Raw genomic sequence first — 55,557 nt, forward strand, 5'->3', positions numbered from 1 at the left:
ATGGAAGCCTGGCCCCGCTGCCTCGAACGCCTCGAAGCCGAATTTCCGGTCGAGGATGTACATACCTGGTTGAAACCGCTGCAGGCGACGCGACGCGACGACGTCACCGTGCTGTATGCGCCGAACGCGTTCGTGGTCGAACACGTGCGCGAACGTTACCTGGGCCGTATTCGCGAGTTGCTGTCGTATTTCGCCGGCAGCGGCGAGGTCAGCCTCGAGATCGGTTCGCTGCCGCGGGCGGTGCCGGCGGTGGCGCGCGAATCGGAGATCGCGGTCAGCGCGCCGCGTCCGGTCGCGCCGCCCGAGCCGTTCCAGGGCAACCTCGACAATCACTACACCTTCGACAACTTCGTCGAAGGCCGCAGCAACCAGCTCGGCCGCGCCGCGGCCTGGCAGGCGGCGCAGAAACCCGGCGAACGCGCCCATAACCCGTTGCTGTTGTACGGCGGCACCGGCCTGGGCAAGACCCATCTGATGTTCGCCGCCGGCAACGCCATGCGCGACGCCAATCCGGCGATGCGGGTGATGTACCTGCGTTCGGAGCAGTTTTTCAGCGCGATGATGAAGGCGTTGCAGGACAAGACCATGGATGCGTTCAAGCGTCAGTTCCAGCGCGTCGACGCGCTGCTGATCGACGACATCCAGTTCTTCGCCGGCAAGGACCGCACCCAGGAAGAGTTCTTCCATACCTTCAATGCGCTGTTCGACGGCAAGCAGCAGATCATCCTGACCTGCGATCGCTATCCGCGCGAAGTCGAAGGCCTGGAGCCGCGGCTGAAGTCGCGCCTGGCCTGGGGCCTGTCGGTCGCGATCGAGCCGCCGGACTTCGAGACCCGCGCCCAGATCGTGATCTCCAAGGCCAAGGAACGCGGCGCCGCGGTGCCCGAGGAAGTCGCATTCCTGCTGGCCAAGAAGATGCGCTCGAACGTGCGCGACCTGGAAGGCGCGCTCAACACGCTGACCGCCCGCGCCAACTTCACCGGCCGCGCGATCACCACCGAGTTCGCCCAGGAAACCCTGCGCGATCTGCTGCGTGCGCAGCAGCAGGCGATCGGCATCCCCAACATCCAGAAGACCGTGGCAGACTACTACGGCCTTCAGATCAAGGACTTGTTGTCGAAACGGCGTACGCGCTCGCTCGCTCGTCCACGTCAGGTCGCCATGGCGCTGACCAAGGAACTGACCGAGCACTCGTTGCCGGAGATCGGCGATGCCTTCGCCGGTCGCGACCACACGACCGTGTTGCATGCCTGCCGGCAGATCCGCACCTTGATGGAAACCGACGGCAAGCTGCGTGAGGATTGGGACAAGTTGATTCGCAAGCTCAGCGAGTGAGGCCGCCCGGACCGCATCCGCGGTCCGCGCTCACCCGATGGGAACGCAACACCGCTCGATCGTGTCGTCGTAAACCGCGAGAGTTCGGTACCGACGTTCGTGGTCCGGATGCCCGTCATCCGCCTCGTTCGCCTAAACCGGGACCCTGCCAGCGGATGCCTGCCTGGAACGCTTGAGTTGTCGCCACCGCTACCGCTTGCAAGACGGTCCGCGCTGCGACGAGACACAAGGTAATCGGTAAGTGTTTGTTGCGAAAGGCATAACTCGGGGGATGAAAGTCGTACAAACTGTGGACAAGTCAGTGGCCGCCCATCGGCGCCCTTTTTATCCACAGGATGTACCGCATGCCCAGGGCCAGTTCTACCCGCTTTTGAAGTACCGAAAACCGCTTTTAAATCAATTGCTTAAATGACTTCTCCAGCGTTTTTCGCTACACCATCACCACCAAGCTTTTGATTTATACATCTCTTTAGTAATGGGCTTAGGCCCACCGACGGGCAAGGGGTCCGCATGCGTTTCAGCCTGCAACGCGAAGTCTTTCTCAAGCCGTTGGCCCAAGTGGTCAACGTCGTCGAACGCCGGCAGACCTTGCCGGTCCTGGCCAACCTGCTCGTGCAGGTCAAGGACGGGCAGCTCTCGCTGACCGGTACCGATCTCGAAGTCGAAATGATTTCGCGGGTCGCGGTCGACGATGCGAAGGACGGCGAAACCACGATTCCGGCACGCAAGCTGTTCGAGATCATTCGAGCGCTTCCGGACGGCAGCAAGGTCACCGTTTCGCAGACGGCGGAGAAGGTCACGGTCCAGGCAGGACGGTCGCGCTTCACGCTCGCCAGCCTGCCGGCCAACGACTTCCCGTCGATCGACGAAGTCGAAGCGACCGAACGGGTCCGGGTGCCGGAAGCCGCCCTCAAGGAGCTGATCGAACGCACCGCGTTCGCGATGGCCCAGCAGGACGTGCGCTATTACCTCAACGGCCTGTTGTTCGACCTGCGCGAGAACAGCCTGCGCTGCGTCGCCACCGACGGACACCGCCTCGCCCTGTGCGAAGCGCCGTACGAAGGCAATGCGCAGACCAAGCGCCAGATCATCGTGCCGCGCAAGGGCGTGCAGGAATTGCAGCGTCTGCTCGAAGGCGGCGATCGCGAAGTCGAACTCGAGATGGGTCGCGGCCACATCCGGGTGAAGCGTGACGATGTCACCTTCACCAGCAAGCTCATCGACGGCCGTTTCCCGGATTACGAAGCGGTGATCCCGATCGGCGCCGACCGCGAGGTCAAGATCGAGCGCGAAATCCTGCGTGCGTCCCTGCAGCGTGCGGCGATCCTGTCGAACGAGAAGTACCGCGGCGTGCGCATCGAGGTCTCGCCGGGCCAGCTCAAGATCAGCGCGCACAACCCGGAACAGGAAGAAGCGCAGGAAGAAGTGGAAGCCGACACCAAGGTCGACGACCTGGCCGTGGGCTTCAACGTCAACTACCTGCTCGATGCCCTCACCGCATTGCGCGACGAGCACGTGATCCTGGCGCTGCGCGACGCGAACTCCTCGGCCCTGGTGCGCGAGGCTTCGAACGAGCGTTGCCGCCATGTCGTGATGCCGCTGCGCCTGTAACGGCAAGCGCAACAGAATCGGGCCAACCGCTCGGTTCCACGTGGAACATCACACGCCCGGCCAGTCCGGGCGTGTCCGTTTGTGGCTTTCGGATCGCCTGCCCAACTGCCGGCCCTCCCCTTCTGCGATCATCTGCCGATGCATGTCACCCGTCTGGAAGCCCGTGGATTCAGGCGTTTCGCCGAAGTCAGCCTGCTGCCGGCTCCTGGAATCAACCTGATTACCGGTGAGAACGGTGCGGGCAAGACCAGCCTGCTCGAAGCCCTGCATCTGATGGCTTATGGCCGCAGTTTCCGGGGCCGTGTGCGCGATGGCCTGATCCGGGCCGGCGACCCGGCGCTCGAAGTCTTCGTCGAATGGCAGGAGGCGCGTCGCGAGCCGCGTCGCAAGGCCGGACTGCGCCACAGCGGCCAGGAATGGGTCGGCCGCCTCGACGGCGCGTCGGTGTCCCAGCTCGGCGAACTGTGCGCGGCCTTGGCCGTGGTCAGTTTCGAGCCCGGCAGCCATTCCCTGATCACCGGAGCCGGCGAGATCCGCCGCCGCTATCTGGATTGGGGGTTGTTCCACGTGGAACCTGACTTCACTCCGCTGTGGCGGCGCTATACCCGAGCCCTGAAGCAGCGCAACGCCCTGCTCAAGGCGCGGGCCCGCGACGGCCAGCTCGATGCCTGGGATCACGAGCTCGCCGAGGCCGGCGAGCCCCTGACCCGGCGTCGCCACCAATACCTCGACGAACTGCAGCCGAAGTTCTCCACCCTGGCCGCCGAACTGGCGCCGGGGCTCGGGGCGGTGCGCCTGGATTACCTGCCGGGCTGGCGCCGGGAAGAATTTCCGCTCGCCGACGCTTTGCTGCTGGCCCGCGAACGCGACCAACTGGCCGGCTACACCTCGGTCGGCCCGCATCGGGCCGACTGGCGCATCGCCTTCGGCGGCCTGCCCGGCCGCGAGGCCTTGTCGCGCGGCCAAGCCAAGCTCACTGCGTTGTGCGCTCTGCTGGCCCAGGCCGAACACCATGCCGCGATCCGCGGCGAATGGCCGGTGGTGGCCCTGGACGATCTAGCCTCCGAGCTGGACCGGAATCATCAGCAACGGGTGCTGGAACGCCTGTTGGCCTCGAAGGCCCAGGTTTTCATCACCGGTACCGACCCGCCGCCGGCATTGGCCTCGATGCAGGTCGCGCTGACCAGGTTCCACGTGGAACATGGATTGCTGGGCGAGCTCCCACAGTCGGGCTGATCCAAGACATTCGGAACGCGCTGAGGATCCCCTATCGGGAGTGGGCGGATCGAGGCCTTCGACATAGAGGGCTCGCGGCTTCCGGCTGCAGGGGGCTTCGACCGTGCGGCCTAGTAGTCCGGAGACTGGGGTGCCGCCTTGTTCGCAGCGCCCGGATGCGGCCCCGGGCGCAGACGACCGGCCGCTTCGCGCGGCCCCAGCCGAGAATGCTGCCGCTCGAGGGGGCGTGTTGAGAGGGCGTGGACCTCGTGTTCCTGACCATCGCCGCCGCCCAACGGTTTCCGCCAGGCTTTGACCGCGGCTACGAACCGCTAAAAACTCGTCTAGAGCGGGCCAAAGCCGGCCCAAGACGCAAAACCTCCGTTGCAACCCATGTTCCACGTGAAACATGGAGCCTCATCTCCTGCGCCGGCTTTAAAAACCCCGGCTTTGCCACCATCTCAGAGGCCTGGACGGCGCTGTAAGCGCCTCGGAGCCCGTTCCAGGGGCGAGCGCCACCCACCCGGCGCTCCGGCGCCGCGTCCGTCGTAGCGCGGGGCCGTACGCCCCGCCTGCTATACTTCGATCACTTCTTTACTGTGTCTCGACGCGTCCGGCGCCCTCGCCGGCAGCGCGTCGTCGGAGCCTGTTGACGCAATGACCAACACCGAGCACGACCCCTCGCAAGATCCGACCTCCGCCCCGGCCCCGCAATCGCAGACCTACGACTCCAGCAAGATCACCGTCTTGCGCGGTCTCGAGGCCGTGCGCAAGCGCCCGGGCATGTACATCGGCGACGTCCACGACGGCACCGGCCTGCACCACATGGTCTTCGAGGTCGTCGACAACGCCATCGACGAAGCGCTGGCGGGTCATGCCGACGATGTCATCGTCACCTTGCACGAAGACGGTTCGGTTTCCTGCTACGACAACGGTCGCGGCATTCCGGTCGACATCCACAAGGAAGAAGGCGTGTCCGCGGCCGAGGTGATCCTCACCGTGCTGCATGCCGGCGGCAAGTTCGACGACAACAGCTACAAGGTGTCCGGCGGTCTGCACGGCGTCGGCGTGTCGGTGGTCAACGCCCTGTCCGAGCACCTGTGGCTGAACATCTGGCGCGACGGTCACCAGTACCAGCAGGAATACGCCCTCGGCGAGCCGATCTACCCGCTCAAGCAGCTCGAGGCCTCGAGCAAGCGCGGCACCCTGCTGCGCTTCAAGCCGGCCGTGGAAATCTTCACCGACGTCGAATTCCACTACGACATCCTGGCCAAGCGCCTGCGCGAGCTGTCGTTCCTGAATTCCGGGGTCAAGATCACCCTGATCGACGAGCGTGGCGAAGGCCGCCGCGACCTGTTCCAGTACGAGGGCGGCATCCGCTCCTTCGTCGAGCATCTGGCCCAGCTCAAGACGCCGTTGCACCCGAACGTGATCTCGGTGTCGGGCGAGCAGAACGGCATCACCGTCGACGTGGCGCTGCAGTGGACCGACTCCTACCAGGAGACGATGTTCTGCTTCACCAACAATATTCCGCAGAAGGACGGCGGCACCCACCTGATCGGGTTCCGCGCCGCCCTCACCCGCACCCTGACCAACTACATCGAACAGAGCGGCCTGGCCAAGCAGGCCAAGATCGCCCTGTCGGGCGACGACATGCGCGAAGGCATGATCGCGGTGCTGTCAGTCAAGGTGCCGGACCCGAGCTTTTCCTCGCAGACCAAGGAAAAATTGGTCAGTTCCGAGGTACGCCCGGTCGTTGAGAGCACGTTCGGTGCACGTTTGGAGGAGTTCCTTCAGGAACACCCCAACGAAGCCCGTGCCATCACCGGCAAGATCATCGACGCCGCCCGCGCCCGCGAAGCCGCGCGCAAGGCGCGCGACCTGACCCGCCGCAAGGGCGCGCTCGACATCGCCGGCCTGCCCGGCAAGCTCGCCGACTGCCAGGAGAAGGACCCGGCGCTCAGCGAACTGTTCATCGTCGAGGGCGACTCCGCAGGCGGCTCGGCCAAGCAGGGCCGTAACCGCAAGACCCAGGCGATCCTCCCGCTCAAGGGCAAGATCCTCAACGTCGAGCGCGCGCGTTTCGACCGCATGCTCGGCAGCGCCGAAGTCGGCACCCTGATCACCGCGCTCGGCACCGGCATCGGCAAGGACGAGTACAACCCGGACAAGCTGCGCTATCACCGCATCATCCTGATGACCGACGCCGACGTCGACGGCTCGCACATCCGCACCCTGCTGCTGACGTTCTTCTACCGGCAGATGCCCGAGCTGATCGAGCGCGGCCACATCTACATCGGCCTGCCGCCGCTGTACAAGATCAAGCAGGGCAAGAACGAGCTCTACCTCAAGGACGATGCCGCGCTTGACGCTTACCTCGCCGGCAACGCGGTCGAAGGCGCCGGGCTGATTCCGGCCGCCGGCGAACCGCCGATCGAAGGCGCGGCGCTGGAGAAGTTGCTGCTGGCTTACGCCAGTGCGCGCGAAACCATCGCCCGCAACGCGCATCGCTACGATCCGAACGTGCTGCAGGCGCTGATCGATTTCACCCCGCTCGACACCGCGCATTTGCTGGCCAACGTCGACGAGCGCCACGAACTCGACCTGCTCGAAAAGCGTCTCAACCAGACCGGCCTGGGCAAGCCGCGTTACGCGCTGGAACTGCATCCGGCCAACGAAACCCGCCAGGCCGCGTTGCTGGTCACGCGCAATCACATGGGCCAGCAGCTGATCCAGGTGTTGCCGTTGTCGGCGTTCGAAGGCGGCGAGTTGCGTTCGCTGCGCGAAGCGGCGTCGATGCTGCACGGCCTGGTGCGCGAAGGCGCGCAGATCGTGCGCGGCAACCGCGCGCAGGCGGTCACCAGCTTCGCCCAGGCCCAGGCCTGGTTGCTCGAAGAAGCCAAAAAAGGCCGCGCTATCCAGCGATTCAAGGGTCTGGGCGAAATGAACCCCGAGCAGCTGTGGGACACCACGGTCAATCCGGAAACGCGTCGCCTGCTGCAGGTGCGCATCGAAGACGCCGTCGCCGCCGATCAGATCTTCAGCACCTTGATGGGCGATGTGGTCGAACCGCGCCGCGAGTTCATCGAAGACAACGCGCTGAAGGTGGCCAATCTCGACGTCTGATCCGGCGGCGTCTGATCCGGTTGCGGATCTGATCCCCGCGTCGTCGCCCTCGCCGGCGACGACGCGCCGCGGATGGTTGGGCAGCGTCGCCGGATTCGCGATCGACTTGCTGCTGTCGGTGGTGTTGCTCGCCGCATTCGTCATGATCGGCGGTGTGCTGTGGGGACTGTTGCAAGGCCTGCGCGGCGTCCCGGTCGAAATGGACGCCGGCTCCGATGCGATGATCGCGATCACCCTGGTCGGCACCGGCCTGGGCGCATCGACGGTTTATCTTTTGCGTCGCCGGGCGACGCGCGAGGAATGCGCTGCCTCGTGGCGCGCCCTGTGGCGAAAATCGACCTGGCTCGCGATCCTGGTGGCCCTGCTCGCGACCACCGGTTTCAGCATGCTGGTCGGCCTGCTCGCGCAGCAGCTGCAGGTCGAGATGACGCCGAGCAACCTGGTGCTCGCCGAAGCGGTCGCCAAACATCCGTTTCTGTTGTTGATCTTCGCCGTGCTGATCGCGCCGGCCTACGAAGAATTGCTGTTCCGGCGGGTACTGTTCGGCCGTCTGTGGGCCGCGGGGCGGCCCGGGCTCGGCCTGGCGCTGAGCTCGATCGCCTTCGCACTGGTCCATGAGCCGCCCGGGCTCGGCGCCAGCCAGGGCTGGAACATGCTGATGTTGTGGGCGGTGTACGCCTTCATGGGCGCGGTATTCGCCGCCACCTACCGGCGCACCGGCACCTTGTGGGCGGCCTATGCGGTGCATGCGCTCAACAACCTGGTGGCAGGTACGGCGCTTTTTGCAAGCCTTTAAGCCACCCTCGTTGACGAAGTATTAATCCAGACGGCGCTACAAAGTTGGTTCGTACTGGGGAATCGTCATGAAACGCATCCTGTTTGCGCTTTCGGTCGCCGCCGTGGTGACCGCCTGCGCCACCACGACTTCGCCGACCGGGCGTACCCAGCACATCGGTGCGGTGTCGCAGGAGCAGCTCAACCTGATGGGCGCCAGGGCCTTCGAGGAGGCCAAGAGCAAGCAGCGCCTGAGCACCGACTCGCGCCAGAACGCCTATGTGCGCTGCGTGGTGAGCTCGATTACCCAGCAGTTGCCGCAAGGCTGGCAGGCGAACTGGGACGTGGCCCTGTTCGCCGATAATTCGCCGAATGCCTTCGCCCTTCCGGGCGGCAAGGTCGGCGTCAACACCGGCATCTTCACCGTCGCCAAGAACCAGGACCAGCTCGCGGCGGTAATCGCCCACGAGATCGGCCACGTGGTTTCGCGCCATCACGACGAACGCATCACCCGGCAAATGAGCGCCCAGGTCGGCCTGGGCATCCTCGGCAGCCTGGTCGGCTCGCGCTACGGCGAGGGGGCGGTCAACGCCACCAACCAGCTCGGCGGCGCGGCCCTGCAGACGGCGTTCCTGCTGCCGGGCTCGCGCACCCAGGAAAGCGAGGCCGACGTGGTCGGCCAGCGGCTGATGGCGCAGGCCGGTTACGACCCGCGCCAGGCCGTGAACCTGTGGCAGAACATGATCGCCGCGAGTGCTTCGCGGCCACCGCAATGGCTCTCTACCCACCCCGACCCGCAATCGCGCATCCAGGAGCTGAACGCTCGCGCCGGGGCCTTGATTCCCACCTTCGAGCAGGCCCGCGCCTCCGGCCGTACGCCGAAGTGTGGATGAAATCCAGGTGAAAATGGCGGTCTTAACCCGTATCGCGCGGCCCCAAGTTTCTGTTAGCGTGACGGCCCCTTGGCCTTGCGCCGTTCCGCCACAAGGCCACCCGCCTGCGGCCGCTGAGTCTCTCTGAGGTGAGTACATGAACAAGCAACCCACCCGCCGTAGCACCCTGCTGGCCGCCGCGATCGGCGTGACGCTGGTCTTCGGCGCAGTCTCCCAGGTCAACGCGCAGAGCATGGCCGAGCGCAATGCGCAGCGCCGCGCCAACAAGGAAAGCAGCAAGGGCAGCACCGCCAAGGCCGAGAACCAGTTCCCGAACGCGACGCGCACCGCGCCCGACGCGAAGGCTTCGTCGAAGGGCGGCGCCAAGCTGCAGAAGATGATGGAGTTCTACGACAAGGAAAAGGCTGCCGAAGCCCGCGCCGTCGCCGACGAAATCATCGCCAACACCGCCTTCAACGCTTACGAGCGTTCGTTCGCCGCGCAGATCGGCGCCCAGCTCGCCTACGACGGCGACGACAGCAAGGCCGCGATCGCCTATCTCAAGCAAGCGCTGGAATTCAACGGCCTCGACAACAACGGCCATTTCGGCGCGATGTTCATGATGGCCCAGCTGCAGCTGCAGGAAGACCAGTACGCCGATTCGCTGGCGACGGCCGATCGCTTCCTGGCGGAAACCAAGAGCACCAAGCCCGAGCACCTGATCGTGCGCGGCAACGCCCTGTACCGTCTAGAGCGTTATCCGGACGCCGCCAAGGCGATCAAGCAAGCCATCGACGCCTCGCCCGAGCCGAAGGTCGAATGGCAGCAGTTGCTGATGGCCAGCTACATTGAGAACAATCAGGGTGCCGACGCGGCCAAGATCGCCGAGGCGATCGCCGCCAAGACCCCGAACGACAAGCGCGCCCAGATGAATGTCGCCGCGGTGTATTCGCAGGCCGACATGCTCGACAAGGCCGCCGTCGTGCTGGAAAAGGTCCGCGCCGCCGGTCAGTTCACCGAAGACAAGGACTACCGTCAGCTCTATGCCACCTATCTGAATCTGGATGGCAAGGAGAAGGAAGCGGCCGGCGTGATCACCGAGGGCCTCGAGAAGGGCGTCCTCAAGCCGGACTACCAGGCCTACGTGGCGCTGGCCCAGTCCTACTACTTCTCCGATCAGACTGCGAAGTCGATCGACGCGTACAAGAAAGCGGCTCCTCTCGCACCGGATGGTGAGACGTACCTGAATCTCGCCCGTGTTCTGTGGCAAGAGGATCGCATTCCCGAGGCAAAGGAAGCCGCCAAGCAGGCGATAGCGAAGGGCGTTAAAAAGCCCGACGACGCCAACAAGATTCTCGCGCTGAAAGGCAAGTAATTCAGCAAAGAGATGCCCAACCGCGCTTGGAACCTGTGACGCGGTTTGGTATATGCTAGGAGGTTCCCGCGACTGGAAACGGTTGCAGGAACCGAACGATGGCCCGAGGCGCCCTGGCGTCCGGAAACACCTCCCGAGCTGACGGCATGACGCAAGACCTCGAACTCCAAGTTAGGAAAGATGACAACGACCGCGAAGGGTTGAACTGGGCACGTATTGCCGGTATCACCTGCGCGATCGCTGTGCATGCCGCGGCGCTCCTGTTGTTGCTGGCCCCAATGACGCCACCTGCCCAGCAGCAGGACGAAGAGCAGGTGACGATGGTCAACATCATCAAGCCTCCGCCGCCGCCCCCGCCGCCGCCGCCGCCGCCGCCGGAACCGCCCAAGGAGCTCAAGCAGCCTCCGAAGGAACTGTCCCCGCCGCGACCGACCCCGACTCCCCCGCCGCCGGACCAGCCGCCGGTCGAGAATCTGGACCCGAGTCCGATCGACCCGCCTGCGCCGCCGCCGGCTCCGCCTGCGCCGCCGACGGCCGCCAGCGACATCGGCTCCAGCGTCGATCCGTCCTCGCGTCGCCTGAATCCGCCGAAGTACCCGCCGACCGAAGCCCGTCAGGGCGTAGGCGGTACCGTAGTCCTGGTCATCAGCATCGACGCCCAGGGCAACGTCATGGACGTGCAGGTCGAAAAATCCAGCCGTAACCGCAATCTGGATCGCGCGGCCATGGACGCTGCCCGCAAGTGGCGCTTCAACCCTGAAGTGCGCAACGGTCAACCGGTCGCCAGCCGCGTCCGCGTTCCCGTCGATTTCGTCCCGCCGACCTGATCGGGGTCGGCGCGACTGTTGTCCCGCCTGATGAACACCGCTTCTTCGTAATACCTTCTTTCCTTTCCACGACATTCAAAGGTAAGCGTCATGCTGCAGCAAACCACCACCGCCGCCGCCGGAGGCTCCAACGCTGAAGCGCTTCAGCAGATGAGCTTTTCGCATCTGTTGCAGAACTTCGACCTCGTCGGCTGGATCGTGTTCATCACGCTCACGCTGATGTCGGTTCTGTCGGTCTACTGGATCGTCATCAATTTCGTTAAGAATCTGCGCCTGCGCGGCTCTTCCGACCGCGTCGTCAGCACGTTCTGGGAAACCCCGAACGCCCAGGACGCGATCCGCTACATGGAAGAACAGTCGCGCAGCGAACCGTTCTCCAAGATCGCCCTCGACGCCGCCCAGGCCGCCGCTCACCACCAGCGCCACGAAGGTTCGCGTCTGGTCGAGTCGCTGAACCGCTCGGAGTTCGTCGATCGCGCCCTGCGTCAGGCCGTGACCCGCGAGAGCTCGCGTCTGGAAGCCGGTCTGACCGTGCTCGCCACCGTCGGCTCGACCGCTCCGTTCGTCGGTCTGCTCGGTACGGTCTGGGGCATCTACCACGCCCTGCTCCGCCTCGGCGCCAGCGGCGAGTCCTCGATCCAGGCCGTTGCCGGCCCGGTGGGCGAAGCGCTGATCATGACCGCGATCGGTCTGTTCGTCGCGATCCCGGCCGTGCTCGCCTACAACTTCTTCGTGCGTCTGAACCGTGTCACGAACAACAAGTTCGACACCTTCGCCCACGACCTGCACGACTTCTTCGCCACCGGCTCGCGCGTCGGCGAACTGTCGAACAAGCGCTAATCAACACTGACGCCTCTCATTTAGCGTAGTTGGAGTTCGGACATGGCCTTCAGTACAGGCAACGACAACGGCCCGATGGCCACCATCAACGTCACGCCCCTCGTGGACGTGATGCTGGTGCTGCTGATCATCTTCATGATCACCGCGCCGCTGATGACCCATAAGGTCGAAATCAAGCTGCCCGAAGCCACTCTCACCAAGACGGAGGAGCCGCCCAAGACTCCGCCGATCACCTTGGCGATCCAGGAGAGCGGCTCGCTGTATTGGAACGACGAGCCGATCACCCGCGACCAGCTGGAGAGCCGTCTTTCGGTCGAAGCGCAGAAGACCCCGCAGCCGCAGATCAACGTCCGCGGCGACCGCACCACGAAGTACCGCGTGGTCAATGAAGTGGTGACGATTGCGCAGAGGCAGGGCATGCGCAAGGTCGGCTTCATCGCGATCAAAGAACGTTAATCGGAGACCGAGCACATGGCTTTCAGCAACAACTCCGATAGCGGCGCGATCTCCGACATCAACGTGACCCCGCTGGTCGACGTGCTGTTGGTGCTGCTGATCATCTTCATGGTCACGGCGCCCACGGTGTCTTACCCGATCGACGTCAACCTGCCGCAACCGACGTTGAACCCGCCGCCCCAGACGCAGGAGCCGCCGCCGCCGATCGCGCTGCGGATCGATTCGACTGGCCAGGTGTTCTGGAACGACAACCCGACGCCGCTGCAGGCGATCCCGGGGATGATGAAGGAAACGGTTCAACGCGATCCCACCAATCAACCTCTGCTAGAAATCGACACCAACGAAGACGCCGAATACGGCATCCTCGCCAAGGTGCTGGCTTACGCCAAAAACGCAGACATGAAAAAGATCGGTTTCGTCCAGAAGTAATTCTTGCGAAACCGACGCTTACCGTCGTGAGAACGCCGCCCACCGGGCGGCGTTTTTTTATGCGCGATCGCCCCCTCTTGCGCGACGAACTGTGACGGGCTTAACGTGAAGCCGGGCGTCCCGCCCCAGGATGGAGGTGCTTATGGCCGGCTCCGCTTACTCCGTTTCCGCGTACCGCAACGACGAGGTCGTCGCCGAAATCAACGTCACGCCCCTGGTTGATGTGCTGCTGGTGTTGTTGATCATCTTCATGGTCACCGCGCCCGTGCTGACCGGGCAATTGAACCTGAGCCTGCCCATCCCCAGCGACAAGCCGGTGCCGGTGGCGCCCAAGGCAATGCTGATCGTCGAGCAGGACGGGAGCTTCGAGCTCGACGGCCGCAGCCTGTCGGCGACCGAGCTGCCGGCCGCGTTGAAGGCGTTGGCGGTGGCCTCGCCCGACACCGTGCTCGAGGTTGGTGCGAACGCCGATGCCGATTACCAGGGATTCACCCATGCGATTTCGGCTGCGCGCGACAGCGGTTTGAGCAATATCTCGACGCGTTGATCGCTGTTTGCATGGGCCGATCGGTCGCATCGGTGCGAGACGGGACGGCCGCCTGCGAGGGCGGCCGTTTTTCATGGCCTCGCGTGGCGACTGCGTTATTTCGGTCCTGCGCCTGCAACGGCGCTAACCTTCTGCAGGAGTGGCGTGAGCCGCGACCAAGGGATTCGCAGAGGTGACAATGCCGTCGTCGCTCGTCGAAACGGCGTACTTTCGCAGGGTAGGAGCGGCGTAAGCCGCGACCGCGATGTGATGCTCTTGTGGCGCGTCTATCAAAAGCAAAGCTTCCGTCCGCTGACGCGGCCGGGTTACTTTCTTTTGCTAAGCCCAAAAGAAAGGTAACCAAAGAAAAGGGCTCTCCTTGCAAGGGCACAGGCCACGAGTGCGGTGCTGTCGCCGGGATTTTTCGATAAGACGTCCCTGTCTTATCGAAAAACGGCGCACGTCCTGTGCGCCGCCCTTCGGGTCTACGGTTGCATCGCAAGTTCGAAACTGCGCCAAGCTTTCAAGGCAACAGCAACAGCAACAGCAACAGCAACAGCAACAGCAGTAGCAACAGCAGTAGCAACAGCAACAGATACAGCGGCGATAAAGCTACCACTGCCGCTGTCATTAGGATTATGCCGTTGCCGTTGCCGTTGCCGTTGCTGTGCGTCGCCTCGAACTAGCGAAGGCTATAGAAGACCCGGAGGGCGGCGCGCAGGGATGCGGGCCGTTTTTCATCGGGACAGGGATGTCCCGTATGAAAAATCCCTGCGTCGGCATCGAACGTGCGGGCCTGTGATTCAAAGCAAAAGCATTTTTCTTTGGTGACTTTCTTTTGTTGCTTTAGACAAAAGAAAGTTACCCGCCGCTTTAGTGGCGGAAGCTTTTGGCGTTTGATCTGGATCTGGATCTTGCTTGAGCGAGACGCCGCGAGACCGAAGCAGCGCGGTCGCGGCGCGCACGCGCCCTCCCCGCGCGCCGCTACAAGACTACGAACCGCTCAACGCGCCTTCGCGATCACGTCTAGATATCCACGCACCGCCGCATCCAAACCTTGATACAAGGCTTCGCCGATCAGGGCATGGCCGATCGACACTTCCAGGACGTTCGGGACGCCTCGCAGGAAGGCGCCGAGGTTGGCCTGGCTGAGGTCGTGGCCGGCGTTGACGCCCAGGCCGGCGGCTTGCGCGCGGCGGGCGGCGGCGGCGAAGGTCTGCAACGCGGTGTCGAGGTCGCCGCCGTCGAAGGCTTCGGCATAAGGACCCGTGTAGAGCTCGACCCGCGCGGCACCGAGTTCGGCGGCGCGTTCGATGCCGTCGCGGTCGGCGTCGGCGAATACGCTGACGCGGCAGCCGAGCTCGGCGAGTTCGGCGATCAAGGGGCGCAGCCGCTCGCCGTCGCGTTCGAAATCGAAGCCGTGGTCGGAAGTGAGTTGGTCGTCGCCGTCGGGAACCAGGGTGACCTGGGCCGGAAGCGTCGCCCGGCACAGGGCCTGCAGGCCGGGGTAGCCTGCGCGCGGCGGTGCGAACGGATTGCCTTCGATGTTGAATTCGACGTCGCGGGCGCGGGTCAGTTCGGCGAGCGCGTAGACATCGTCGGCGCGGATATGGCGGGCGTCGGGACGCGGGTGCACGGTGATGCCGTGGGCGCCGGCATCGAGGCAGGCCTGCGCGGCGCGGCGCACATCGGGTTCGCCGCCGCCGCGCGAATTGCGCAGCACGGCGATCTTGTTGACGTTGACACTGAGGGCGGTCATGACGCGAAGCGTAGCGCGCCGCGTCAAACACGGCGAGTGGTCGGGCGCTTGGCTGGGCGATGCCGCCGGATTGCGTCCGGTCCGGTCCGACACGGCCGGACCGGAGGCGCGGCGTCAGTTCGGCGAGGATTCCGACTGCGACGACGCAGCGAGCTTGCGTGCCTCGGCCTGCTCGCGCAGGCGACGCAGTTCCATCGGGTCGACGATCGAGGACACGTCGCGGCTGGTGTTGTCCAGGCGCCGTGCGAGCAGACTCATCACGCCGGCGATCATCAGGCCGAGTGCGGCCAACAGGCTCACGGCCAGGATCCCCGGCGAGGTGGTTTTCAACGCCAGCACGAAGGCGGCGGCGGCCAGCAGCAGGTAAACCCAAGGCATTGCGGCGTGCTCCCTGAAAAATCTCAATCCGGACAGGCGGGTCCCGAGACGGACCTGCCGGCCGGGATCGGCGTTGGAAGGCCGGTACGGAGGGTTCCGGCCGGGTCCAGGCCGAGTGTAGCGCGCACCCGCGGCGGCGGCAGCTGGGGCCGCCGGCGGATGCGACCGGCGGCACAAACGGCTAGAGCAGCGGCGAAACCAGCCGGGCCAGGGCCTCGGGCAGGCGCGAGCGCCACAGCGAACGTTCCCGGTCGGGGCGCACCCGCGGCGCGCGCGAACACTCTTCCTGAATCAGGGTCGCCAGCTCGCTGGCGAGCTGCTCGTTGTAGAACATCACCGAGATCTCGAAGTTGAGGCGGAAGCTGCGGTGATCGAAATTGGCGCTGCCGATGATCGCCATCTTGTCGTCGCACAGCAGCGCCTTGCTGTGCAGCATGCGCGGGCCGTACTCGTGGATCTTCACCCCGGCATCGAGCAATTCGTCGAAGTAGGAGCGCGCCGCATACGTCACCAGGCGGCTGTCGCTGAGCTTGGGCACCAGCAGGCGCACGTCGAGCCCGCCGAGCGCGGCCGAGGTCAGGGCCATGCGTGCGGCCTCGCTCGGCACGAAATACGGGGTGACCAGCCAGACCCTGCGCTGCGCGGCGTGGATCGCGCCGACGTGCACGCGGTGGATGGCTTCCCAGGGCGAGTCCGGCCCGGAACTGACGACTTGCGAGGCCACGCGCCCGGGTTGCGGCGGCGGGTGTTGCATCTTCAGCGGCGGCTGGCCGGTGGCGTAGCACCAGTCCTCGGTGAAGACCAGTTCCAGCTCGCGCACCACGTCGCCTTCCAGGCGCAGATGCAGATCGCGGTAGGCGTCCTCGCGCAGGCGCTCGTCTTCTTCGTCGGTGATGTTGATGCCGCCGGTGTAGCCCACCCGGCCGTCGATGACGACGATCTTGCGGTGGGTGCGCAGGTTCAGCCACGGCCGGCGCCAGAACCAGCGCAGCTTCATCGGATGGAACCAGGCCACTTCGGCGCCGGCCTCGAGCAAGGGCTTGAGGAAGCGCCGCGAGGTCTGGCCGGAGCCGACCGCGTCCATCAGCAGCCGCACCTTGACCCCGGCGCGGGCGCGCTCGATCAAGGCATCGCGCAGCGCGGTGCCGGTGCGATCGGGCAGATAGATGTAGTACTCCAGGTGGATGTGCTCGCGCGCCTGGGCGATGTCGGCCAGCAACGCGGCGTACTTGGCGCCGCCGTCGATCAGCAGGCGCACGTCGGTCGCGGTGGTCGGCGGCAGGCCGGTGGTGGCCTGGCCGAGCTTGGCCAGTTCGATCGCTTCCGGCGACGGGGTCAGGCCCGCCGGCGGCGCCGGCAGCGAGGCGCGGGCGCGCACCCGGCGCAGGCGCTGGCGGTGGATGCGCAACGGGCCGAAGAAGTAATAGATCAGGAAGCCGATGTAGGGCAGCGCGGCCAGGCTGATCAGCCAGCTGATCGTCGCCACCGGCTCGCGCTTCTGCAGCACGATCCAGAAACCCAGCCCGAGCAGATACACCGCCCAGCCGATCGTCAGATACAGGCCGAGGTGGGGAATGGCGAGCAGGTCTCGCCAAAGGTCGGGCAACAGATCCAGCACGTGTCGGAACTCCATCGATGCAGCGGCGCCGCCGGCACGGCCGCGCGGGCCTAGGCTAGCCCGCCGGCCCGGGCCGGCATAGCCCGGGCGCCGGCCGCATCGCGGCGGCGCCTGCCGACGCGGGCAAAGACCGGCCGCGATCGGCGACGTAGGATGCGGCATCGCCCGTTAGAACCACAGGAAGGATTCCCATGATTCACCGGTTCCTCATCGCCGCCGCCCTGCTCGCCCTGCCCTTGTCGCCGGCCTTCGCCGAGTCCGAGCCGCGCAGCATCAACGTATCGGGTTCGGCCGAGGTCAAGGTCGTACCGGACCTGATCCTGCTCGATGTCGGCGTCGAATCGCGGCATGCCCAGCTCGACCAGGCCAAGCGCAGCAACGACGAGAACGTCGCCAAGGCGCTGGCGTTTCTCAAGCGCAGCGGCGTGCCCGACAGGGACGTGCAGACCGATTTCATCAGCATCGAGCCGACCTACCACTCCGACTATTCGTTCACCAAGCCGCAGATCTACATCGTGCGCAAAAGCATCGGCATCAAGCTGAGCCGCATCGGCGACCTGGAGAACGTGCTGACCGGGCTGCTGTCCAGCGGCGTGCAATACATCCACGGCATCGAATTTCGCACCTCGCAGCTGCGCAAGCACCGCGATGCCGCGCGCGCCCTGGCGGTGCAGGCGGCGAAGGAAAAAGCCGATGCGCTGGCGGCCGAGCTCGGTGTGCGGCGCGGGCCGGCGCTGAACGTGTCGGAGTCGTACTCCGGCGGCTGGTGGCGCAGCGGCAGCCGTTGGGGTGGTGGCATGAGCGGCGGCCAGATGGTGCAGAACGTTATGCAGAACAGCGGCGGCGGCGAAGCCTCGGACGGCGAGACCCTGTCGGTCGGCCAGATCAGCGTCACCGCCTCGGTCAGCGCCAGCTTCGCGATCGAATAGTCCGGCATCGAACGCGGTGCCTCGCTCCGCGGGCACCACGCGGCACGGAATGCGGCGCTCGGACTGCTCCCTGGCGCATTCAGCCGGCAGGCGACGCAGCAGCGGAACCGAGCGATCCGGCGGCGTCGCGAAACCTGCGACGGCGCCGGCGTAGGCTGCACGGATGGACGCTGCGCGCAAAGCCCGACTCTCGATCCAGCCGACTGCCTTCAAGGGCCGCGGGGCGGCGTCATACGTGGCCGGGCGCTACGCCGTCACCACCGTCCAGGGCGAGGACGACGGCTGGGGCTCGGTCTACGAAGACGCCGACGCGAGCTCGCGCCCGGACACCCAGGTGCGCGAGGAAACCGCGCGCAGCATCATCACCCGCAACGATTCGCCCGACATCGGCTTCAGCCAGTCGGTCAATCCTTATCGCGGCTGCGAACACGGTTGCGTGTACTGCTTCGCGCGACCCTCGCATGCTTACCTGGAACTGTCGCCGGGCCTGGACTTCGAGACCCGGCTGTTCGCCAAGGTCAATGCCGCCGAACGCCTGCAGAACGAACTCGCCCGCCCCGGTTACGAGTGCGCCCCGATCGCGCTCGGCATCAACACCGATGCCTACCAGCCGATCGAGCGCCGGTACCGCATCACCCGCGGCGTGATGGACGTGCTGGACGCCTGCTCGCATCCCTTCAGCATGATCACCAAGAACGCCTCGATCGTGCGCGACGTCGAAGTGTTGGCCTCGATGGCGCGGCGCCGCCTGGTGTCGGTGTATTTCTCGGTCACCACCTTGGACAACCAGCTCTCGGCGAAGATGGAGCCGAGAGCCTCGGCGCCGCATTCGCGGCTCAAGGCCATGCGCACCCTCGCCGAAGCCGGCGTGCCGGTCGGGGTGCTGGTCGCGCCGACCATCCCGATGATCAACGACGGCGAGCTCGAACAGATCCTCGCCGCCGCGCACCAGGCCGGTGCGCGCGCCGCCGGTTACGTGCTGCTGCGCCTGCCGCACGAACTCAAGCAGGTCTGGCGCGACTGGCTGCAACTGCACTACCCCGACCGCGCCGCGCACGTGATGAGCCTGATCCAGCAGATGCGCGGCGGCAAGGATTACGACAGCGCGTTCGGCAAGCGCATGCGCGGCGAAGGCCCGTTCGCGCAGCTGATCGAACAGCGTTTCCAGAAGGCCTGGCGCAAGCACGGCTACGGGCGGCTGCCGGCCTTGGACACCAGCCAGTTCGTCGCCCCGCGCAAGCCGACCCCGCAGTTGGAGCTGTTCTGAGCCGGCATCGGCGGCGAGTAGCGCGGCATGGCCGCACTCAGCACGCGGCTTCGCGCGCCGCCGCGCCGATGTCCCCGCCGGCCGCATCCGGCACAGCCGCCGGCTCGTGCGCCGAGGCGTTGCCGAGCAAGACATAGGCAAGCCAGGCGATCGCCGCGGTGACGCCGGCCAGACCGTACATCAGCCAGGCGAAAGCTTCGTCGTAACTGCGCAGCAGCAAGGCGGGGTCGAGCGCCGGCAGCAGCGCCTGCGCGCGCGCGGCGTCGCCGGTGGCCAGGCGTTGCGCCGCCTGGACGAGGGCGTGGCCGTCGACCGCGCCCAGGCTGTGCAGACGCAGCTTGAGCAGGCTGGCCAGGGCCGCGGCGGCGACCGCGATGGCGAGGCCTTCGCCGGACACGCGGCTGGCGCCGAACACGCCGGCGGCCATGCCGGCGCGTTCCTTCGGCACCACGCTGATCGCCAGCCCGTCCATCAGGCCCCAGGGCACCGCCGAACCGGTACCGATCAACAGCATCGGCGCGATCAACTGCGCCGGCGTGGCGTCGCCGGCGATCGCACCGAGCCAGACCAGGCCGACGGCGGCGAGCGACAGGCCGGCACCGCATAAGGCGCCGGCGGCGATGCGATGGCTCAGCACCGCGGCCAGGATCGGCACCACCAGCATCGGCGCCGACAAGGCGATCATCAACAGGCCGGCGTCGAGCGCACTGTGGCCGTGGATGCCGATCAAACGCACCGGCAGCACGATGATCAACACCAGGTAGCACAGGCCGGTGCCGATCGGCAGCAACTGCGCGCCGACGAAACGCGGCAGGCGGAACAGGCTGAGGTCGAGCATCGGCCGCACCGCTCGCGTCTCCACACGCACGAACAGCGCCAGCAACAAGGCCGCGCCGGCCAGGGCGGCGAGCACCCAGGGATCGCTCCAGCCGCGTTCGGGCGCTTCCAGCACGCCGACCGTCAACAGCGCGAGCATCGCCGTCGAACTGAGGCTGCCGCGCCAGTCCAGGCCGGTCGCGGCGGGATCGCGCGACTCGCGCATGCGCGGCAGGCCGAACACGGTGGCCAGCGCGGCGATCACCAGGCTCGACAGGAACACCGCGCGCCAGCCCTGCGCCTGCACCAGCCAGCCGGCGAGGCTGGGTCCGAACGCCAGGCCGAGGCCGAAACTCGTCCCCAGCAGACTGAAGGCGCGGATGCGTCCGGGGCCGTGGAACTCCTGCGACAGCGCAGCGTTGCCGCCGGCCAGGGCGAGCGCGGCGGCGATGCCCTGGACGATGCGCAGGGCGTTGAGCGTGGCCAGGTTCGGCGCCAGCGCCAACAGCAGCGACACCACCGCATAGGACACGATGCCGATGGCGAAGATGCGCTTGCGGCCAAAGGTGTCGGCGAGCGTGCCGGCCGCCATCAGGCAACTGCCGAAGGCCAGCATGAAGGCGTTGGTCATCCAGTTCAGCGCGACCGGGCTGCCGCCGAGTTCGGCGGCGATGGCCGGAATCGCCACCGGCGGGCCGGTGAAACTCAAGGGCAGGACCAGCCCGGCCAGGCACACGGCGCCGAGGATCAGGAAACGGTCGAGGCGGCCGGAGGCGCCGGCCGCGGGGTCGGAAGGGGGCATGGGCGAGTCGCGCGAAGGGGCAGACCGCCAGGGTAGAAGCGCCGCAATCGCAGAAAAACACCGGCCCGATCCGTGCTTTATGGAACAATTGTCCGCAATTGCCGCCGCCGGACCGCCCCATGGACAAGCTCGGCAGCCTGCTCGCCTTCGTCCGCACCGCCGAGACCCGCAGCTTCGTCGCCGCCGGGCGCCAGATCGGCGTGTCCGCCTCGGCGATCGGCAAGAGCGTGGCCAAGCTCGAACAGCAACTCGGCGTGCGCCTGCTCCAGCGCAACACCCGCAACGTGCGCCTGACCGAAGAGGGCCGCATGTTCTACGAGCGCTGCCGGCCCTTGCTCGACGAACTCGACGAAGCCGAGGCGATGTTGACCCATGCGATGCAGGCGCCGCGCGGACGCCTGCGGGTGGGCCTGCCGACCGCGGGCTATCGCTTTCTGGTGCCGGTGCTCGGCGAATTCCGCGCGCGTTATCCCGAGGTCGAGCTGGAGCTGGATTTCGACGACCAGTTGGTCGACGTGATCGACGGCGGTTTCGACGTGGTGATCCGCAGCGGCGACATGCCCGACTCGCGGCTGCGCGCGCGGCGGCTCGGCCCGTTCTGCTTCATGTTGTGCGCCTCGCCCGACTACCTCGCGCGGCGCGGCGAACCGCGCCTGCCGGCCGACCTGGAAGCTCACGACTGCATCCACTTCCGCTTCGCCAACAGCGGCAAGGTGCAGGAATGGTCGCTGCGGCTCGAACCCGGCGAAGCGCCGCCGCACCTGCCGCCGGCGTTGATCTGCAACAACAGCGAAGCGGCGGTGCTGGCCGCGGTGCACGGGCTGGGCATCGTCTACACCGTGGATTTCCTGGTCCGCGACCGGCTCGCCAGCGGACAGTTGCGGCGCGTGTTGCCCGGCTTCGAGACCCAGCGCGGGCAATTCTGGGCGTTGTGGCCGGCGCACCGGCATATCTCGCCGAAGCTGCGGGTGTTTCTGGACTTCATCGACGAACACCTGTTCGTGCACAAGCCGATCGCATGACCGCGAACGAACCGACGGCACGCCATCGTTGAGGCCATCGCACAACGCGCAGTCCATGCAGCCGCTGGAGAACGACGGCATTCGCGCGCAAGCTGTGTCCGCAAAGGCCGATGGCATGCGCGACGCCCGTCTCGATGCCCTCATCGATTCCGCAATGCCCCTCCTCCACGCAGCCCAGGACCCCGCCGCCGTGACGTCACCCACCCTCGCCTCTTCCGCAGTGCTCGCCGTAACGCTCATGGCTTCGGCTTCGGCGTTCGCCGCCCCGCCCGCTTCGGCGAAGCCCTCTTTCGATTGCGCCAAGGCCGCCAGCGCGGTCGAGAAAGCGATCTGCAGAAACGACGGCCTGGCCCGTGCCGATGCCGCAGTCGGCCGCGCTTACGAGCGCTTGCGCAAATCGCTCGATGCCCAGGCCGCAAGCGGACTGCGTGAGGACCAACGCTGGTTCATCGGCATCCGCGACGCGGCCTACGACAATGCCAGCGCGGCGAACCGGGCGCAGTCGCTCCAGGCTTTGCTCGACGACCGCGCGCGCACTTTGTCGCAGATACGTGTGCAGCCGCCGGTCGGACTGGTCGGCAGCTGGCGCAACCTCGCCGGCGGCATCGACGTGGTCGACGACGGTGCCGGCCGTCTGAAAGTCGAGGCGAATGCCGCGCATCCGCTCGATGGCCGCTGGCTGTGCGATGCCAGCGGCAGCGGGCGGAGCGTCGGCGCGGCGTTGACCGTGCAGGTCGAGGGCGGCGAGCGCAGTTCCTTGAAGCTGACCCGCGAAGGCGCGGCCTTGCGCGTGCAGGCGCTGGATGCGGGCGGCAAAGCGTTGCTCGGTCCCGACTACTGCGGTCACAACGGCAGCCTGGAAGGCGTGTACTTCGCGGTGCCGCCGAGCGCGGAGTGAGCGGCCGCACTGCCTGATCGGATCGTCTCGCGACTCGGCAAGGTCGAACGAAAACGGCCCCCGCCGCGCTTTCGCGCGACGGAGGCCGTAACCACTACGAAACTGGACTACTCAACCGAAGCGGCGCGGATCAGCCCTTGCAGCGCAGACCGGTGGAGCCTTCCGGCAGCGAGACGTTGACCGCTTCCCAGGCGCAAGCCACCGACTTCACCACGCTGGCCTTCAGCAGGCCCTTGTCGACCAGGTCCTGGGCCGCGGTCTGAGTCGCTTCGCGCGCCTGCGGGTAGGACGACTGCGAGGTCAGGTACAAGGTGTTGGCGCGATACCAGATCTGGCCGGCGGTGTTCGGGGTGATGCCCTTGAGCCCGGTCGCGCCGTTGCAGACCAGGTCGGCCGGCAGCAGGGTCTTGCGATGCGACTTCGGCACCTTCTGCCCTTCGGCAAGCAGATAGAAGAAGTGGTTGCCGACGCCGGAGGTGTAGTGCGGATCTTCGTCGGTGAAGCCGCCGGCCGGGTAGCAATCGAAGGAACCGCTGCCGTCTTCGGCGACGTCGAGGCTGGGCTTGAACATGTAGCGCAGCGGCGTGCCGTCGAGCATGACGTTCTCGCCGATCAGGTAATCCGGCGGATCTTTCGGGCTGTTGTCGAAGAACTCGACCAGGGTGCCGTGGATGTCGGAGGTGGCTTCGTTGAGGCCGCCGGCGTCGCCGGCATAGGCCAGGTTCGAGGTCGCCTGGGTCACGCCGTGCGACATCTCGTGGCCGGCGACGTCGAGCGCGACCACCGGATTGGAAATACCGTAGTCGCCGTTGCCGTAGACCATGCGCTTGGCCTCGCCGTCCCAGAACGCATTGGTGCCGCCGGCGTCGATGAAGTAGAAGATCGAGAAGGTCACGTTGACGAAGCTTTCCACGCCCTTGCTGTCGCCGAAGATGCCGACGCGGTCGTACAGCTTCTTGTAGTAGTCCCAGGTCTTGGACACGCCGTAGTGGGCTTCCACGCCGGTGCGCTCGATGTTGGACATCTGTTCGTTGCCCCAGACGTTGTCCTTGTCGAACATCGGCGGTGCGCTGAAGTCGCCGCCGCCGAAATAAAGGTCGACCACCGTGCCGCCGGTGTTGTGCAAGCTGCCGCCGCCGCGCTTGTCGTCGCGCAGCAGATAGCCCGCGCCGCGGCCGTCGCTTTCCTCGGCGCCGACCTTGCTGGTCGAGATCGCGACCTTGCCGCGGGTGATGGTGAAACCCTCGCCCTGGGCCGCTTCGGCGCTGTAGATCTTGCTGTCGCGGCCGAGCAAGGCGCCGTTGTCGGCATCGACATAGATCATGTCGTGGACCGGGCGCTCGGCCTTGTTAAGCCCGCGGAAGGTTACTTCGTACGCCAGTTTCGGCTGGTTATCCTTGGCGAAGTACACCATGCGCGAGGTCGGCTTATCCATGAAACGGCCGGTGAAATGCACGCCGGCGTCGGTCACCGCCTGCGCCACCGACAGCTTCGGCGCCTTGGCGCCGCCCTGGCCGAGTTTGAGGTCCATGGTCTTGCTGACCGAGGTCAACAGGCCGTCCTTCATGTGCGTGACCAGGTCGCCGCCGATCACCGGCAGGCCCTGGTAATCGCGATTGAAACGCACGTGCTCGCTGCCGTCGGCCTCGACGATAACGTCGCGCGGCAGGTACTGCTCGGCGTCGATCGCCTCGCGGTCGGCCTGCGCCGCGGCGCCGCGCAGCTTCTGCGCGAGCAGTTGTTCGCGTGCGCGCGCCACCGCCGGATGCCGGGCGAGTTGTGCGCTGGAGGTGGCGCCCGAGACGGTCGGCGCCAGTGCGAAGCCCGGCGTGCGCGCGGCAGCGGCCGCCCTGGCCGATGCCGTCGCCGATGCGTTCGCGGCATTACCGTTGGTTTGCGCCGATGCCTTGCCGGCATCGCGGTAGTGCTGCGCGGTGACCAGCGCGGTCGCGGTGGTGCCGGTCACCGCCAGCAGGATCGAAGCGGTCAAGACACGTTGTTTCATGGACATGCGGTTTCTCCGAGTCGTAGATCGAAATAAGAAAAGACCAGCCAAGAGCCGCCGCGCGAACGCAGTCGCGAAGCGGTGTCGTGCATTGCGGCAGAGGTCGTGCATGCCCCGAAGACGATTCGTCGCAGGCGGCGGCTCGTCTTCTTCGGCCCCTCCCCATAGATGGGAACGCGCTCGGGTAACGACCCCCTACCCGCGGAGCAGCGGCGCCGCGTATCGCGTATGCGAACTGAGATGCGCGTCAGAGTGTGCGGCGTGCCGCGTGCGGTGCGTGTGGCGTGTGTCTGCCTTCGCGCGTGTTCGTGCGCGTGCGCGATGCCTTCGATGATGAGACGGTATTGCGGGCGGGTAACGAATCGCATGCGGCAGATGGGGGGTTCGGCCCGTATCTTCGTCGTGGTGTCGGGTTCGTGGTCGCAGCTTACGCAGCTGCTACAAGAAGCTTCGGGCTTTCGAGGCGAGCTGCTGCTTCAGGGTAGGAGCGACGTGAGTCGCGACCGCGTAGTCGCCCGTATCCGCGCCGCTGGCCGAAGGCCCGCGGTCGCAGCTTACGCAGCTCCTACAAGAGGCTTCGGGCTTTCGAGGCGATCTGCTGCTTCAGGGTAGGAGCGACGCAAGTCGCGACCGCGCAGTCGTCCGTGTCTGCGCCGCTGGCCGAAGGCCCGCGGTCGCAGCTTGCGCAGCTCCTACAAGAGGCTTCGGGCTTTCGAGGCGATCTGCTGCTTCAGGGTAGGAGCGACGCAAGTCGCGACCGCGCAGTGGCCCGTATCTGCGCCGCTGGCCGAAGGCCCGCGGTCGCAGCTTACGCAGCTCCTACAAGAGGCTTCGGGCTTTCGAGGCGATCTGCTGCTTCAGGGTAGGAGCGACGCAAGTCGCGACCGCGCAGTCGTCCGTGTCTGCGCCGCTGGCCGAAGGCCCGCGGTCGCAGCTTGCGCAGCTCCTACAAGAGGCTTCGGGCTTTCGAGGCGATCTGCTGCTTCAGGGTAGGAGCGACGCAAGTCGCGACCGCGCAGCCGCCCGTATCCGCGCCGCTGGCCGCAGGCCCGCGGTCGCAGCTTGCGCAGCTCCTACAAGAGGGCTCGGGTTTTCCCGGCGTTGCGGGACGCCAGCCCTCAGCGCTGCGGCGCCGGCATGATGTGCGACAGGTAGATGCGGCTGTCTTCGAAAATGCGGATGGCGACCGGCAGGCCGAGCTGCACGGTCAGGTGGAAGGCTTCGGTCTTGGCCGCTTGCGAGGCCTGGATGGCATCGTTGAAGCATTCGTCGGCGACGTCGCAGGAAAGGCGACGGCCTTGGTAATCGGATTCGCTCAGTTGCACCGTGTAACGCATGACCGCGCCTGGATTCGGAGGAATCGAAAGGAAGAAGGGCCCCGGCCCAGCTGGACCGCTTGCTCAAGGCGGCGACCGATCCTTTGCTGAGCGGCTTCCTTGCCAACGCACTCGTCGCGCTGCCGGGGCCTGGGTAAGTTGAGGCAAGCTGTGACCGATTGCTCTCAGTGGATCGCCGAACGTGGCGTAGGAAATTCCCTACCCTTCGAGCGCGGGCGGATCGTCGATAGCGATGACGATTGAGATGTTGCCGCGGCCCATCGTCGAAATGCAGCCGAAGGATGCGCCGGCGAACGCGCCGCCGTCAGGACGACAACGGCCACAGCGGCCCGTCGAGCCACAACCAACGCGCCATCCAGGCGCTGACCAGGGCGACCATGGTGGTCAGCGGCAAGCCGATGCGCAGGAAGTCGTTGAAGCGGTATTGGCCCGGCCCGAGGATCAGCAGGTTGCCGTGATGGCCGATCGGGGTCAGGAAGGCGGCGACCGCACCGAGCGCGGTGCAGACCACGAACGGCGTCGGCGGCAGGCCCAGCGACTGCGCCAGCGAAATCGCGATCGGGCCGAGCAGCACGGTGGTGGCGGCGTCGGAAAGGATCTGGGTCAGCAAGGCGGCGGAGGCGAACATCACCAGCAGGATCGCCAGCGGCGACCAGCCCGCGACCACGTGCAACAGGCCCTGCGCGAGCAATTGCGCGGTGCCGGTCTGTTCCATCGCCACGCCGAGCGGGATCACCCCGGCGATCATCACGAAGATGCGCACGTCGATCTCGCGATACGCCTGTTCGACGTCGACGCAGCGCGTGGCGACCATCGCCACCGCGCCCAACAGGAAGGCCAGCGACGCCGGCAGCCATTCGGTGGCCGCGGCGATCACGGTCGCGGCGAGGATCGCCAGCGCCAGCGGCGCACGGATGCGGCGGCGCGCTTCGCCGGCGAACGGCACCAGCATCAGAAAGCCGTGGTGCGCGGCCAGCTCGGCAAAACGCGAAGGCCGGCCCCACAGCACCAACAGGTCGCCTTCGCGCAGGCGTGCGTCCGACAAGCGCGGCGCGACCGCGCCCTGGCGGCGCCACAGGCCGGCGATGACGGCGTGGAAGCGGCGCGCGAAATCGAGTTCGCGCACGCTGCGTCCGATGAATTCCGAGCCCGGCGCGACCACCGCCTGGACCAGCTGCGGTTCGCCGTCGCCGTGGCCGGTGACGCTGTCGCCGAAGCGCGCGATCGCATTGAGATCGAGCCCGCCGTCGTCGTGCAGCGAGGCGAAGGCGTCGGCCGAAGCTTCGACCAGCAGGATGTCGCCGCTGATCAGCGGGCTGCTCGGGCCGAGGTCCTGGCGGCGTTGGCCGTCGCGCAGCCAGCCGGTCAGGACGAAGCGGTCGCCGAGGGCCTTCTGCAACTCGGCCAGCGGGCGCGTGCTCCAGCGCGAGCCTTCGACGATCAACAGTTCGGTGCGGTAGCGGTCCAGGCGCAGATAGCCGTCGTCGCCGTGCTCGCCGCTGCGCTTGGGCAACAGCCAGCGCGTGGCGAGCATATAGACCACGCCCAGTGCGACCAGGGCCAGGCCGATCGGGGTGATCGAGAAGATGCCCAGGCCCGGTGCGCCGGTGCGTTCGATCAGGTTGTCGGCGAGCAGGAAGGCCGGCGCGCTGACCAGGGTCAGAGTGGTGCCCAGCGACGCCGCGAACGACATCGGCATGAGCAGGCGCGACACCGACAGCCCGCGCGCCTTGGCGAAGCGGGTCAGGATCGGCAGCATCATCGCCGTGACCATGACGTGGTGGGTGAACGAGGACAGCGCCGCCACCGCCGGCATGGTGACCGCGATCGCGCGGCTCTCGCTTTTGCCGGAGGCGTCGCCGATCCACTGGCCCAAGCGTTCGGTGATGCCGGTCGCGGCCAGGCCGCCGGAGATCACGAACACCGCCGCGACGATGATCGCCGGTTCGCTGGCGAAGCCCGACAAGGCCTGCTTGGCGTCGAGTACGCCGGTCAGGACCAGCGCCAGCAGGGTCAGCATGGCGGTGACATCGACCCGCAGGCGCTCGCTGATGAACAGATACAGCGCGGCGCCCAGGATCAGCAGGAAGGCGATCTGAGGAAAATCCATGCCGGCATTGTGCTCGACTTGGCTGTGTCGGCGCCGTATGCGACCGTCCACCGTGCCGTCACGAACCGGGCGGATACACTCCCCGGTCACATAATCCCCGAAGACCCCTGCCCCGGCACCGATGAGCCTACCGCGCGCCACGACCACCGCCGACCACGCCACCGCTGCGGTGGCGTCGAAGATGGGCGACGATCGTTTCCGGCAGGCCATGGCCGCGTCGAACATCGGCATGGCCATCGTCTCGATCGAGGGCATCTGGCTGGAAATCAATCCGGCCTTGTGCGCGATGCTGGGTTACCGCGAAGACGAGTTGCGTGGCCACCACTACAGCGAAGTGACCCACCCCGACGATCTGGCGATCAGCAACAACCTGGTCACCGCGCTGGTCAACGGCAGCCTGGCCTCGGTCGACGAACACAAGCGCTACGTCCATCGCGACGGCAGCGAGGTGTGGGTGCAGCTCAACGTCGCGGTGATGCGCGACGAGTCCGGCGCGCCGCAGTACTTCATCTCGCACATGCGCGACATCCGCGGCGAACGCGAGGCCGGCATCGCCCTGAGCGCCCGCATCGAGGAACGCGGCGCCGCGCTCGACGCCTCCAACCGCCAGTTGCAGTTGTTCGCCGACGCGGTCGCCCACGACCTGCGCGCGCCGCTGCGCTCGATCGAAAGTTTCTCCGCCCTGCTCAGCGAACGCGCGATCGAACGCTTGAACGAGACCGATCGCGATTACCTGGGGCGCATCCGCGCCGCGGCTTCGCGCATGACCAGCCTGCTCGCCGCGCTGACCGAGTTGTCGCACGTGACCCGCGCCGAGATGCGGGTCGCGCCGGTCGACCTGAGCCTGCTCGCCGACTGGGTCGGCGCCGAGCTGCAGGACGCCGATCCGCGCCATCGCGGCGAAGTTTCGGTCCAGCCCGGCCTGCAGGTCGAAGGCGACGAACGCCTGCTCAAGCTGATGTTGAACCAGCTCATGCACAACGCATGGAAGTTTTCGTGCGAGCGCGAGGGCCAGGTCGAACCGGTGCGCATCGAGGTCAGCGGCGAGACCGTCGCGGGCCGTCTGCTGCTGACCATCCGCGACCACGGGGCCGGTTTCGACATGCGATATGCTCACAAGCTGTTCGAACCCTTCCAGCGCCTGCACGGGCCGGACCAGGGCGGCGGTCACGGTTTGGGCCTGGCGATCGCGCGCCGCGTGGTCGAACGCCACCGCGGCGAGCTGCGCGCTCATTCGCAGCCCGGTGCGGGCAGTACATTCATAGTGGAATTGCCTGTCGCCGCGACAGGCGAGGAAAACACAGATGCATAAGGAAATCCTGCTGGTCGAAGACAATCCCGACGACGTCGAGCTGACCCGGCTCGCCTTCGACGAGGCCAAGATCGCCAACAGGCTGGTGGTGATGGGCGACGGCGCCGAGGCGCTGGATTACCTGTTCGCCCGTGGCCGTTATTCCGATCGCGACCCCAACGACCTGCCCTCGATCGTCTTGCTCGACCTCAATCTGCCGAAGGTCGACGGCCGCGAAGTGTTGCAGGCGATCCGCGCCCACGAGCCCACCCGCACTCTGCCGGTGGTGGTGCTGACCACCAGCACCGAGCCCTTCGACGTCGAGGCGAGCTACGCGCTCGGGGTCAACAGCTACATCCAGAAGCCGGTGGATTTCGAGCAGTTCGTGTGGGCGGTCAAACAGGTCGGCCTGTACTGGCTGGTGTTGAACCACCCGCGTAATCCGTGAGTCGCCGCGGCAGCGGTGGTCGTGGCCGCAACGGCCGGTAGCGACGACTCGGCAGCAGCGAACAGCAACAGCAAATCCCCCCTGCCCCCCTTTTGCAAAGGGGGGAGCTTGTTTCGAGGTGGGAGCTCGCGCGTGGGATTCGAACCTGTACGGGCTGTGGCCGCGTCAACTCGCCCCCTTTTTAAAAGGGGGCTGGCGCCTGCGTGAAACGGGTGCCTGTGTAACCGCTGCGCCGGGGGATTTGCTTCATAGCTCCAGGCGATTGCGTCGAACGCGCTGCAGGCGATCTGATCGAGTACGTGCTAGTCGAATGTGCGACGACTTCGTCGAGCACGCGTCGATTCGCCCCCTTTGAAAAAGGGGGCTGGCGCCTGGATAAAACGGCTGCCTGTGTAACGGCTGCGCCGGGAGATTTGCCTTCGCGCGCTACCCAACCCGCCTCACGCGTATAGCCTCAGCGCCCGCCGAACAACTGCTCCGCGCGCTGGAACAGGATCCAGCTGGTCGCGATGTATTTGTCGCCGCCCCTGGGCCGGTTGCCGCGATGGGTGTGGGTGAACGCGGCCGGTGCGATCAGCAGGTCGCCGGCGCGTGGGACGATCTTGCGGCGCTGATACAGGAACTCGGTCTCGCCTTCCTCGAAGCCGTCGTTGAGGTAGATCGTCCACAGCACGTGGCGGTGCAGGGTCTCTGCACCCGGGTCGCGCGGATACAACTCGCAGTGCCAGTACGGATAACCGCCGCGATCGGCAGTGTAGCGCTGCAGATTGATCGATCCCGGGCGGAACACGGTCTGGGCGATCGGCGCCAGCGCGTTGTCGTCCATCTCGGCCATGCGTTCGGGGGTGAGACGGTGGCGCTTGCCCTCGGCCGACGGCGCTTCCAGCATCAGCGGCGCGATCATCGTGTGCGGGTAGCGGCGCAGATAGCTCAGCAGGCCGCGGAACACCGCCAGGTTCAAGGCGATCTCGATGTCCTTCCAACCTTCGCGCCCGGTGATGGTCAGGTCGCGGCTGTCCTTGAGGTCGGGCATGACGCCGCCGCCGACCCGGCCCGGCTCGCTCTCGCGGCTGGCGTCGAAACGGCGCAGCAGGTCGGCGCATTGCTCGCGCGTCAGGGCCTCGGGATAGACCTCGATGAAATCGTCCGGGGCGTCGGTCGTCGATGACATGGCTTGGGAAGCGAGCGCGGGAAGGCGGCCATCCTCGCACGCGAGGCGCGTTGCAAAAAGGCAACGGCCTAAGTGCGCCGTATTGCACACATTCGTCGGAACCTATATGGCCGCTGAATCGGCTCTTTCACGTGGGTTTGACGCGACATCCACTGCTCGGAGCGACTTCCAGGCACGTTCCAGCCTTGTAACGTTTTCGTTGTGCGGCACCGTCGCAAGCGCGCCTTGCTTATAGGAAAATATTTTAAATTCAATGGCTTGAATTGTTGGCACGACTCTCGCGTCAGGCTCTGCACCCGCCTCGTTTGCCCGAAGCGGACCCGCCGTCCCGGAGTCCGAGCCATGGCCATCTCCTACCGTTCCGTCCCGACCGAGCAGCGACTGCAGGCCATGCGAGCCGCTGCGCTGGTTGCGGTCACGCTGCTGGGGCTCTTCGCCGGGCGGGCACACGGCCAACAAGCCGGTCAGGCCCCGGCGGGCGACCCGACCGTGGTCATCGCACGCACCGTCCACCCGCGCATCGCCTACCGGGCCCTGCCCGCGCAGGAAAACCCGATCCGCACCGAAGCGACGACGTTTCCGGGCCAGGTCTTCCACGGCACCCTCGACCAATCGCTGGCGCCCCTGATCGGCGACGCCGAACTCGGCCAGCACGGTTCCACCGGACTCAGCCCGGCCGCCGCGACCGGCGCCCTGACCGGAATGCTGGTGCCGACCGATTCGTTCGGTGCCTCCGGCAATAACGGCCTGCTCGGACCGTCCGCTGCCACCCCGGTGGGGCCGACCGCGAGCGTGGGCGGCGCGGTGACCCATGCGACCTCCGGCATCGCCGACCTGGTCACCGGCAGCGTGATGCAGGCGCTCGCGCCGCAGGGGAACGGTCGATGAGCATTCGTCTACGCCCGTTGCGTCTGGCACCGCTTTGGCTGGTGGCTTGCCTGTTCGCGACCGCCGTCTCCACCGACACGCAAGCGACCGAAGCCACGCCCGCGAGCGGCGCCGATCGCGCCCGCATCGGTGCCGACAGCGGCCGGGCGATCGACGGCCGCGCCGCAGTCAACCAGACCGCCGGGGTCGGCAACGTCCAGACCAACCTCGCTGCGATCGCGGTCGCGACCGAAGGGGTCGCGATCGCGTCGGCCAGTGCCGGGCAAAGCACGGTCGATGCGAACGACGGGCTGCGCGATGCCTCCGCGCATATCGGCGCCGGCGCCTTCGCCGACAGCCATGGCCTGCTTTCGGTGAACCAGAGCGCCGGTGCCGGCAATGCGCAGGCGAACCTGTTCGTGCTGGCCACCGGCACTGCATCGGTCGGGCTCGACGACACCGCGCTGGCGACGATCGCCGGCGAAACCCAAGCCAATGCCGGCAGCGAAACCGCGCCGCGCCAGCGCGAAGCGGCGATCGCCGGCGATGCCTTCCGGGGCGGCGAAGGCGTGCTGCAAATCAATCAGACGGTGGGGGTGGGCAATTCATCGGCCAACGCCATCGTGCTCCAACTGCCCGGGGGCTTTTAAAAAAAAGCGGCAGAACGCAAGGCGATACCAACCACCACCAGGAGAGAGATCATGAAAGTTCAATTCACTCTGCTTGCCCTCGCGCTCGGCATGGTTCTGGCCGCGCCGGCTTATGCCGAAGGGGACGACGCCGATATCCACAGCTCGACCAACATCAGCAACAACATCGGTGTGGCCGGCCGGGTCTGGGTCAAGGGCAAAATCCGCGTCGCTTCCGAGTCCGCCGCCACTGTCGATCAGGACCAGACCACCTTCGCCAACGAGTCGCTCGGCGACGGCGACCATACCGCCCATCTCGGCGGCAGCGCCCTGTCGGATGCGCAAGGCAACATCGGTGCGAACGTCGCCGCCGGCGTCGGCAATACCCAGGCCAATGACACCGCGCTGTCCGCGGTCGACGGCGAAAAGGTGTTCGCTTCGGCGATGACCTTCAACAACCAGGAATCGAGCTTCAACTTCGCCTACTCGTCGCAGCAGGACACCGATTACCGCGCCACCCTCAACGGCGATGCGCTGTCCAATGCCAAGGGCAACATCGGCGTGAACGTGGCCTCGGGCGTCGGCAATGCGCAGAGCAACGCGATGGCCGCATCGGTCAACAGCTCCGGCACGATCGCCAAGGCGGCCTCCGACAGCGAGCAGGACGCCTGGTTGAACACCCTGGCGGCCGCTTGCGATCTCGACACCTTCGCGACCCTCGCGGGCAGTGCGTTGTCGGGCGCGCAGGGCAACATCGGCGCCAACGTCGCCGCCGGCGTCGGCAACCTGCAGCACAACGGCCTGTCGATCGCGACCGCCTCCTGCGGTAGCTGCGACTGATCCGCACACGGCCGCGGCGCAAGCCGCGGCCGTTTCGCGCGCTGCTTCGAAGCATACGGAGACTGGATATGAAACTTCACCACACCCTGCTGGCGCTCGCGTTGGTCTCGAGCGTCGCCTTGCCGGCATTGGCCGAGGGCGACGACGCGCAGATCTACAGCAACACCAGCGTCAGCAACAACATCGACGTGTCCGGACGGGTCCGGGTCAAGGGCAAGATCCGCGTCGCATCCGAATCGGCCGCGACCGTCGACCAGGATCAGAGCACTCTCGGCAACCTCTCGCTCGGCGATGGCGATCACGACGCCCATCTCGGCGGCGATGCGTTGTCGGACGCGCAAGGCAACATCGGCGCCAACGTCGCCGCCGGCGTCGGCAACACCCAGGCCAACGACACCGCTCTGTCGGCGGTCGACGGCGAGAAGGTGTTCGCATCGGCGATGGTGTTCAGCAGCCAGGATTCGCTCGCCAACTACGCCACTACCAATACCGACCACACTTACTACAGCGCTGCGCTCGACGGCAACGCACTGTCGAACGCCAAGGGCAACATCGGCGTCAACGTAGCCGCGGGCGTCGGCAATGCCCAGAGCAACGGCATGGCGGCTTCGGTGAACAGCTCCGGCCGACTCGCCATCGCGACCTCCGACAGCGAACAGACGGCCATGCTGAACCTGCTCGACAGCGAAGGCCGGCGCATCAGCCTGGATCTGTTCGCCACCCTCGACGGCAACGCGCTGTCCGGTGCGCAAGGCAACATCGGCGTCAACGTCGCCTCCGGCGTCGGCAACCTGCAGCACAACGGCCTGTCGATCGCAACCGCGTCCTGCGGCGCCTGCGCGCCACCACCGCCTCCGCCGCCGACCTGCGGCTCGAGTTGCGGCGACTGATCGTTGTTGTTGTTGCGTCCATCCGCGGCGACCGCCATCCAGGTCGCCGCGGATGTCTGTCCTTCGCAGCCTGCTGCACCTCTTCGGCGGAATCGACATGCGTTTGATCGGTTTGTGGATTGCCTGCCTCTGCGCCGCTTCATGGTGCGGCGTCGGTCATGCGCAGGCGCCGGTCGAGCGCAGAACCACGGTCGATCTGACCCGCATGACCGGCAACGGCGCAGTGCCGGTGGTCAAGAAGATGCGCACGATGCGCGACCTGCGCTATCGCGATCTGCTTCAGCAACGCTACGACTTCAGCTGCGGCTCGGCGGCGTTGGCCAGCCTGCTCCACTACGGCTACGGCATGGACGTGAGCGAGCCGGAGCTGATCAAGAAAATGATGATCGGCGTGGATCCCAAGGAAGTCGTACGCAACGGCTTCTCGATGCTGGACATGAAGCGCTATGTCGAAAGCGTCGGTCTGCGCGCGCATGGATTCCGCATCGAGCCCGATGCGTTGTACCGCCTGCAGATGCCGGTGATCGCCCTGCTCGACCTCAAGGGCTATCGCCATTTCGTCGTGGTCAAGGGTGCCGCCGGCGGACGCGTGTTCGTCGCCGACCCCGCGCTGGGCCACCGGGTGATGCTCGAGGCCGATTTCGTCCAGGGCTGGAACGGCATCGTACTGGCGGTGGTCGGCGACAAGCCGATGCGCGCCGATTCCTACTTGGTCAAGCATCGCAGCTCGCCGGCCCTGGAGCGGCGCGTGGAAGCGCTCGATCGTGCGACCACGCCGCCGCGCGTGGTCGAGTTCGGGTTGGTGATTGCCGATTTGTTCTGACAGTCCGCGCACCGATCCGGTGCGCATGCAAAGCGTTCGAGGTGCCCGATGAACCGTCCATCACTCCCCTGTGCCCTGTTCACGGCCCTCGTGGCAGCGGCGGCCGCGGTCCAACCCGCGGTCGCCCTGCCCCCTCTGAAAGCAGAGCTGGTCGACGAGGCCACGCTCGCGACCGTCTGCGGCAAGTACTTCGGTGCGCAGATGTTGGTCGGCCTGCGCGTGGACCTGGTCTCCAGTCTGAGCACGGCCCAGCAAGGCAACGCCGTCGCCAGCGGCTCGTTGATGATCGAACGCGAGAGCAACGGTTACGCGGTGCACGTCGATGCGCGCAGCCACGCCGAAGCCGGTCTGGATGCGCCGCTCGCGGCCAATACCAGCGCCACCGGCGCTGAAGCGCTGCAGGTCAACGGCATCGGCCAGATCGCGCAGATCGCCGGCGATCGCAATCGCCTGTCCAACCTGACCTCGATCCACTTCGTCGACCATGTCGACGCCGGCGGCTTCAACGGCCAGACCCAGAGCCAGGCCGGCGCCGGGCCGATGACCGCACAAGTGACCTTCCTCGACGGCGGCGTGCAGATCGGGGTCGAAGGCCCGGGTGCGCTGGTGCAGCAACAACTCGACGCCGGCGCGCACGGCGGCATCGTCCAGCTCGGCCGTATCGCCGGCAACGACCTTGCCGGCAGCAATCGCATGCAACTGCAACTGGTCACTTCGGCGATCACGCCGCAGCAAGGCGGTCAGCTCGGCATGCAACAGGCGTTGGAAGGTCTGCGTGCGCTGCCGCGCTGAACATCGCGCACCCCTCTTGCTAAGGATGTCGAGACCATGCGCACCGCGCTGACACCGTTGACCCTCGCCCTGTCGCTGGCTTTGAGCGGACAGGCATACGCGACCGGAGCCGAAGCTCACACCGATACGGGCACGGTGTCGCTGCACCAGCGCATGCTCGACATGGGCCGTGAACTGGCCGCGCAGCGCGCCGAGATCGAGCGTCTGCGCCAGCAGGTCGACGGACTCGAACTGGCGCAACGCGGGCGCGGACTCGGCGCGCCGGGCGATGCTTCGCCCGATGCCGGCTACCAGGACAACGCCACCAAGATCGCGCGAGAGGCTTCGGAAGAGGCGCGACGCAAGGCCTCGGAGACCGCTGGCAACGACGAACAAGACCGCGGGGCCCCGGTCCAGGTCGGCCAGACCCAGCGCGCCGAAGACGCGCAACGCCGCGAGCAGGAAAAGGCCTTGGTGGTGCGCGAGCACGCGCCCTTGTTCGAGCGCAAGTTCACCCTCGATACCGGTCTGAGCTACAGCTATTACGACCGCCGCCAACTGGCCCTGAGCGGCTTCCTGGCGCTGGATGCGATTTTCCTGGGCAGCATCAACCTCGATCAGACCAAGGCCAGCATCGCCACCCTGGATCTCACCGGTCGCTACGGTTTTACCGATCGGCTCAGCGTCGAGGCCAGCGTGCCCTACGTGTATCGCGACTCGCGTTTCGTCAGCGGCGGCGCCGGTGGCGCATCGAGCGTGCTCAGCGAAGTGAGCATGCGCTCGAAAGGCGTCGGCGATGCGAGCGTGGCGGTGTACTACCAATGGGTCAAGGAATCGCAGCGCTGGCCCGATATCGTCACCAGCCTGCGCGTGCGCGCGCCCACCGGGCGCGACCCCTTCGGTCTCAAGCTGATCCAGCCCGACGGCGACAACAACAACCTCAACATTCCCGAGAACCTGCCGACCGGCTCCGGCATCTGGAGTGCGACGTTCAACGTTTCCGCGTTGCGCACCTACGATCCGGTGATCCTGTTCGGCAACATCGGCTACACCTACAACAAGCCCACCGACTTCGACGACATCTCGCCGGTCGCCGAACAGGTGTCGCCGGCGCGGGTCGAGCTCGGCAACACGCTGTTGCTCAGCGGCGGCCTGGCGATCGCGCTCAACGATCGCTCCGCGGTCAGCTTCAGCGTCGCCACCGCGGTGACCGCCTCCACCGCCACCACCGCGCCGGGCGGCCCGAAGCGCACCGTGCCGGGCAGTTCCAGCAACAGCACCACGCTCAACATCGGCGCCAGCTACGTGTTGCCGTCGGGCTGGACCTTCAACGCCCAGATCGCCGCCGGCCTGACCCCGGATGCGCCGAACTACGTGCTCGCATTGCGCACATCGCGTTCGTTCTAGGGGAGTCGTACCGGGGAGTCGCAACAGGGGAACTGCAAACGGGGAGCATCGGACATACACATCGCGCTCGTTTTCTGCGGGAGAGGCGTCGGTTCCGACGACGCTCGCGCCGGGACGGAGGTGTGAGGCCTCCGTCCCGATTTTTGTCCGTGCTTCGCATTGCCCTCGCAGTTTGCCGTTCCCCCTTTGAAAAGGGTGGCAGGGGGGATTTGCTCTTGCTCGCCTCCATACATCGCGCCGGACCGCAAATCCCCCGCGCCGAAACTCGATACGGGCTTCGTGCTCTGTCGTGCGCTCGCCGCTTTGTCAAAGGGGGCGATGCAAGAAAGGGAGCGCAACGGACGCACTCGTCTCTCAACGATAGCAATGCGGGGCTCAGCGCGCCGCAACCGCGGCCAGAGGCCTGCCTTCGCTCGGCCAGGGATCGGCCCAGGCCGGGATGCGCATCAAGTCGTCGAGCCAGCGCAGGATGTTCGCGAACGCATCGAGCGGCATGTCCGATTCGCGCCAGTAGGCCGCCATCGAGGCGAGTTGGAAGTCGGCGATGGTCAGCCGGCCGCAAGCCACGTAGCGGCGATCGGCAAGGTGGGCGTCGAGCACGCGGGCGAATCGGATCAGTCCCGCGGTTTCCGCCTTCAACAGCTCCAGGTCCGGCGGACCGAGTCCGAACGTGCTCTTGACCACGTGCTCGAAGTAGAACGGCGAGACCGCGTTCGCCCAGTGGCAGTCGTTCCACGACAGCCAGCGCAACACTTCGATCTGTTCGTCGGGCGAGTGCGCCGGCCACATGTCCGAGCCGTGCTTGATGCACAGGTAGGCCATGATCGCCGAGGATTCCCACAGCACCCGGTCGCCATCGACCAGCGTCGGCGCCTTGCAGTTGGGGTTGAGGGCGGCGTAGTCGGCGGCCTTGAGTTCGCCGGCCATCAGGTCTTTCTCGATCAGCTCGGCGTCGATGCCGAGGTGTTTGACCAGCGCCAGTACCCGTCGCGGTGCCTGGGCCTTGATCCAATAGATCCTCATATCGGTGCTCCGTCGTTTGCGGTGATATCCATCCGACGAACGGCAAGGCGGCGAATCGACGCGGCCGGGTCGCCGCGGCCGGCGCGATGCGCGTAGGCGACGGCTGCCGGAGTCGATGGCGCGGCCCCGGAATCCGATATAGGTAATTGATTTTAAAGAATATATCTATTCGTCCGCGGTGGGCAGCAGGCGCGGCGGCGGCGCGCGGTCTGGCGATACGCCGGCCGATCCGATGCCGGTGGACGGTTCCGCCCGTCCGCGGGCCGGCCGTCGCCACAACAGACTGAACAAGGGCCGCGTATCGTGCCGGAATGATGCATGAGTTCCTCACATCGAACCGCGCCGAGCTGATCGCCCGATGCCGGGTCAAGGTTGCCCGGCGCGCGCCGCCGGGCGTGCCGGAGGTGGAGCTGGAACACGGAATCACCGTGTTCCTGGAGCAGCTCATCAAAACCCTGCGGGTCGAACAGACGTCCGAGCCCTCGCGCAGCCGCAAGGTGTCCGGCCCCACCGGCGGCGGCAAGCCGGCCCTGTCGGAAATCGGCGAAACCGCGGCGCTGCACGGCAAGGAATTGCTGGCCCACGGTTTCAGCATCGATGCGGTCGTCCACGACTACGGCGACCTGTGCCAGGCGATCACCGACCTGGCGTTCGAACGCGGCGTGCAAATCGATATCGACGAGTTCCGCACGCTCAATCGCTGCCTCGACAATGCGATCGCCAATGCGGTGACCGAATTCGGCTATCAACACGATTTCGCCCTCGCCGGTCAGCAGGTCGACGTCCTGAACGAGAAGCTGGGCTTCTTCGCCCACGAACTGCGCAACCACCTTTGCACCGCGACGCTGGCGCTGTCGATCATCAAGGAAGGCAACGTCGGCCTGGGCGGCGCCACCGGCGGCGTGCTCGACCGCGCCTTGGTGAGCCTGGGCAACCTGATCGACCGTTCGTTGGCCGAGGTGCGCATGACCGCCGGGATGCCGGTGCATCAGCACCTGTTCTCGCTGGCCGATTTCATCGCCGAGATCAAACTGTCGGCGTCGCTCGAAGCGCAGGTCAGAAACTGCAGCCTGGCCGTCTCGAACGTCGACCCGCTGTTGGCGGTCGATGCCGACCGCGACCTGTTGTTGTCGGCGGTGGGCAATCTGCTGCAGAACGCGTTCAAGTTTTCCCATCCCGGCAGCGAGATCGTCCTCAACGCCTATGCCGCAGCCGACCGCATCCTGATCGATGTCGAGGACCGTTGCGGCGGGCTGCCGCCAGGCGATGCCGAGCGCTTGTTCCATCCGTTCACCCAGGCCGGCGCGGACACCAGCGGGCTGGGATTGGGCTTATCGATCGCCCGCCGCAGCATCCTGGCCAACAAGGGCGAGCTCAGCGTCCGCAACCTTCCGGGTTCCGGCTGCGTGTTCACCATCGACTTGCCGCGTCGTTCGCTGGAAGAAGCCAAGCGCTAGGCGAGGGCGCCGCTCAGGCGGTCTCGGCTTCCTCGGGCACGTCCTCTTCGTTGCTGCGCATGCCCAGCTTCTGCATCAGCCGATACAGCGTGACCCGCGATACGCCGAGTTCGCGCGCCGATTCGCCGAGGCGGCGGCGGTTGCGGTGCAGGGCGCGTTCGATCGCTTCGCGGGTGGCGGCGTCGCGCGCTTCTTCCAGGGTCATCGGCTGGCCGTCGCCGAGCGCGCCGATGCGCAGGTCGGCGGCGGTGATGTAGCGGCCCTCGGCCATCACCACGGCCTGGCGCACGCGGTTGATCAGTTCGCGCACGTTGCCCGGCCAAGTATGGCGGTGCATGGCGTGGCGTGCGCACGGCGAAAACCCCTTCAGGCCGCGGGTGTTTTCCTGCGAATAACGTTGCAACGCGTAGTCGGCGAGCAGGTCGATGTCGCCGCCGCGTTCGCGCAGCGGCGGCAGCTGCAGGCGCAGCACGCACAGGCGGTGATAGAGGTCGCTGCGGAAACGCCCCTCGGCGACGGCGAGGTCGAGGTCGTGATGGGTCGCCGAGACGATGCGCACGTCGACCTTGATCGGGCCTTGGCCGCCGAGCCGTTCGATGCTGCCTTGTTCGAGGAAACGCAGCAGCGAGGTCTGGCTGTCGAGCGGCAGGTCGCCGATTTCGTCGAGGAACAAGGTGCCGCCGTTGGCCATTTCGATGCGGCCGAGTTTGCGCTGCTGCGCGCCGGTGAAGGCGCCGCGTTCGTAGCCGAACAGCTCCGACTCGATCAGGTTGTGCGGAATCGCGCCGCAGTTGATCGCGACGAAGGGACTGCGCTGGCGGCGCGAATGGCGGTGGATCGCCATGGCCGCGAGTTCCTTGCCGGTGCCGGTCTCGCCGGCGATGAAGGCCGGCGCATCCGTCGATGCGGCCTTGTTCAAGATCCGGCACAGCGAGCGCATGGACTCGCTTTCGCCGACCATGCCGTCGACGTAGCTCGATGCGGCATCGTCGCTGTGACCGCAGGCCAGCGCGGCCATGCCGTAGGCGTGGCCGATCACCGTGTGCAGCACGGCCTCGGGGCAGGGCAGGGTGACGTAGTCGTAACAGTAGTCGCGGATCAGGCGCCGCACGATCGGGTCTTCGATCTGGTCGGTGGAGACGCCGGCGATCCAGCCGGCGTTATGCGCACTCAAGGCCGGACCGAGTTCCTCGAGATCGCGCGCATCGAAACCTTCGCGCAGATCGAGCAACACCGCATGCGGCAGGCGCAGGTTGGCGTGCAGCATGCGCAGCGCGCCGCGTGCATCGACCGCGCGGCGCAAGGTCCAGCCGAGGGTCTGCAACGCCGCCAGGGCGTGCATGCGCCCGGCACCGCCGGGGCTCAGATAAAGCAGTTCGCGGCCTCCGATGTCGCGCGCTATCGCAAGTTTCGGCGATGCCACGCCGTTGGTCGCGTAGCGACCCCCCAAGTCGCGCCGAGTGCTGTTCGACATTGCCGTTTCCCCGCGGCGCAAAGCGCCAGCAATTACTGCAAGTGATACTCCTAACGCACATTCGAAGCAAAGCCGGTCATCGGACGACCGGTCTTCGCCGCGATGCGCGTTTAGACAGCGGCGAAAAGTCGATTCAGTAATGGGAGCGGCGTGTTCAGCTTGGTGAGGAATGCGGTGCTGCGCAGCGGACCGTGCGAATCGTGTCCGTCGGTCCGGCGGCTCTCCCCGAGAGCGGGGAGAGCCGCCGTTTCAGAGGGCGCTCAAGCCTGGATCAAGCTTGTTCAGCATCGTGTTCGCGGTGGTAGCGCACTGCGGTTTCGACCTCGGTCTTGCTGCCGATGAACACCGGCACGCGCATGTGCAGGCCGGTCGGCTGCACTTCGAGCATGCGCTGGCGGCCGGTGCTGGCGGCGCCGCCGGCCTGTTCGACCAGGAAGCTCATCGGGTTGGCTTCGTACATCAGGCGCAGCTTGCCGCCCTTGTCGGCGCACTTGGCGTCGAGCGGATAGCTGAAGATGCCGCCGCGGGTCAGGATGCGGTGCACGTCGGCGACCATCGAGGCGACCCAGCGCATGTTGAAGTCCTTGCCGCGCGGGCCTTCCTTGCCGGCCAGCAGATCGGCCACGTAGGCCTGCATCGGCGGCTGCCAATGGCGCTGGTTGGACATGTTGACCGCGAATTCCTTGGTTTCCTCGGGAATGGTCATGTTGCGCGTGGTCATCACGAAGCTGCCGACTTCGCGGTCGAGGGTGAAGGCATGGGTGCCGTTGCCGATGGTCAGCACCAGCATCGTGCTCGGGCCGTAGGTGGTGTAGCCGGCGCAGACCTGCTCGGTGCCGGGCTGGAGGAAGTCCTTGTCGGCCGCCTGGGTTACGCCGTCGGGGCAACGCAACACCGAGAAGATGGTGCCGACCGAGATGTTGACGTCGATGTTGGACGAACCGTCGAGGGGATCGAACAGCAGCAGGTAGTTGCCGCGCGGGTAGACGTCCGGGATCGGGTGCGAGGTGTCCATCTCTTCCGAGGCCAGGCCGGCGAGGTGGCCGCCCCAGGCGTTGGCTTCGAGCAGGATCTCGTTGCTGAGCACGTCGAGCTTCTTCTGTGCCTCGCCCTGGATGTTCATGCTGGCTTCGCCGGGGGTGCCGGCTTCGCCGAGCACGCCGCCGAGCGCGCCCTTGCCGACCGCGATCGAGATGGTCTTGCAGGCGCGGGCGACGACTTCGATCAGCAGGCGCAGGTCGGGGTTGATGCGTCCGGCGCGCTGTTCTTCGATCAGATAGCGGGTCAGGGAAATGCTGCTGGGCACGGGGGAGGTGGCGGACATGGCGGGGACGGTGGCGGCGAGGGCCGCCATTGTCGCCGATGCCGTGCGCGCGGCGCAGTCCGGCCGGCGCCCATGTTCAGTCGGGGCCCATCAGTCGGGACGCAATCAGGCGGGGCGACGTCAGTCCGGACGCAGGCTGTCGGCTTCGCGGCGCAGATGGCGCTCGGTCACGCCGAAGGTCTGGGCCACCTCGCGCTGGCTGCGGCCGGCACGCACCGCGGCGCGGATGCCGACCCGGCGCAGGCCGACGAACACGCCCCAGGCCGAAGGGATCTCGATGGTGCCGGCGGCGCTGGCGCGCTCGAGCAGGCGCCGGTGGGTGGGAGCGTCCAGCTCCACCCCGAGACGGGTCGAGCAGGCCTTGCGGCTGCGCGACAGGTACAGCCGGCGGCCGCCGTGGCGGCGCACCAGCCGCAGCATGGCGTCGAAGCCTTCGAGCGCGGCGACCTCGGCCGCGACCCAGGGCAGCGACGACAGCACTTCGACCCGGTGCGCTTCGCAGAACCGGCAAAGGACTTCGAACTCGACCGATTCCGGTTCCGGCAGGCCGGCGAAGCAGGGATGCGTCTCGATGGCCGCTTCGTCGGCGTCTGTGCGTAGAGAGATAGTCATGTCCGCCAGAACGCGGCGGGCGCGCGCTCGTGAAGCATCGAGGGCGATGCGCAGGGCGAACAGCGACCCATGCACCGCTCTCGTGTTCGAGCGCGAGGTAGGCACTGCGACGGCGTCCGCATCGCGTTGCGGTTCACAAGACGAGACCGGCGCAGCATCGGCTGCGTTCCACCGACAGGAGAGTGAAGATGCGGTACTGGATCTATCGTGGCTACTCGCCGCTCGCCATCGGCGAATGCGAATGGGCCAGCGGGCAAGCGGTCGTTCCCGTCAACGGCCGGGCCGCGCCTACGGTGCAGTTCAGCGACTCCGCTTTCTCCATCGGCATCGTCGCCAGCAGTGCCGATGCCAGCCAGATCGTCGGCATCCATCTGGCAATGATGGGCGCCGGGCAGGACGTGTTCAGCGTAAACGACGTGCCTGGCGTGACCGCGCTGTTGAGCGATTTCCCGAAGGATCGGACGATCGTCGGCCAGATCGGGCTCTGGCAGGAAAATATCGGACTGGCCTTCGATGTTCTGGTCGATGCCTTGGAGAATCCGAGGCAATCCGATCAGGGCGACGGCATCTACGGCGCGGGGCTCGACAGCGCCGGCCAGCTGCAAGTGCTGTTTCAGCCGAGCTAGCGGCCGCGGCCGCGCCGGGGAAACCGCGACCGGAACCGTCGCTGCGATCGGATGCGCGCTGGACCGGATTCGACTCGAAGCGGGCGCTGCGGACCGCGTCCGCATATCGCGTCGCGATCGGGGGCGCTAGAACGAACTCTGGCGCGGCATCGGTCGCGTCCGACCAATAGGAGAGTTCCGATGGCTTACCGGATACACCAGGGCAACGATCCGCTCAACATCCGCGAATGCGAATGGGCCAGCGCGCAGGCGATTCTTCCCGCCGACGGCCGGGACGTGCCGACGGTGCAGTTCGGCAATTTCACCTCCTGCATCGGCATCGTCGCCAGCAATACCGATGCCAGCCAGATCATCGGCATCCACCTGGTCATGGTCGGTCCCGACGGCCCGTTCAGCGCCGATGACGTGCCGACGGTGATCGAGCTGCTGGCGGACTTTCCCGAGAATCGGAGCATCGTCGGCCAGATCGAGTGGTGGCAGGACAATGTCCCGGAGGCGTTCGCCGCTTTGGTCGACGCGCTGCCGAACGCGGGACAGTCCGATCGGGGCGACGGCACCTATGGCGCCGGCCTCAACAGCGTCGACCAGCTCGAAGTGCTGTACGAGCCGCTCTGAGCGTTGCGGCGTCTGCATCGCGCGCTGGAACCGGTTCATGCGGATAAGCGCCCGACACGGCGCAAGCAGGCAGGCGGCGAAGCGCTACCATGGTGCGTTAGTCTGTCTGCCCCGGTGCCGTGTCCGAATCCGCGCCCAGCCGCAAAGTCCTGCACGTCGACATGGACGCGTTCTACGCGTCGGTCGAGCAACGCGATGCGCCGGAATTGCGCGGCCAGCCGGTCGTGGTGGCCTGGCGCGGCGCGCGTTCGGTGGTGTGCGCGGCCAGCTATGAGGCGCGCAAGTTCGGCGTGCGCTCGGCGATGCCGGCGGTGCGCGCCGAACGCCTGTGCCCGCAGGCGGTGTTCGTGCCGCCGGACTTCGTGCGCTACAAGGCGGTCTCGCGCCAGGTGCGCGAGATCTTCGCCCGCCACACCGACCTGATCGAACCCTTGTCGCTCGACGAGGCCTATCTCGACGTCACCACCACCAAGACCGGCCTGCCGTCGGCGACCGCGACCGCCGAGGCGATTCGCGCGGCGATCCGCGAGGAAACCCAGCTGACCGCATCGGCCGGGGTGGCCTCGAACAAGTTCCTGGCCAAGATCGCCTCGGACTGGCGCAAGCCCGACGGCCTGTTCGTGATCCGCCCGCATCAGGTCGAGGCCTTCCTGGCGCCGTTGCCGGTCGGACGCCTGCCCGGGGTCGGCAAGGTCATGGAGGCCAAGCTCGCCGAACTCGGCGTCAGTGTGGTCGCCGACTTGCGCGCGCTCGGCGCGCTGGCGCTGGAGCAGCGCTTCGGCCGCTGGGGCCGGCGCCTGCACGAACTCTCGCTGGGCATCGACCACAACGCGGTCGAGCCGGAGCGGCCGACCCTGCAGGTGTCGTCTGAGGACACCTTCGAGCGCGACCTGCCGCTGGAGCAGGTCGAGGCCGACATCCGCCGGCTCGCCGGCAAGACCTGGGCCGGCTATCAACGCGAGCTGCAGCGAAGCCCGGGGCGGGTCGCGCGGACCGTGGTGCTGAAGCTCAAGACCGCCGACTTCCGCATCCTCACCCGCAGCCTGACCGCGGCGCATCCGCCGACGGACGAGACCGAACTGGCCGACATCGCCTGCGCGCTGCGCGCGCGGGTCGAGCTGCCGGCGCAGACCCTGTTCCGGCTGGTCGGCGTCGGCCTGTCGGGTTTCGCCGAAGACGAGGACGGCGCCGTTCAGTCGGATCTGTTCGAGCGCGAGCCACGGTCCGACTGAGGGGGCAGCGGATTTGCGTTCGAGGCTCAGGCTCCGGCGGTCTCGCTGTCCATCCGCACCACGTAGCGCATCGCATCCATACGCAACGCGCGCACCGGGGCATCGGCACCGCGCGCGGCGTCGCTCCACACCGGCGACTGGCATTGCAGGTTGAGGCAGCCGAAGCGGCGTGCCGCATCGAGCGCCTGGCGGAACAACTCGGCCTCGATGCCGCGATCGCGCCAGGGCGCGCGCAGATAGGGGTCGTCGAGCTGCAGGCAATAGGCGCGTTCGAGCATCGAGAAGCCGGCGGTGGCGCTGGCGTAGCCGACGTGCAGGCCGTCGACCTCGGCGATCCAGGCCCAGGCGCCGAACGGCGGCTCGAACAGCACTTCCATCAACTCCAGCGCATCGCTGCGCGGCGGGCCGTAGGGCCGGCGTTCCAGGGCCAGCTGTTCGGCGTGTTCGTTGCACAGCTCGATCAGCACGGCGGCGTCTTCGCGGACCACCGGGCGGACCACGAGACCGGCCAAGGTCCTGGGCGCGAGGGCGGACGGGTCGGGGGCGGCAAGCTGGGGCTTCATGGGCGGTGGATTCCGGGAGGGGGAGGAGGCGGTACGGGCAGGGGCATCGGCGCTGCGTCGTCGTCGCCGCGGCGGCGCGGACGCGGGCGCGTCGATCCGCGCCGGCGGGGGTAGCATCGTCGGCAGCGGTGCGCGCGAGGCGCCGACAGCGGCGGCGAAGAACGGCGGGGCGAGCATGGCGAGGCTCCTGACCGGGATGCACGGGATGCAGCGCATCCTGCGCGCCCGCTTTTAAGAAGTTTTTAATCGTGCCGGCGCACTGTGCGGCCGGCGATGCGACAAGGTGACGCAAGGCGAGGCATGAACATCCTGCTGGTGGAAGACGACGCGATGCTCGCCGAGGCGGTGCGCGCAGGCCTGATACACGACGGTTGGCGCGTCGATTGGGTCGCCGATGCGCCCTTGGCGAAGACCGCCCTGGTCGATCACGACTTCGACGCGGTCCTGCTCGATCTCGGCTTGCCCGGTGGCAGCGGCCTGGGCGTGCTGGCGACCCTGCGCGGCCGTTACGACGCCACCCCGGTGTTGATCGTGACCGCGCGCGACAAGCTCAGCGAACGCATCGCCGGGCTCGATGCCGGCGCCGACGACTACATCGTCAAACCTTTCCAGCTCGACGAGTTGTGCGCGCGCCTGCGCGCGGTGATGCGGCGCAGCCAGGGCCGGGTTTCGCCGGTGCTGAGCTGCGGCACGGTGGTGCTCGACCCGGCGCGGCGCCTGGTCACCCGCGACGGCGAACCGGTCGCGCTGAGCGGGCACGAGTTCCGCACCCTGATGCTGTTGCTCGAACGCCAGGGCCGGGTGGTCACCCGCGAGCAACTCGAGGAAGCCGTGTACGGCAGCTCCGGCACCATCGAAAGCAACACCATCGCGGTGTACGTGCACCAGCTGCGGCGCAAGCTCGGCGAACACCTGATCGTGACCGTGCACGGCTACGGCTATCGCGTCGGTGCGGGGGCGGCATGAGCGCACCCGCTGCGCCTGCACCCGCGACGCCTGCGCCGGCCGCGCCCGCGGCGGTCGCCGACAAACGTTGCCGCGGCACGCGCTCGTTGCGTTGGCGGCTGACCTTCGTCCTGATCAAGAGCGTGCTGCTGGCCTGGTTCGTGTGGATGGGCTGCCAGATCTGGCAGCTCGGCCGCGAACACACCGGCTTTCTCGACAACTCGCTGCGCGAGATCGCCGAGCAGGTGCTGGCGTCGATGCCGGAAGGCTTGGAGCGCCTGCCCTCGCGCGATCCCAAGCGGGTCACCGTGCCGGTCGCCGCCGATCGCAAGATGAGCTTCCAGGTGTGGGCGCAGGGCCGCAACGTGGTGTATTCGGCGGCCGCGCCGCTGGAACCGTTGAAGCCGGACTTCCGCGACGGCTTCGCCCGCCGCGAGATCCATGGCGAGCGCTGGCAGGTCTACAGCCTCACCGACCGCCAGCGCGGCCTGGTGGTGCAGGTCGGCCGCACCAAGCAGATGGCGATCCAGGAACTGCAGGGCTGGATCCTCGGCAGCCTGCTGGCCGCGGCGCTGATCCTGGTGGTGTTCGGCCTGGCGATGTGGATGGTGATCGGGCGCTCGCTGCGGCCGCTGACGACCTTGCGCGACACCTTGCGCCAGCGCCCGCCGCTGGACTTGACGCCGCTGCCGAGCGCCGAGCTGCCGAACGAATTCCGGCCCCTGGTCGACGCCTTCAACAGCCAGCTCGAACGCGTCGACACCGCGGTCCAGCACGAGCGCCGTTTCATCGCCGACGCCGCCCACGAACTGCGCACGCCGTTGGCGGTGCTCAGCACCCATGCCGAGCTGGCCTTGCGCGCCGACACTCTGGAAGAAAAGAACGCCGCGTTGCTGCGCTTGCGCGCCGGCGTGCAGCGCAGTGCGCGCCTGTCCGAACAGCTGCTCGACCTGGCCCGGCTCGATGCCGGCGAGGAATCGGTGCGGCTGGCGCCCTTGGACCTGTCCGACCTGATCGTGCTGGTGATCCGCGACTTCGAGACCCTGGCCCGCGAACGCCGCCAGCGCATCAGCCTGCGCGCCGAGCCGACCCGCTTGCTCGGCGACGTCGACCAGCTCGGCATCCTGCTGCGCAATCTGATCGACAACGCGGTGCGCCATGCCGGCGCCGACGGCACCATCGCGGTGTCCTGCCACGCCGATGGCGACGGCGCGGTGGCGCTGTGCGTCGCCGACAACGGCCCGGGGGTCGCGGTCGACGATTGCCAGCGCATCTTCGACCGCTTCTATCGCGCCCCGGGCAGCCCCGATGGCGGCAGCGGCATCGGCCTGTCGCTGGTTGCGCGCATCGCCCAGACCCACGGCGCCCGCATCGAATGCGGCGAAGGCCTGGAGCGCGCCGCCGACGACCCGCGCGGCCCCGGCCGCGGCTTCGAAGTGCGGGTGCTGTTTCCGGCGGCACCGGTGGTTTGAGGGGGGCGGTCGGGGCCGGAGCAACGGCAACAGCAACAGCAACAGCAAATCCCCCCTGGCCCCCCTTTTCCCAAGGGGGGAACTCGGAGTGCTGGAATAGCGGTTCCTGGTTGATTCGCAAGCGCGGTCGATTCAAGGCGTGCTGATCGGCTCGTGTCATCCGCCCGATCCGATCGAAACACCCCCGAAGCATTCCCCCCCTTTGAAAAAGGGGGGCCGGGGGGATTTGCCCTTGCTTGCGCTTTCGCCCTTCCCCCCGCCCTGCTGACAGCAGGCTGGCAGCAGCCCCCGCGCACAGTGACGGCGTGCGATCGGCACGGCCTGGCCCGACGCGGCCACGGGGGAAGCGCGAGATGGACCGGCAACGACGATTGATCCTGCAGTTGGGGGCGAGCGCGCAGCTCGCGGCGATGAGTTCGGTGCTGCAGGCGACGCCGTTCGCCGAGGCTGCGACGGCGCCCGCCGGCGGCCCGGCCGCGCCCGACCACGATGGCCGCCACGATTTCGACTTCTATCACGGCCGTTGGCAGGTCAAGAACCGACGCCTGGCCAAGCGCCTGGTCGGCAGCGATGACTGGATCGAGTTCGACGCCACCGACGAATGCCGGCCCATCCTGGGCGGGCTCGGCAGCGTCGACCGCTACCTCACCGCCTGGGGCGGCGGCATCGAAGGCTTCGCCCTGCGCCTGTACCAGCCGGCGACCAGGCTGTGGCAGGTGTACTGGGCCAGCGACCGCGACGGTGTGCTGGAAGCGCCGCTGAGCGGCGGCTTCCGCGACGGCATCGGCGTGTTCCATGGCCTGGAGGCGCACGAAGGCCGGATGCTGCCCTCGCGCGCGACCTGGTCGGAGATCACCGCCGACAGCGTGCGCTGGGAGCAGGCCTTGTCGGCCGACGAGGGCCGCAGCTGGGAAACCAACTGGGTCATGTGGATGACGCGGCAGGCTTGAGTTTTCTTTCGAGGGTTCGAGCGATGAACGATACGAGCACGGCCGGCGACGGCCGCCACGACTTCGATTTCCTGCACGGCCGTTGGCAGGTCCACAACGAACGCCTGCGCGAGCGTCTGGCCGGCTCCGACGATTGGCAGATTTTCCCGGCCACCCAGACCTGTGCGCCGGTGCTCGGCGGGCTCGGCAATGTCGACGCTTTCGTCTCCGACTGGGGGCGCCCCGGCGCCGAGGACGGCTTCCAGGGCATGACTCTGCGGCTGTTCAACCTCGAACGTCGGCAATGGAGCATCTATTGGGCCGGCAGCCACGACGGCGTGCTCGAACCGCCGGTGGTCGGCGGCTACGAGCACGGGGTCGGCGTGTTCTATGGCGAACTCGAACACGAAGGCCGGCCGGTGTTGGCCAAGTTCGTGTGGAGCGACATCAGCGCCAACACCGCGCATTGGCACCAGGAATTCTCGGTCGACGGCGGCGCCAGCTGGGAAACCAACTGGCATATGTGGATGCACCGCAGCGACGAGCACGGCCGCCTGCTGCACGAGGACGCGGTGATCGAGCTGCGCCAGTACCGGATGCAGCCGGGCCGTCGCGACGACCTGATCGAGCTGTTCGAGCGCGAATTCATCGAACCGCAGGAAGCGCTGGGCATGCACGTGATCGCGCAGTTCCGCGACCTCGACCAGACCGACCGCTACACCTGGCTGCGCGGCTTTCCCAATCACGCTTTGCGGGCCGCTTCGCTCGACGCCTTCTACGGCGGGCCGATCTGGAAGCGCCATCGCGATGCCGCCAACGCGACCCTGCTCGACAACGACGACGTGCTAATGCTGCGGCCGTTGCGGCCCGGCTCGGGGTTCGCGGTTGCGCCGAGTGCACGCGCGCCGGTCGGCAGCAGCACGAGCGGCGAGGGTGTGGTCGCAATCGGCATCTGCGAACTGGGCGCGCCGGCCGAGGACGGCTTCGGCGAGCTGTTCGAGCAGCGCTTCGCGCCCTTGCTCGGCGCCGGCGGCGCCGAATTGCTCGCGACCTATGTCAGCGACCCGTCGCCGAACGGTTACCCGCGCCTGCCGGTGCGCGAGGGCGAGCGGGTGTTGGTCTGGTTCGCCCGTTATGCCGACGAAGCCGCGCAGCGCGCTCACTTCGCCGCCCTGGACGGCGACCCGCGTTGGCGCGCGCTGCTGGCCGACGCGATGCTCGGCGACCTCAGGCGGGCGCCGCAGCTGCTGCGGCTGGCGCCGACCGCGCGTTCGGAGCTGCGGGCATGAATGCCCGCAGCGACGGACGAACGGCGAACCCCGCGCCGCCGCTTGAGCCCGGCGCGGCGGCGCGGGATCATGCCGGATGCGCCGCGCCGACCGCCTGTTCCTGCTGATCCATGCCCTGCGCGGACGCCGTCATGCGATCACCGCCCAGCAACTGGCGCAGACCCTGGAAGTGTCGCTGCGCACGGTCTACCGCGACGTCGCCGACCTGCAGCGCTCCGGCGTGCCGATCGAGGGCGAGGCCGGGGTCGGCTATCTGCTGCGCAAGGGCGCGGACATTCCGCCGCTGATGTTCAATCCCGACGAGCTCGAAGCCTTGGTGGTCGGCACGCGTTTCGTGCGCGCCTTCGGCGGCGAGCGCCTCGGCCGCGGCGCGACCGCCGCCTTGCTCAAGATCGAAGCGGTGCTGCCGCCGGAGTTGCGCGCGCGCAGCGCCCGCACCCGCATCTTCGCCCCGCAGCTGGATAACCGCATCGAGGCCAGCGGCCTGATCGACGCCCTGCACGGCGCGGTGCTCGAACAACGCGTGCTGCGCGTGGTCTACCGCGACGGCGAGGCCCGTGGCAGCGCACGCGAGATCGAACCGTTGTGCCTGTCGTTCTGGGGCGGCAGTTGGACCCTGGGCGCCTGGTGCCGCTTGCGCACCGATTTCCGCAGCTTCCGCCCGGACCGCATCGTCGAATACGCCGCCACCGGCGAGAGTTTCGTCGACACCCGCGAACGCGGCCTCGATGCCTATCTGCGCTCGGTCGGCGTTGCGACGACGGATTCGGGGTGACGGGATCGCCGTGCGGAGCTAGAGCAAATCCCCCCTCCCCCCCCCTTTTTCAAAGGGGGGAACAGCACGTGGCTTTATTGAGGGAGCAACCTGTGGCCTTCAGCCGGACAAGCTGGCTAGGTCATCGAGGGTATAGCGATTCGTCGAGGCCGACGGGCATCCCCCCTTTGAAAAAGGGGGGCAGGGGGGATTTGCTGTTCCCGATTCCCGATTCCCGATTCCCGATTCCCGATTCCCGATTCCCGAACCCTCAACGAATCTTCACCGCCTCCAACCGCGCCAGCTTGTCGGGGTTGCGCATGATGAAGATGTCGCGCAGGCGGTCGTCTTCGTCGTAGCCGAAGCTCACCGCCGCTTCGATGCGGCCCTCGCGTTCGAGGATCACGCCGCGCGAGCCGTTGAGGTCGACGAAGGTCCAACGGTCGTTGCGGCAGGCCGGGTGCAGGATGCGTTCGATGAAACCCAGCACCGCGTCGTGGCCATGCAGCGCTTCGGCCGCGGCGGTGACCTTGCCGCCGCCGTCGGCGCGCAGGGTGATCTGTTCGGACAGCAAGGCCGCCAGGGGCGCGGTGCGGCCCTCGGTCAATGCGGTCTCGAACGCGGCCAACAACTGGTCCTGCTGCTCGGCCGGGGTGACGTGGCGAACTTTCTCCTGCTCGACGTTGGCGCGCGCGCGCTGCACCAGCTTGCGGCAGGCGGCCTCCTCGATCTCCAGGGTGCGGGCGACGTCGGCGTAGGACTGCTCGAAGATCTCGTACAGCAGATAGGCCGCACGCTCCTTCGGGGTCAACCGTTCGAGCAACAGCAGGAACGCGGTCGACAGCGACGAGGCCAGCGACAGCTGCTCGTCGGGACGCTCGGCGGCGGCGGTCTGGATCGGCTCGGGCAGCCAGGAGCCGACGTAGTCGACGCGGGTGCGGTGGGCCGAGCGCAGCAAGTCGATGCAGCGACGGGTGCAGGCAGTGGTCAGCCAGGCAGCGGGGTTGTCGATGCCGCTGCGGTCGGCGTCCTGCCATTTCAGGAAGGTGTCCTGGACCGCGTCTTCGGCGTCGGCGCGCGAGCCGAGGATGCGGTAGGCCAGACCGATCAGCATCGGCGCCGATTGCGCGAACAGTTGGGAGTCGTCGGAAGCGTTCATGAGTCGGTTCGGGGGCGGGCGCTTGTGCGCCCGCGTCTAGCGGCGATGGGGGGGGCGAGTATGCGCGGGATCGCGGCCTTCAGTGCTTGGACACCTGCAACCGGTTCCACAGATTGATCATCGCCACCGCCGCGGAAATCGCGCCGATCAGCTGCTCGCTGTAATGCTCGCGCAGGGCTTCGCGCAACGCGCCGTAGTCGGTGCGCTCGTCGAGCGTGGTCAGGGCTTCGGTCCAGGCCAGGGCGGCGTGCTCGGCGGCGCTGAAGTCGGCGACATGGCGCCAGACCACCAGACGGTCGAGGCGATCGTTGCTCTCGCCGTCGGCGCGCGCCTCGCGCAGATGCATCTTGACGCAGAAGGCGCAGCCGTTGATCTGCGAGGCGCGCAGCTTGATCAGGTGATAGATCGGCTTGGCCAGGCCCAGGCCGGCGACGGCGGCCTCGACTTGGCCGAGCTGGGCCAGGATCTCGGGAATCTCGCGTTCGTACTTGATCGGGGCGGTGGTGCTCATGGGGCGTTCTCCGGTGGGTATTGAGTGGCTTATACCGGTTCGACGATCCAGGGTGTTGCCGTGTGACATCCCGGGCGAAAAACTTCTGGAGGCCGCTGTGGGACATGTTCGATCAAGCAGGAGACCTTAGCTCTTGGCTTTAGGAGCTTGGCGGCGTATCGATCTCGCGAGATCGCCTGGAAACCCGGAGGGCGGCCCGCAGGGACGCGGGCCGTTTTTCATCGGGACAGGGATGTCCCGTGTGAAAAATCCCTGCGAATGCATCGCTCGTGCGGGCCGGTGATTCAAAGAAAAGCATTTTTCTTTGGTTACCTTTGACCGAAGGGAATCCAGACGGACTTTTGTTGCTTATGACAGAAGAAAGTAACCCGCCGCTTTAGTGGCGGAAGCTTTTGGCGTTTGATCTAGATATTGATCTTGCTTGAGCGAGGCGCCGCAAGATCGCCACAGCGTGGTCGCGGCTTGCGCCGCTCCTACCCTGACAGGCTGCGGCTCGTCTCGGCGTGAGATTGATGCATCGCAGTCGCGGCTCACGCCGCTCCTACAGGGAAGGATTCGCTGTGCTTCGTTCTTCAAGCAAGTGCAGAGCTTCCGTCCGCTGACGCGGCCGGGTTACTTTCTTTTGCTGGCCCAAAAGAAAGCTAACCAAAGAAAAGGCCTTCCTTGACGAAGCTCCCCTGCGAGCACGCAGCTCGCGCCGGGATTTTTCGATAGGACATCCTTGTCCTATCGAAAAACGCCGCACGTCCTGTGCGGCGCCCTCCGGGTCTCCAGGTGTTCTCGCGAAGTCGGTACTGCGCCAAGCTCATCACAGCAACAGCAACAGCAACAGCAACAGCAACGGCATACAGACCGTCAAGGTCTGCGCCGCTCCTACTCGAAAGCGCTTGCCGACCTTATGTGCTCGTGATGCGCTTCTACGATTCCCGATTCCCGATTCCCGATTCCCGATTCCCGATTCCCGATTCCCGATTCCCGGCCCTTAAATCACCCGCAGCGTGATCGCCTTCAGCACCGCGCGGGTGCGGTCGCGGGTGTCGAGTTTGTCCAGGATCACCGAGACGTAGTTCTTCACCGTGCCCTCGGCCAGGAACATGGCGCGGGCGATTTCCTTGTTGGAGTAGCCGCCGGCCATCAGCCGCAATACCGACACCTCGCGCTCGGTGAACAAGGCGCGCGGGGCGTCGTCGGCGTGGTAGCGGTAGCGCGCGCGGACCGGTTCGGTGCTGACCGGCTGCAGCAGCACTTCGCCGGCGGCGACACGCACGATCGCATCGCGCAGGTCTTCCGGGGCGGCGTCCTTGAGCAGGAAGCCCTGCGCGCCGGCTTCGGTGGCGCGCAGCAGCAACTCGCTGTCGTCGAAGGTGGTCAGCAACAGCACCGGGGTGCGATCGCCGCGTGCGCGCAGGCGCAGCAGGGCGTCGATGCCGTCGAGGCCGGGCATGCGGATGTCGCTGAGGATCACGTCGACCGGGGTCTCGGCGAGGCGGTCGAGCAGGGCCTGGCCGTCGTCGGCCTCGAAGGCGATGCTCAGGCCCAGGCGTTCGAGCAGGGCGCGCAGGCCGGCGCGCACCAGCATCTGGTCGTCGGCAAGGGCGATGCGCAGAGGTTCGCTCATCCCGGCAGCCTCGCGTCGATGCGCATCGCGCCGCGCTCGTTGCGGGCGAAGCTCAGGCTGCCGCCGGCCGCGACGATGCGTTCGCGCATACCGGCCAGCCCGTTGCCTTCGCGCAACGTGCCGCGCATGCGGCCGTCGTCTTCCACGCGCACTTGCAAGTGCGCGCCGTCGCGCTGGATCGAGACCCGCACGCGTTCGGCATCGGCGTGGCGCGCGCTGTTGGTCAGCGCTTCCTGGACCAGCCGCAGCAAGGTCTCGGCAAGGGCGGGGTCGGTCAGGTGGATGCGCTCGTCGATGTCCAACTCCAGTGCCGGCCTCGGCATCGGTGCGGCGAGAGCGCGCAGGGCGGTGGCGAGGTCGAGGCCGCGCGAATCGCGCAGGGCCTGCACCACGTCGCGGATGTCGCCGAGCAATTCGCCGGCCAGCCGCTGCGCCAGCTGCACTTCATCGCGTTGGCCGAGGTCGGGCTCGGCGGCGAGCGCGCGCAGGT

53 protein-coding genes (1 of these 53 only partly in view) are annotated in these 55,557 nt (G+C 67.0%); 35 read left to right on the forward strand and 18 right to left on the reverse strand.

Annotated elements, in window-relative coordinates; all coding sequences use genetic code 11:
- The 13 genes from dnaA (at position 1) to ACKN61_RS00065 (ending at position 13,407) form a co-directional block, all read left to right on the forward strand.
- Positions 1-1,335 (forward strand): chromosomal replication initiator protein DnaA, encoded by a 1,335-nt coding sequence (dnaA, locus tag ACKN61_RS00005; RefSeq protein ID WP_031374043.1) that lies wholly within the window; start codon positions 1-3, stop codon positions 1,333-1,335.
- Between the two features lie 510 nt (positions 1,336-1,845).
- Positions 1,846-2,946, forward strand: coding sequence for a DNA polymerase III subunit beta (gene dnaN / locus ACKN61_RS00010; protein ID WP_031374042.1), 1,101 nt, complete (start codon positions 1,846-1,848; stop codon positions 2,944-2,946).
- Positions 2,947-3,084: 138 nt separating this feature from the next.
- Positions 3,085-4,182: a DNA replication/repair protein RecF gene (gene recF / locus ACKN61_RS00015; RefSeq protein WP_408951741.1), complete on the forward strand. Its 1,098-nt coding sequence runs from the start codon at positions 3,085-3,087 to the stop codon at positions 4,180-4,182.
- 239 nt (positions 4,183-4,421) lie between these two features.
- Positions 4,422-4,646: a hypothetical protein gene (locus tag ACKN61_RS00020; RefSeq protein ID WP_408951742.1), complete on the forward strand. Its 225-nt coding sequence runs from the start codon at positions 4,422-4,424 to the stop codon at positions 4,644-4,646.
- Positions 4,647-4,818: 172 nt separating this feature from the next.
- A complete protein-coding gene (gyrB, locus tag ACKN61_RS00025) occupies positions 4,819-7,287 on the forward strand; it encodes a DNA topoisomerase (ATP-hydrolyzing) subunit B (protein WP_408951743.1) in 2,469 nt (822 codons plus the stop codon).
- A 76-nt stretch (positions 7,288-7,363) separates the two neighbouring features.
- Positions 7,364-8,083: a lysostaphin resistance A-like protein gene (locus ACKN61_RS00030; RefSeq protein ID WP_408951744.1), complete on the forward strand. Its 720-nt coding sequence runs from the start codon at positions 7,364-7,366 to the stop codon at positions 8,081-8,083.
- 67 nt (positions 8,084-8,150) lie between these two features.
- Positions 8,151-8,954 (forward strand): M48 family metallopeptidase, encoded by an 804-nt coding sequence (locus ACKN61_RS00035; protein WP_408951745.1) that lies wholly within the window; start codon positions 8,151-8,153, stop codon positions 8,952-8,954.
- Between the two features lie 136 nt (positions 8,955-9,090).
- The gene (locus ACKN61_RS00040) at positions 9,091-10,308 is read left to right on the forward strand and encodes a tetratricopeptide repeat protein (protein WP_408951746.1); all 1,218 of its coding nucleotides are present in this window, start codon (positions 9,091-9,093) and stop codon (positions 10,306-10,308) included.
- A gap of 146 nt (positions 10,309-10,454) precedes the next feature.
- The gene (locus tag ACKN61_RS00045; protein WP_036149770.1) at positions 10,455-11,135 is read left to right on the forward strand and encodes an energy transducer TonB; all 681 of its coding nucleotides are present in this window, start codon (positions 10,455-10,457) and stop codon (positions 11,133-11,135) included.
- A gap of 90 nt (positions 11,136-11,225) precedes the next feature.
- Positions 11,226-11,975 carry a MotA/TolQ/ExbB proton channel family protein gene (locus tag ACKN61_RS00050; RefSeq protein ID WP_031374035.1) on the forward strand — a complete coding sequence of 250 codons (750 nt, stop codon included), beginning with the start codon at positions 11,226-11,228 and terminating at the stop codon, positions 11,973-11,975.
- Positions 11,976-12,017: 42 nt separating this feature from the next.
- Positions 12,018-12,431, forward strand: coding sequence for a biopolymer transporter ExbD (locus ACKN61_RS00055; protein WP_031374034.1), 414 nt, complete (start codon positions 12,018-12,020; stop codon positions 12,429-12,431).
- Positions 12,432-12,446: 15 nt separating this feature from the next.
- Positions 12,447-12,860, forward strand: coding sequence for a biopolymer transporter ExbD (locus tag ACKN61_RS00060; protein ID WP_031374033.1), 414 nt, complete (start codon positions 12,447-12,449; stop codon positions 12,858-12,860).
- A 142-nt stretch (positions 12,861-13,002) separates the two neighbouring features.
- Entirely contained in the window at positions 13,003-13,407 is a 405-nt protein-coding gene (locus ACKN61_RS00065; protein ID WP_408951747.1) for an ExbD/TolR family protein, read from the forward strand.
- Positions 13,408-14,189: 782 nt separating this feature from the next.
- Here the strand turns inward: ACKN61_RS00065 and ACKN61_RS00070 are convergent.
- From ACKN61_RS00070 to cls, 4 genes are all read right to left on the reverse strand, one after another.
- Positions 14,190-14,351 carry a hypothetical protein gene (locus ACKN61_RS00070; protein WP_408951748.1) on the reverse strand — a complete coding sequence of 54 codons (162 nt, stop codon included), beginning with the start codon at positions 14,349-14,351 and terminating at the stop codon, positions 14,190-14,192.
- A gap of 38 nt (positions 14,352-14,389) precedes the next feature.
- Positions 14,390-15,145 carry a pyridoxine 5'-phosphate synthase gene (locus tag ACKN61_RS00075; protein ID WP_408951749.1) on the reverse strand — a complete coding sequence of 252 codons (756 nt, stop codon included), beginning with the start codon at positions 15,143-15,145 and terminating at the stop codon, positions 14,390-14,392.
- 114 nt (positions 15,146-15,259) lie between these two features.
- The gene (locus ACKN61_RS00080; protein ID WP_031374311.1) at positions 15,260-15,523 is read right to left on the reverse strand and encodes a hypothetical protein; all 264 of its coding nucleotides are present in this window, start codon (positions 15,521-15,523) and stop codon (positions 15,260-15,262) included.
- A gap of 181 nt (positions 15,524-15,704) precedes the next feature.
- Entirely contained in the window at positions 15,705-17,156 is a 1,452-nt protein-coding gene (gene cls, locus ACKN61_RS00085; RefSeq protein WP_408951750.1) for a cardiolipin synthase, read from the reverse strand.
- Between the two features lie 176 nt (positions 17,157-17,332).
- Between cls and ACKN61_RS00090 the strand changes: the two genes are divergently transcribed.
- Positions 17,333-18,070, forward strand: a complete 738-nt coding sequence (locus ACKN61_RS00090) for an SIMPL domain-containing protein (RefSeq protein WP_408951751.1) — start codon at positions 17,333-17,335, stop codon at positions 18,068-18,070.
- Between the two features lie 163 nt (positions 18,071-18,233).
- Positions 18,234-19,337: a PA0069 family radical SAM protein gene (locus ACKN61_RS00095; protein WP_408951752.1), complete on the forward strand. Its 1,104-nt coding sequence runs from the start codon at positions 18,234-18,236 to the stop codon at positions 19,335-19,337.
- A gap of 37 nt (positions 19,338-19,374) precedes the next feature.
- Here ACKN61_RS00095 and ACKN61_RS00100 read toward each other — a convergent pair whose 3' ends face one another.
- Complete coding sequence (locus ACKN61_RS00100) at positions 19,375-20,955, reverse strand: MFS transporter (protein WP_408951753.1); 1,581 nt, start codon at positions 20,953-20,955, stop codon at positions 19,375-19,377.
- A 119-nt stretch (positions 20,956-21,074) separates the two neighbouring features.
- On the opposite strand from ACKN61_RS00100, the gene ACKN61_RS00105 reads away from it, so the two are divergent.
- Together ACKN61_RS00105 and ACKN61_RS00110 are read left to right on the forward strand one after the other, a co-directional pair.
- A complete protein-coding gene (locus tag ACKN61_RS00105; RefSeq protein ID WP_408951754.1) occupies positions 21,075-21,977 on the forward strand; it encodes a LysR family transcriptional regulator in 903 nt (300 codons plus the stop codon).
- A 190-nt stretch (positions 21,978-22,167) separates the two neighbouring features.
- Positions 22,168-22,875 (forward strand): lysozyme inhibitor LprI family protein, encoded by a 708-nt coding sequence (locus ACKN61_RS00110; protein WP_408951755.1) that lies wholly within the window; start codon positions 22,168-22,170, stop codon positions 22,873-22,875.
- Between the two features lie 130 nt (positions 22,876-23,005).
- Here the strand turns inward: ACKN61_RS00110 and ACKN61_RS00115 are convergent, their stop codons facing one another.
- From ACKN61_RS00115 to ACKN61_RS00125, 3 genes are all read right to left on the reverse strand, one after another.
- Complete coding sequence (locus tag ACKN61_RS00115) at positions 23,006-24,880, reverse strand: M4 family metallopeptidase (RefSeq protein WP_408951756.1); 1,875 nt, start codon at positions 24,878-24,880, stop codon at positions 23,006-23,008.
- A gap of 1,118 nt (positions 24,881-25,998) precedes the next feature.
- Positions 25,999-26,217, reverse strand: a complete 219-nt coding sequence (locus tag ACKN61_RS00120; protein ID WP_031374303.1) for a hypothetical protein — start codon at positions 26,215-26,217, stop codon at positions 25,999-26,001.
- A gap of 304 nt (positions 26,218-26,521) precedes the next feature.
- Positions 26,522-28,327 carry an SLC13 family permease gene (locus ACKN61_RS00125; protein ID WP_408951757.1) on the reverse strand — a complete coding sequence of 602 codons (1,806 nt, stop codon included), beginning with the start codon at positions 28,325-28,327 and terminating at the stop codon, positions 26,522-26,524.
- 121 nt (positions 28,328-28,448) lie between these two features.
- Here ACKN61_RS00125 and ACKN61_RS00130 point away from each other — a divergent pair, with 121 nt between their 5' ends.
- On the forward strand, positions 28,449-29,639 hold the full coding sequence (locus tag ACKN61_RS00130) for a sensor histidine kinase (RefSeq protein ID WP_408951758.1): 1,191 nt from the start codon (positions 28,449-28,451) through the stop codon (positions 29,637-29,639).
- A complete protein-coding gene (locus ACKN61_RS00135; protein WP_031374300.1) occupies positions 29,632-30,066 on the forward strand; it encodes a response regulator in 435 nt (144 codons plus the stop codon). The genes ACKN61_RS00130 and ACKN61_RS00135 overlap by 8 nt, the downstream gene beginning before the upstream one ends.
- Before the next feature lie 454 nt (positions 30,067-30,520).
- On the opposite strand, the gene ACKN61_RS00140 is transcribed toward ACKN61_RS00135, so the two are convergent.
- Complete coding sequence (locus tag ACKN61_RS00140) at positions 30,521-31,237, reverse strand: 2OG-Fe(II) oxygenase (protein WP_408951759.1); 717 nt, start codon at positions 31,235-31,237, stop codon at positions 30,521-30,523.
- 342 nt (positions 31,238-31,579) lie between these two features.
- Here ACKN61_RS00140 and ACKN61_RS00145 point away from each other — a divergent pair, with 342 nt between their 5' ends.
- From ACKN61_RS00145 to ACKN61_RS00175, 7 genes are all read left to right on the forward strand, one after another.
- Entirely contained in the window at positions 31,580-32,125 is a 546-nt protein-coding gene (locus ACKN61_RS00145; protein ID WP_408951760.1) for a hypothetical protein, read from the forward strand.
- Positions 32,122-32,754 carry a hypothetical protein gene (locus ACKN61_RS00150; protein ID WP_408951761.1) on the forward strand — a complete coding sequence of 211 codons (633 nt, stop codon included), beginning with the start codon at positions 32,122-32,124 and terminating at the stop codon, positions 32,752-32,754. Before ACKN61_RS00145 ends, ACKN61_RS00150 begins: the two co-directional genes overlap by 4 nt.
- A 51-nt stretch (positions 32,755-32,805) precedes the next feature.
- Positions 32,806-33,573, forward strand: coding sequence for a hypothetical protein (locus tag ACKN61_RS00155; RefSeq protein WP_408951762.1), 768 nt, complete (start codon positions 32,806-32,808; stop codon positions 33,571-33,573).
- A gap of 68 nt (positions 33,574-33,641) precedes the next feature.
- Positions 33,642-34,463, forward strand: a complete 822-nt coding sequence (locus ACKN61_RS00160) for a hypothetical protein (RefSeq protein ID WP_408951763.1) — start codon at positions 33,642-33,644, stop codon at positions 34,461-34,463.
- A gap of 97 nt (positions 34,464-34,560) precedes the next feature.
- Entirely contained in the window at positions 34,561-35,286 is a 726-nt protein-coding gene (locus tag ACKN61_RS00165) for a C39 family peptidase (protein ID WP_408951764.1), read from the forward strand.
- Positions 35,287-35,334: 48 nt separating this feature from the next.
- The gene (locus tag ACKN61_RS00170) at positions 35,335-36,078 is read left to right on the forward strand and encodes a hypothetical protein (protein WP_408951765.1); all 744 of its coding nucleotides are present in this window, start codon (positions 35,335-35,337) and stop codon (positions 36,076-36,078) included.
- Between the two features lie 36 nt (positions 36,079-36,114).
- On the forward strand, positions 36,115-37,464 hold the full coding sequence (locus tag ACKN61_RS00175; RefSeq protein WP_408951766.1) for a transporter: 1,350 nt from the start codon (positions 36,115-36,117) through the stop codon (positions 37,462-37,464).
- A gap of 375 nt (positions 37,465-37,839) precedes the next feature.
- On the opposite strand, the gene ACKN61_RS00180 is transcribed toward ACKN61_RS00175, so the two are convergent.
- Positions 37,840-38,487 carry a glutathione S-transferase family protein gene (locus tag ACKN61_RS00180; RefSeq protein ID WP_408951767.1) on the reverse strand — a complete coding sequence of 216 codons (648 nt, stop codon included), beginning with the start codon at positions 38,485-38,487 and terminating at the stop codon, positions 37,840-37,842.
- 314 nt (positions 38,488-38,801) lie between these two features.
- Between ACKN61_RS00180 and ACKN61_RS00185 the strand changes: the two genes are divergently transcribed.
- Positions 38,802-39,944 carry a sensor histidine kinase gene (locus ACKN61_RS00185; RefSeq protein WP_408951768.1) on the forward strand — a complete coding sequence of 381 codons (1,143 nt, stop codon included), beginning with the start codon at positions 38,802-38,804 and terminating at the stop codon, positions 39,942-39,944.
- A 13-nt stretch (positions 39,945-39,957) separates the two neighbouring features.
- On the opposite strand, the gene ACKN61_RS00190 is transcribed toward ACKN61_RS00185, so the two are convergent.
- The 3 genes from ACKN61_RS00190 to ACKN61_RS00200 form a co-directional block, all read right to left on the reverse strand.
- A complete protein-coding gene (locus tag ACKN61_RS00190; protein WP_408951769.1) occupies positions 39,958-41,418 on the reverse strand; it encodes a sigma 54-interacting transcriptional regulator in 1,461 nt (486 codons plus the stop codon).
- Positions 41,419-41,689: 271 nt separating this feature from the next.
- Entirely contained in the window at positions 41,690-42,742 is a 1,053-nt protein-coding gene (locus ACKN61_RS00195) for a class 1 fructose-bisphosphatase (RefSeq protein WP_408951770.1), read from the reverse strand.
- A gap of 120 nt (positions 42,743-42,862) precedes the next feature.
- Entirely contained in the window at positions 42,863-43,354 is a 492-nt protein-coding gene (locus tag ACKN61_RS00200; protein ID WP_408951771.1) for a hypothetical protein, read from the reverse strand.
- A gap of 188 nt (positions 43,355-43,542) precedes the next feature.
- On the opposite strand from ACKN61_RS00200, the gene ACKN61_RS00205 reads away from it, so the two are divergent.
- The 3 genes from ACKN61_RS00205 to dinB all read left to right on the forward strand — a co-directional run bounded on the left by ACKN61_RS00205 (position 43,543) and on the right by dinB (position 45,827).
- Positions 43,543-43,980 (forward strand): hypothetical protein, encoded by a 438-nt coding sequence (locus ACKN61_RS00205; RefSeq protein ID WP_408951772.1) that lies wholly within the window; start codon positions 43,543-43,545, stop codon positions 43,978-43,980.
- A gap of 180 nt (positions 43,981-44,160) precedes the next feature.
- On the forward strand, positions 44,161-44,595 hold the full coding sequence (locus ACKN61_RS00210; RefSeq protein ID WP_408951773.1) for a hypothetical protein: 435 nt from the start codon (positions 44,161-44,163) through the stop codon (positions 44,593-44,595).
- A 161-nt stretch (positions 44,596-44,756) separates the two neighbouring features.
- A complete protein-coding gene (dinB, locus tag ACKN61_RS00215; protein ID WP_408953905.1) occupies positions 44,757-45,827 on the forward strand; it encodes a DNA polymerase IV in 1,071 nt (356 codons plus the stop codon).
- Positions 45,828-45,853: 26 nt separating this feature from the next.
- On the opposite strand, the gene ACKN61_RS00220 is transcribed toward dinB, so the two are convergent.
- Positions 45,854-46,390, reverse strand: coding sequence for an N-acetyltransferase family protein (locus ACKN61_RS00220; RefSeq protein WP_408951774.1), 537 nt, complete (start codon positions 46,388-46,390; stop codon positions 45,854-45,856).
- Between the two features lie 300 nt (positions 46,391-46,690).
- Between ACKN61_RS00220 and ACKN61_RS00225 the strand changes: the two genes are divergently transcribed.
- The 5 genes from ACKN61_RS00225 (at position 46,691) to ACKN61_RS00245 (ending at position 51,800) form a co-directional block, all read left to right on the forward strand.
- A complete protein-coding gene (locus tag ACKN61_RS00225) occupies positions 46,691-47,356 on the forward strand; it encodes a response regulator transcription factor (RefSeq protein ID WP_031374282.1) in 666 nt (221 codons plus the stop codon).
- Positions 47,353-48,807, forward strand: a complete 1,455-nt coding sequence (locus tag ACKN61_RS00230) for an ATP-binding protein (RefSeq protein ID WP_408951775.1) — start codon at positions 47,353-47,355, stop codon at positions 48,805-48,807. The genes ACKN61_RS00225 and ACKN61_RS00230 overlap by 4 nt, the downstream gene beginning before the upstream one ends.
- Before the next feature lie 353 nt (positions 48,808-49,160).
- Positions 49,161-49,757 carry a hypothetical protein gene (locus ACKN61_RS00235; RefSeq protein ID WP_408951776.1) on the forward strand — a complete coding sequence of 199 codons (597 nt, stop codon included), beginning with the start codon at positions 49,161-49,163 and terminating at the stop codon, positions 49,755-49,757.
- A gap of 23 nt (positions 49,758-49,780) precedes the next feature.
- Positions 49,781-51,025, forward strand: a complete 1,245-nt coding sequence (locus tag ACKN61_RS00240; protein WP_408951777.1) for an NIPSNAP family protein — start codon at positions 49,781-49,783, stop codon at positions 51,023-51,025.
- Between the two features lie 76 nt (positions 51,026-51,101).
- Complete coding sequence (locus ACKN61_RS00245) at positions 51,102-51,800, forward strand: helix-turn-helix transcriptional regulator (protein ID WP_408951778.1); 699 nt, start codon at positions 51,102-51,104, stop codon at positions 51,798-51,800.
- Between the two features lie 250 nt (positions 51,801-52,050).
- On the opposite strand, the gene sigJ is transcribed toward ACKN61_RS00245, so the two are convergent.
- The 4 genes from sigJ to ACKN61_RS00265 form a co-directional block, all read right to left on the reverse strand.
- The gene (gene sigJ, locus ACKN61_RS00250) at positions 52,051-52,938 is read right to left on the reverse strand and encodes an RNA polymerase sigma factor SigJ (protein WP_408951779.1); all 888 of its coding nucleotides are present in this window, start codon (positions 52,936-52,938) and stop codon (positions 52,051-52,053) included.
- A 79-nt stretch (positions 52,939-53,017) separates the two neighbouring features.
- A complete protein-coding gene (locus ACKN61_RS00255) occupies positions 53,018-53,449 on the reverse strand; it encodes a carboxymuconolactone decarboxylase family protein (protein WP_408951780.1) in 432 nt (143 codons plus the stop codon).
- Between the two features lie 982 nt (positions 53,450-54,431).
- Positions 54,432-55,067, reverse strand: coding sequence for a response regulator transcription factor (locus tag ACKN61_RS00260; protein WP_031374168.1), 636 nt, complete (start codon positions 55,065-55,067; stop codon positions 54,432-54,434).
- Positions 55,064-55,557, reverse strand: the 3' end of a protein-coding gene (locus ACKN61_RS00265) for a sensor histidine kinase (protein WP_408951781.1). The gene runs 613 nt beyond the window's last position; only the last 494 of its 1,107 coding nucleotides appear in the window; the start codon falls outside the window, past its right edge — the gene reads right to left on this strand; it ends in the stop codon at positions 55,064-55,066. Before ACKN61_RS00265 ends, ACKN61_RS00260 begins: the two co-directional genes overlap by 4 nt.

The organism is Lysobacter sp. Hz25 (assembly GCF_046097045.1).
Taxonomy (GTDB): Bacteria; Pseudomonadota; Gammaproteobacteria; order Xanthomonadales; family Xanthomonadaceae; genus Lysobacter; species Lysobacter antibioticus_B.

Bases quoted from the DNA above. Each gene is read 5' to 3' on its own strand.
- ACKN61_RS00240 (WP_408951777.1), top strand. From the start codon at position 49,781: ATGAACGATACGAGCACGGCCGGCGACGGCCGCCACGACTTCGATTTC.
- ACKN61_RS00165 (WP_408951764.1), top strand. From the start codon at position 34,561: ATGCGTTTGATCGGTTTGTGGATTGCCTGCCTCTGCGCCGCTTCATGG.
- dinB (WP_408953905.1), top strand. From the start codon at position 44,757: ATGGACGCGTTCTACGCGTCGGTCGAGCAACGCGATGCGCCGGAATTG.
- cls (WP_408951750.1), bottom strand. From the start codon at position 17,156: ATGGAGTTCCGACACGTGCTGGATCTGTTGCCCGACCTTTGGCGAGAC.
- ACKN61_RS00105 (WP_408951754.1), top strand. From the start codon at position 21,075: ATGGACAAGCTCGGCAGCCTGCTCGCCTTCGTCCGCACCGCCGAGACC.
- ACKN61_RS00155 (WP_408951762.1), top strand. From the start codon at position 32,806: ATGAAAGTTCAATTCACTCTGCTTGCCCTCGCGCTCGGCATGGTTCTG.
- ACKN61_RS00170 (WP_408951765.1), top strand. From the start codon at position 35,335: ATGAACCGTCCATCACTCCCCTGTGCCCTGTTCACGGCCCTCGTGGCA.
- ACKN61_RS00200 (WP_408951771.1), bottom strand. From the start codon at position 43,354: ATGACTATCTCTCTACGCACAGACGCCGACGAAGCGGCCATCGAGACG.
- ACKN61_RS00220 (WP_408951774.1), bottom strand. From the start codon at position 46,390: ATGAAGCCCCAGCTTGCCGCCCCCGACCCGTCCGCCCTCGCGCCCAGG.
- ACKN61_RS00190 (WP_408951769.1), bottom strand. From the start codon at position 41,418: ATGTCGAACAGCACTCGGCGCGACTTGGGGGGTCGCTACGCGACCAAC.
- ACKN61_RS00245 (WP_408951778.1), top strand. From the start codon at position 51,102: ATGCGCCGCGCCGACCGCCTGTTCCTGCTGATCCATGCCCTGCGCGGA.
- ACKN61_RS00065 (WP_408951747.1), top strand. From the start codon at position 13,003: ATGGCCGGCTCCGCTTACTCCGTTTCCGCGTACCGCAACGACGAGGTC.
- ACKN61_RS00130 (WP_408951758.1), top strand. From the start codon at position 28,449: ATGAGCCTACCGCGCGCCACGACCACCGCCGACCACGCCACCGCTGCG.
- ACKN61_RS00080 (WP_031374311.1), bottom strand. From the start codon at position 15,523: ATGCCTTGGGTTTACCTGCTGCTGGCCGCCGCCGCCTTCGTGCTGGCG.
- ACKN61_RS00040 (WP_408951746.1), top strand. From the start codon at position 9,091: ATGAACAAGCAACCCACCCGCCGTAGCACCCTGCTGGCCGCCGCGATC.
- ACKN61_RS00235 (WP_408951776.1), top strand. From the start codon at position 49,161: ATGGACCGGCAACGACGATTGATCCTGCAGTTGGGGGCGAGCGCGCAG.
- ACKN61_RS00055 (WP_031374034.1), top strand. From the start codon at position 12,018: ATGGCCTTCAGTACAGGCAACGACAACGGCCCGATGGCCACCATCAAC.
- ACKN61_RS00255 (WP_408951780.1), bottom strand. From the start codon at position 53,449: ATGAGCACCACCGCCCCGATCAAGTACGAACGCGAGATTCCCGAGATC.
- ACKN61_RS00230 (WP_408951775.1), top strand. From the start codon at position 47,353: ATGAGCGCACCCGCTGCGCCTGCACCCGCGACGCCTGCGCCGGCCGCG.
- ACKN61_RS00135 (WP_031374300.1), top strand. From the start codon at position 29,632: ATGCATAAGGAAATCCTGCTGGTCGAAGACAATCCCGACGACGTCGAG.
- sigJ (WP_408951779.1), bottom strand. From the start codon at position 52,938: ATGAACGCTTCCGACGACTCCCAACTGTTCGCGCAATCGGCGCCGATG.
- ACKN61_RS00060 (WP_031374033.1), top strand. From the start codon at position 12,447: ATGGCTTTCAGCAACAACTCCGATAGCGGCGCGATCTCCGACATCAAC.
- ACKN61_RS00035 (WP_408951745.1), top strand. From the start codon at position 8,151: ATGAAACGCATCCTGTTTGCGCTTTCGGTCGCCGCCGTGGTGACCGCC.
- ACKN61_RS00125 (WP_408951757.1), bottom strand. From the start codon at position 28,327: ATGGATTTTCCTCAGATCGCCTTCCTGCTGATCCTGGGCGCCGCGCTG.
- ACKN61_RS00150 (WP_408951761.1), top strand. From the start codon at position 32,122: ATGAGCATTCGTCTACGCCCGTTGCGTCTGGCACCGCTTTGGCTGGTG.
- ACKN61_RS00120 (WP_031374303.1), bottom strand. From the start codon at position 26,217: ATGCGTTACACGGTGCAACTGAGCGAATCCGATTACCAAGGCCGTCGC.
- ACKN61_RS00045 (WP_036149770.1), top strand. From the start codon at position 10,455: ATGACGCAAGACCTCGAACTCCAAGTTAGGAAAGATGACAACGACCGC.
- gyrB (WP_408951743.1), top strand. From the start codon at position 4,819: ATGACCAACACCGAGCACGACCCCTCGCAAGATCCGACCTCCGCCCCG.
- ACKN61_RS00185 (WP_408951768.1), top strand. From the start codon at position 38,802: ATGCATGAGTTCCTCACATCGAACCGCGCCGAGCTGATCGCCCGATGC.
- ACKN61_RS00210 (WP_408951773.1), top strand. From the start codon at position 44,161: ATGGCTTACCGGATACACCAGGGCAACGATCCGCTCAACATCCGCGAA.
- ACKN61_RS00100 (WP_408951753.1), bottom strand. From the start codon at position 20,955: ATGCCCCCTTCCGACCCCGCGGCCGGCGCCTCCGGCCGCCTCGACCGT.
- ACKN61_RS00260 (WP_031374168.1), bottom strand. From the start codon at position 55,067: ATGAGCGAACCTCTGCGCATCGCCCTTGCCGACGACCAGATGCTGGTG.
- ACKN61_RS00145 (WP_408951760.1), top strand. From the start codon at position 31,580: ATGGCCATCTCCTACCGTTCCGTCCCGACCGAGCAGCGACTGCAGGCC.
- dnaN (WP_031374042.1), top strand. From the start codon at position 1,846: ATGCGTTTCAGCCTGCAACGCGAAGTCTTTCTCAAGCCGTTGGCCCAA.
- ACKN61_RS00225 (WP_031374282.1), top strand. From the start codon at position 46,691: ATGAACATCCTGCTGGTGGAAGACGACGCGATGCTCGCCGAGGCGGTG.
- ACKN61_RS00160 (WP_408951763.1), top strand. From the start codon at position 33,642: ATGAAACTTCACCACACCCTGCTGGCGCTCGCGTTGGTCTCGAGCGTC.
- dnaA (WP_031374043.1), top strand. From the start codon at position 1: ATGGAAGCCTGGCCCCGCTGCCTCGAACGCCTCGAAGCCGAATTTCCG.
- ACKN61_RS00140 (WP_408951759.1), bottom strand. From the start codon at position 31,237: ATGTCATCGACGACCGACGCCCCGGACGATTTCATCGAGGTCTATCCC.
- ACKN61_RS00175 (WP_408951766.1), top strand. From the start codon at position 36,115: ATGCGCACCGCGCTGACACCGTTGACCCTCGCCCTGTCGCTGGCTTTG.
- ACKN61_RS00075 (WP_408951749.1), bottom strand. From the start codon at position 15,145: ATGACCGCCCTCAGTGTCAACGTCAACAAGATCGCCGTGCTGCGCAAT.
- ACKN61_RS00050 (WP_031374035.1), top strand. From the start codon at position 11,226: ATGCTGCAGCAAACCACCACCGCCGCCGCCGGAGGCTCCAACGCTGAA.
- ACKN61_RS00090 (WP_408951751.1), top strand. From the start codon at position 17,333: ATGATTCACCGGTTCCTCATCGCCGCCGCCCTGCTCGCCCTGCCCTTG.
- ACKN61_RS00115 (WP_408951756.1), bottom strand. From the start codon at position 24,880: ATGAAACAACGTGTCTTGACCGCTTCGATCCTGCTGGCGGTGACCGGC.
- ACKN61_RS00205 (WP_408951772.1), top strand. From the start codon at position 43,543: ATGCGGTACTGGATCTATCGTGGCTACTCGCCGCTCGCCATCGGCGAA.
- ACKN61_RS00095 (WP_408951752.1), top strand. From the start codon at position 18,234: ATGGACGCTGCGCGCAAAGCCCGACTCTCGATCCAGCCGACTGCCTTC.
- ACKN61_RS00180 (WP_408951767.1), bottom strand. From the start codon at position 38,487: ATGAGGATCTATTGGATCAAGGCCCAGGCACCGCGACGGGTACTGGCG.
- recF (WP_408951741.1), top strand. From the start codon at position 3,085: ATGCATGTCACCCGTCTGGAAGCCCGTGGATTCAGGCGTTTCGCCGAA.
- ACKN61_RS00195 (WP_408951770.1), bottom strand. From the start codon at position 42,742: ATGTCCGCCACCTCCCCCGTGCCCAGCAGCATTTCCCTGACCCGCTAT.